This window comes from Streptomyces sp. NPDC005263, from assembly GCF_042872365.1.
Lineage (GTDB): Bacteria > Actinomycetota > Actinomycetes > Streptomycetales > Streptomycetaceae > Streptomyces.
Genome location: NZ_JBIAKJ010000011.1, coordinates 1 through 56,228, shown reverse-complemented (window position 1 = coordinate 56,228; position 56,228 = coordinate 1). Strand labels below are relative to the sequence as shown.

At 70.5% G+C, this 56,228-nt stretch carries 48 protein-coding genes, 9 tRNA genes, 1 other RNA gene and 2 pseudogenes (1 of these 60 running past the window's edge); 29 read left to right on the top strand and 31 right to left on the bottom strand.

What is annotated here, in order from left to right; all coding sequences use genetic code 11:
• Both ACFYRY_RS36525 and ACFYRY_RS36520 read right to left on the bottom strand, forming a co-directional pair.
• Positions 1 to 244: the 5' portion of a hypothetical protein gene (locus tag ACFYRY_RS36525; protein WP_389156245.1), read on the bottom strand. 293 nt of this gene lie to the left of the window's left edge; the window shows 244 of its 537 coding nt (coding positions 1-244); the start codon lies at positions 242 to 244; its stop codon lies off the left edge, out of view.
• Between the two features lie 330 nt (positions 245 to 574).
• Complete coding sequence (locus ACFYRY_RS36520; protein WP_389155748.1) at positions 575 to 877, bottom strand: hypothetical protein; 303 nt, start codon at positions 875 to 877, stop codon at positions 575 to 577.
• 139 nt (positions 878 to 1,016) lie between these two features.
• Here ACFYRY_RS36520 and upp point away from each other — a divergent pair, with 139 nt between their 5' ends.
• Complete coding sequence (upp, locus tag ACFYRY_RS36515) at positions 1,017 to 1,652, top strand: uracil phosphoribosyltransferase (RefSeq protein WP_356764569.1); 636 nt, start codon at positions 1,017 to 1,019, stop codon at positions 1,650 to 1,652.
• A 93-nt stretch (positions 1,653 to 1,745) separates the two neighbouring features.
• Here the strand turns inward: upp and ACFYRY_RS36510 are convergent, their stop codons facing one another.
• From ACFYRY_RS36510 to ACFYRY_RS36490, 5 genes are all read right to left on the bottom strand, one after another.
• Positions 1,746 to 2,387 (bottom strand): LytR C-terminal domain-containing protein, encoded by a 642-nt coding sequence (locus ACFYRY_RS36510; RefSeq protein ID WP_389155744.1) that lies wholly within the window; start codon positions 2,385 to 2,387, stop codon positions 1,746 to 1,748.
• Positions 2,388 to 2,617: 230 nt separating this feature from the next.
• The gene (locus ACFYRY_RS36505; protein WP_003999914.1) at positions 2,618 to 2,914 is read right to left on the bottom strand and encodes a type II toxin-antitoxin system VapB family antitoxin; all 297 of its coding nucleotides are present in this window, start codon (positions 2,912 to 2,914) and stop codon (positions 2,618 to 2,620) included.
• A gap of 190 nt (positions 2,915 to 3,104) precedes the next feature.
• Positions 3,105 to 3,230, bottom strand: coding sequence for a hypothetical protein (locus tag ACFYRY_RS36500; protein WP_389155741.1), 126 nt, complete (start codon positions 3,228 to 3,230; stop codon positions 3,105 to 3,107).
• Positions 3,231 to 3,306: 76 nt separating this feature from the next.
• On the bottom strand, positions 3,307 to 3,624 hold the full coding sequence (locus ACFYRY_RS36495) for a hypothetical protein (RefSeq protein ID WP_389155738.1): 318 nt from the start codon (positions 3,622 to 3,624) through the stop codon (positions 3,307 to 3,309).
• A gap of 115 nt (positions 3,625 to 3,739) precedes the next feature.
• Positions 3,740 to 4,336, bottom strand: a complete 597-nt coding sequence (locus ACFYRY_RS36490; protein ID WP_389155735.1) for an HhH-GPD-type base excision DNA repair protein — start codon at positions 4,334 to 4,336, stop codon at positions 3,740 to 3,742.
• Positions 4,337 to 4,451: 115 nt separating this feature from the next.
• Between ACFYRY_RS36490 and ACFYRY_RS36485 the strand changes: the two genes are divergently transcribed.
• The 3 genes from ACFYRY_RS36485 to ACFYRY_RS36475 all read left to right on the top strand — a co-directional run bounded on the left by ACFYRY_RS36485 (position 4,452) and on the right by ACFYRY_RS36475 (position 7,515).
• Positions 4,452 to 4,931 (top strand): cupin domain-containing protein, encoded by a 480-nt coding sequence (locus ACFYRY_RS36485; protein WP_389155732.1) that lies wholly within the window; start codon positions 4,452 to 4,454, stop codon positions 4,929 to 4,931.
• A 38-nt stretch (positions 4,932 to 4,969) separates the two neighbouring features.
• Complete coding sequence (locus tag ACFYRY_RS36480) at positions 4,970 to 5,554, top strand: SDR family NAD(P)-dependent oxidoreductase (RefSeq protein WP_389156243.1); 585 nt, start codon at positions 4,970 to 4,972, stop codon at positions 5,552 to 5,554.
• Positions 5,555 to 5,688: 134 nt separating this feature from the next.
• Entirely contained in the window at positions 5,689 to 7,515 is a 1,827-nt protein-coding gene (locus tag ACFYRY_RS36475) for a copper resistance CopC/CopD family protein (RefSeq protein ID WP_389156240.1), read from the top strand.
• Positions 7,516 to 7,550: 35 nt separating this feature from the next.
• Here the strand turns inward: ACFYRY_RS36475 and ACFYRY_RS36470 are convergent, their stop codons facing one another.
• The 3 genes from ACFYRY_RS36470 to ACFYRY_RS36460 form a co-directional block, all read right to left on the bottom strand.
• Entirely contained in the window at positions 7,551 to 8,399 is an 849-nt protein-coding gene (locus ACFYRY_RS36470; protein ID WP_389155729.1) for a DUF72 domain-containing protein, read from the bottom strand.
• A gap of 71 nt (positions 8,400 to 8,470) precedes the next feature.
• Entirely contained in the window at positions 8,471 to 8,767 is a 297-nt protein-coding gene (locus ACFYRY_RS36465; protein WP_356764554.1) for a zinc-ribbon domain-containing protein, read from the bottom strand.
• A gap of 77 nt (positions 8,768 to 8,844) precedes the next feature.
• The gene (locus ACFYRY_RS36460; protein ID WP_389155725.1) at positions 8,845 to 11,418 is read right to left on the bottom strand and encodes a SpoIIE family protein phosphatase; all 2,574 of its coding nucleotides are present in this window, start codon (positions 11,416 to 11,418) and stop codon (positions 8,845 to 8,847) included.
• 216 nt (positions 11,419 to 11,634) lie between these two features.
• Between ACFYRY_RS36460 and ACFYRY_RS36455 the strand changes: the two genes are divergently transcribed.
• Entirely contained in the window at positions 11,635 to 13,251 is a 1,617-nt protein-coding gene (locus ACFYRY_RS36455) for an MFS transporter (RefSeq protein WP_389155722.1), read from the top strand.
• Positions 13,252 to 13,281: 30 nt separating this feature from the next.
• On the opposite strand, the gene ACFYRY_RS36450 is transcribed toward ACFYRY_RS36455, so the two are convergent.
• Entirely contained in the window at positions 13,282 to 13,557 is a 276-nt protein-coding gene (locus ACFYRY_RS36450) for a hypothetical protein (protein WP_389155719.1), read from the bottom strand.
• A gap of 314 nt (positions 13,558 to 13,871) precedes the next feature.
• On the opposite strand from ACFYRY_RS36450, the gene ACFYRY_RS36445 reads away from it, so the two are divergent.
• From ACFYRY_RS36445 to ACFYRY_RS36435, 3 genes are all read left to right on the top strand, one after another.
• Positions 13,872 to 15,272, top strand: a complete 1,401-nt coding sequence (locus ACFYRY_RS36445; protein ID WP_389155716.1) for a DUF2252 domain-containing protein — start codon at positions 13,872 to 13,874, stop codon at positions 15,270 to 15,272.
• Positions 15,273 to 15,397: 125 nt separating this feature from the next.
• The gene (locus ACFYRY_RS36440; protein WP_389155713.1) at positions 15,398 to 15,820 is read left to right on the top strand and encodes an SHOCT domain-containing protein; all 423 of its coding nucleotides are present in this window, start codon (positions 15,398 to 15,400) and stop codon (positions 15,818 to 15,820) included.
• 170 nt (positions 15,821 to 15,990) lie between these two features.
• On the top strand, positions 15,991 to 16,326 hold the full coding sequence (locus ACFYRY_RS36435; RefSeq protein ID WP_389155711.1) for a YnfA family protein: 336 nt from the start codon (positions 15,991 to 15,993) through the stop codon (positions 16,324 to 16,326).
• Between the two features lie 31 nt (positions 16,327 to 16,357).
• Here ACFYRY_RS36435 and ACFYRY_RS36430 read toward each other — a convergent pair whose 3' ends face one another.
• The 4 genes and pseudogenes from ACFYRY_RS36430 to ACFYRY_RS36415 all read right to left on the bottom strand — a co-directional run bounded on the left by ACFYRY_RS36430 (position 16,358) and on the right by ACFYRY_RS36415 (position 18,547).
• Positions 16,358 to 17,008 (bottom strand): hypothetical protein, encoded by a 651-nt coding sequence (locus tag ACFYRY_RS36430; RefSeq protein WP_389155708.1) that lies wholly within the window; start codon positions 17,006 to 17,008, stop codon positions 16,358 to 16,360.
• A gap of 185 nt (positions 17,009 to 17,193) precedes the next feature.
• A pseudogene (locus tag ACFYRY_RS36425) lies at positions 17,194 to 17,887 on the bottom strand (DUF234 domain-containing protein); the annotation flags it as partial.
• 70 nt (positions 17,888 to 17,957) lie between these two features.
• Positions 17,958 to 18,314 (bottom strand): hypothetical protein, encoded by a 357-nt coding sequence (locus ACFYRY_RS36420; RefSeq protein ID WP_389155705.1) that lies wholly within the window; start codon positions 18,312 to 18,314, stop codon positions 17,958 to 17,960.
• A gap of 145 nt (positions 18,315 to 18,459) precedes the next feature.
• Positions 18,460 to 18,547: transfer RNA gene (locus ACFYRY_RS36415), tRNA-Ser, on the bottom strand.
• A gap of 73 nt (positions 18,548 to 18,620) precedes the next feature.
• Between ACFYRY_RS36415 and ffs the strand changes: the two genes are divergently transcribed.
• From ffs to ACFYRY_RS36385, 6 genes are all read left to right on the top strand, one after another.
• Positions 18,621 to 18,717, top strand: an RNA gene (gene ffs, locus ACFYRY_RS36410) — signal recognition particle sRNA small type.
• A 180-nt stretch (positions 18,718 to 18,897) separates the two neighbouring features.
• Positions 18,898 to 21,441 (top strand): DNA polymerase III subunit gamma and tau, encoded by a 2,544-nt coding sequence (locus ACFYRY_RS36405; RefSeq protein ID WP_389155703.1) that lies wholly within the window; start codon positions 18,898 to 18,900, stop codon positions 21,439 to 21,441.
• Positions 21,442 to 21,532: 91 nt separating this feature from the next.
• A complete protein-coding gene (purD, locus tag ACFYRY_RS36400) occupies positions 21,533 to 22,810 on the top strand; it encodes a phosphoribosylamine--glycine ligase (RefSeq protein WP_389155700.1) in 1,278 nt (425 codons plus the stop codon).
• A 302-nt stretch (positions 22,811 to 23,112) separates the two neighbouring features.
• Complete coding sequence (locus tag ACFYRY_RS36395) at positions 23,113 to 24,981, top strand: hypothetical protein (RefSeq protein WP_389155697.1); 1,869 nt, start codon at positions 23,113 to 23,115, stop codon at positions 24,979 to 24,981.
• 211 nt (positions 24,982 to 25,192) lie between these two features.
• Positions 25,193 to 26,719, top strand: a complete 1,527-nt coding sequence (locus ACFYRY_RS36390) for a N,N-dimethylformamidase beta subunit family domain-containing protein (protein WP_389155694.1) — start codon at positions 25,193 to 25,195, stop codon at positions 26,717 to 26,719.
• 137 nt (positions 26,720 to 26,856) lie between these two features.
• Positions 26,857 to 27,756, top strand: a complete 900-nt coding sequence (locus ACFYRY_RS36385; RefSeq protein WP_389155691.1) for a phosphoribosylaminoimidazolesuccinocarboxamide synthase — start codon at positions 26,857 to 26,859, stop codon at positions 27,754 to 27,756.
• A 112-nt stretch (positions 27,757 to 27,868) separates the two neighbouring features.
• On the opposite strand, the gene ACFYRY_RS36380 is transcribed toward ACFYRY_RS36385, so the two are convergent.
• The 5 genes and pseudogenes from ACFYRY_RS36380 to ACFYRY_RS36360 form a co-directional block, all read right to left on the bottom strand.
• Positions 27,869 to 27,941: transfer RNA gene (locus ACFYRY_RS36380), tRNA-Gly, on the bottom strand.
• 23 nt (positions 27,942 to 27,964) lie between these two features.
• Positions 27,965 to 28,432, bottom strand: a pseudogene (locus ACFYRY_RS36375) (LuxR C-terminal-related transcriptional regulator); the annotation flags it as partial.
• A 46-nt stretch (positions 28,433 to 28,478) separates the two neighbouring features.
• Positions 28,479 to 28,554, bottom strand: a tRNA-Gly gene (locus ACFYRY_RS36370).
• 80 nt (positions 28,555 to 28,634) lie between these two features.
• Positions 28,635 to 28,706, bottom strand: a tRNA-Gly gene (locus tag ACFYRY_RS36365).
• 135 nt (positions 28,707 to 28,841) lie between these two features.
• Positions 28,842 to 29,159: an Lsr2 family protein gene (locus ACFYRY_RS36360; protein WP_389155689.1), complete on the bottom strand. Its 318-nt coding sequence runs from the start codon at positions 29,157 to 29,159 to the stop codon at positions 28,842 to 28,844.
• Positions 29,160 to 29,510: 351 nt separating this feature from the next.
• On the opposite strand from ACFYRY_RS36360, the gene purS reads away from it, so the two are divergent.
• The 7 genes from purS to purM all read left to right on the top strand — a co-directional run bounded on the left by purS (position 29,511) and on the right by purM (position 37,033).
• Positions 29,511 to 29,774, top strand: a complete 264-nt coding sequence (gene purS, locus ACFYRY_RS36355) for a phosphoribosylformylglycinamidine synthase subunit PurS (protein ID WP_356764512.1) — start codon at positions 29,511 to 29,513, stop codon at positions 29,772 to 29,774.
• On the top strand, positions 29,771 to 30,475 hold the full coding sequence (gene purQ / locus ACFYRY_RS36350; protein WP_389155685.1) for a phosphoribosylformylglycinamidine synthase subunit PurQ: 705 nt from the start codon (positions 29,771 to 29,773) through the stop codon (positions 30,473 to 30,475). Before purS ends, purQ begins: the two co-directional genes overlap by 4 nt.
• A complete protein-coding gene (gene purL, locus ACFYRY_RS36345) occupies positions 30,472 to 32,730 on the top strand; it encodes a phosphoribosylformylglycinamidine synthase subunit PurL (protein ID WP_389155683.1) in 2,259 nt (752 codons plus the stop codon). The genes purQ and purL overlap by 4 nt, the downstream gene beginning before the upstream one ends.
• Positions 32,731 to 32,900: 170 nt before the next feature.
• Entirely contained in the window at positions 32,901 to 33,698 is a 798-nt protein-coding gene (locus ACFYRY_RS36340; RefSeq protein WP_389155680.1) for a sterol carrier family protein, read from the top strand.
• 81 nt (positions 33,699 to 33,779) lie between these two features.
• Positions 33,780 to 34,262, top strand: coding sequence for an META domain-containing protein (locus ACFYRY_RS36335; RefSeq protein ID WP_389156238.1), 483 nt, complete (start codon positions 33,780 to 33,782; stop codon positions 34,260 to 34,262).
• A 72-nt stretch (positions 34,263 to 34,334) separates the two neighbouring features.
• On the top strand, positions 34,335 to 35,864 hold the full coding sequence (gene purF / locus ACFYRY_RS36330; RefSeq protein WP_389155677.1) for an amidophosphoribosyltransferase: 1,530 nt from the start codon (positions 34,335 to 34,337) through the stop codon (positions 35,862 to 35,864).
• A gap of 101 nt (positions 35,865 to 35,965) precedes the next feature.
• Positions 35,966 to 37,033, top strand: coding sequence for a phosphoribosylformylglycinamidine cyclo-ligase (gene purM, locus ACFYRY_RS36325; RefSeq protein ID WP_389155674.1), 1,068 nt, complete (start codon positions 35,966 to 35,968; stop codon positions 37,031 to 37,033).
• A gap of 140 nt (positions 37,034 to 37,173) precedes the next feature.
• On the opposite strand, the gene ACFYRY_RS36320 is transcribed toward purM, so the two are convergent.
• Positions 37,174 to 37,428, bottom strand: coding sequence for a DUF3073 domain-containing protein (locus ACFYRY_RS36320; RefSeq protein WP_186286507.1), 255 nt, complete (start codon positions 37,426 to 37,428; stop codon positions 37,174 to 37,176).
• Positions 37,429 to 37,722: 294 nt separating this feature from the next.
• Positions 37,723 to 38,817: a Leu/Phe/Val dehydrogenase gene (locus ACFYRY_RS36315; RefSeq protein ID WP_389155671.1), complete on the bottom strand. Its 1,095-nt coding sequence runs from the start codon at positions 38,815 to 38,817 to the stop codon at positions 37,723 to 37,725.
• Between the two features lie 222 nt (positions 38,818 to 39,039).
• Between ACFYRY_RS36315 and ACFYRY_RS36310 the strand changes: the two genes are divergently transcribed.
• Complete coding sequence (locus tag ACFYRY_RS36310; protein ID WP_389155668.1) at positions 39,040 to 39,882, top strand: hypothetical protein; 843 nt, start codon at positions 39,040 to 39,042, stop codon at positions 39,880 to 39,882.
• 550 nt (positions 39,883 to 40,432) lie between these two features.
• A complete protein-coding gene (bldC, locus tag ACFYRY_RS36305) occupies positions 40,433 to 40,639 on the top strand; it encodes a developmental transcriptional regulator BldC (RefSeq protein ID WP_003949541.1) in 207 nt (68 codons plus the stop codon).
• Positions 40,640 to 41,100: 461 nt separating this feature from the next.
• Here bldC and ACFYRY_RS36300 read toward each other — a convergent pair whose 3' ends face one another.
• The 7 genes from ACFYRY_RS36300 to ACFYRY_RS36270 all read right to left on the bottom strand — a co-directional run bounded on the left by ACFYRY_RS36300 (position 41,101) and on the right by ACFYRY_RS36270 (position 47,893).
• Positions 41,101 to 41,388 carry a DUF6274 family protein gene (locus tag ACFYRY_RS36300; RefSeq protein WP_389155665.1) on the bottom strand — a complete coding sequence of 96 codons (288 nt, stop codon included), beginning with the start codon at positions 41,386 to 41,388 and terminating at the stop codon, positions 41,101 to 41,103.
• Positions 41,389 to 41,637: 249 nt separating this feature from the next.
• A tRNA-Asp gene (locus tag ACFYRY_RS36295) sits at positions 41,638 to 41,712 on the bottom strand.
• A 94-nt stretch (positions 41,713 to 41,806) separates the two neighbouring features.
• A complete protein-coding gene (gene hrpA, locus ACFYRY_RS36290; RefSeq protein ID WP_389155662.1) occupies positions 41,807 to 45,760 on the bottom strand; it encodes an ATP-dependent RNA helicase HrpA in 3,954 nt (1,317 codons plus the stop codon).
• Positions 45,761 to 45,945: 185 nt separating this feature from the next.
• Positions 45,946 to 46,019 (bottom strand) — tRNA-Phe (locus ACFYRY_RS36285).
• 24 nt (positions 46,020 to 46,043) lie between these two features.
• Positions 46,044 to 46,118 (bottom strand) — tRNA-Asp (locus ACFYRY_RS36280).
• 37 nt (positions 46,119 to 46,155) lie between these two features.
• A tRNA-Glu gene (locus tag ACFYRY_RS36275) sits at positions 46,156 to 46,228 on the bottom strand.
• 81 nt (positions 46,229 to 46,309) lie between these two features.
• Positions 46,310 to 47,893: a metallophosphoesterase gene (locus ACFYRY_RS36270; RefSeq protein ID WP_389155659.1), complete on the bottom strand. Its 1,584-nt coding sequence runs from the start codon at positions 47,891 to 47,893 to the stop codon at positions 46,310 to 46,312.
• Between the two features lie 111 nt (positions 47,894 to 48,004).
• Between ACFYRY_RS36270 and ACFYRY_RS36265 the strand changes: the two genes are divergently transcribed.
• The 5 genes from ACFYRY_RS36265 (at position 48,005) to ACFYRY_RS36245 (ending at position 53,316) form a co-directional block, all read left to right on the top strand.
• Entirely contained in the window at positions 48,005 to 48,355 is a 351-nt protein-coding gene (locus ACFYRY_RS36265; protein WP_389155656.1) for a metallopeptidase family protein, read from the top strand.
• Positions 48,356 to 48,456: 101 nt separating this feature from the next.
• Complete coding sequence (locus tag ACFYRY_RS36260; RefSeq protein WP_389155653.1) at positions 48,457 to 49,002, top strand: hypothetical protein; 546 nt, start codon at positions 48,457 to 48,459, stop codon at positions 49,000 to 49,002.
• Positions 49,003 to 49,262: 260 nt separating this feature from the next.
• On the top strand, positions 49,263 to 51,398 hold the full coding sequence (locus tag ACFYRY_RS36255) for a DEAD/DEAH box helicase (protein ID WP_389155650.1): 2,136 nt from the start codon (positions 49,263 to 49,265) through the stop codon (positions 51,396 to 51,398).
• 155 nt (positions 51,399 to 51,553) lie between these two features.
• Complete coding sequence (locus tag ACFYRY_RS36250; protein ID WP_389155647.1) at positions 51,554 to 53,134, top strand: amino acid permease; 1,581 nt, start codon at positions 51,554 to 51,556, stop codon at positions 53,132 to 53,134.
• A gap of 109 nt (positions 53,135 to 53,243) precedes the next feature.
• A tRNA-Lys gene (locus ACFYRY_RS36245) sits at positions 53,244 to 53,316 on the top strand.
• Positions 53,317 to 53,461: 145 nt separating this feature from the next.
• On the opposite strand, the gene ribA is transcribed toward ACFYRY_RS36245, so the two are convergent.
• Both ribA and ACFYRY_RS36235 read right to left on the bottom strand, forming a co-directional pair.
• Positions 53,462 to 54,100: a GTP cyclohydrolase II gene (gene ribA / locus ACFYRY_RS36240; protein ID WP_389155644.1), complete on the bottom strand. Its 639-nt coding sequence runs from the start codon at positions 54,098 to 54,100 to the stop codon at positions 53,462 to 53,464.
• Positions 54,101 to 54,224: 124 nt separating this feature from the next.
• Positions 54,225 to 54,737, bottom strand: coding sequence for a MarR family winged helix-turn-helix transcriptional regulator (locus ACFYRY_RS36235; protein ID WP_389155641.1), 513 nt, complete (start codon positions 54,735 to 54,737; stop codon positions 54,225 to 54,227).
• Positions 54,738 to 54,799: 62 nt separating this feature from the next.
• Between ACFYRY_RS36235 and ACFYRY_RS36230 the strand changes: the two genes are divergently transcribed.
• Positions 54,800 to 55,936, top strand: a complete 1,137-nt coding sequence (locus ACFYRY_RS36230) for a dihydrofolate reductase family protein (RefSeq protein ID WP_389155638.1) — start codon at positions 54,800 to 54,802, stop codon at positions 55,934 to 55,936.
• Positions 55,937 to 56,228 lie beyond the last annotated feature (292 nt).

Sequence of the window (56,228 nt, the reverse complement as noted above, 5' to 3'; positions counted from 1 at the left end):
CGTACGAACTGCGAGCGGCGGCGGCGGCGTCCGAGACGTAGATACGGGGGTCGTCCTCTCCGTCGATGCGGACGACGCCGAACCAGGCGTCCTCCTGCTCGATGAGAACCAGCACCGTGTCGTCCTCGGGTGCGGCTTCCCGGGCCAGGTCGGCCAGGTCCGACAGGGTCTCCACATCGTCGAGTTCCGTGTCGCTCGCTTTCCACCCGTCTTCGGTGCGCGCGAGCAGTGCGGCGAAGTACACCGTGACTCTCCCACTGGTCATAGGCGTGCCGGTTGGGGGTCCCCCCGGCGGAGGTCGAGGGCGGGGAGAGCTGGGCTCCAAGCCCCACCCACTCGGAATCGTGGCAGAAACTAGACGCTCAGGGGACTTCTTCGGCTCCCTGTGTGTCCGGTTGCCGCCGATCTCATGGCAGCGGGGGTTCCGTCGAGGCCTCACCAGCGCACTCGTTGCCGCCAACAGCGGATCGTACGCGGCTTTCCAGCCGCCCACGCACTGCCACCCGCACAACATGCGCACGGCGCGTGATCTTCCTCCGTCGCCGCCCTTTCGGCGTGTCTTCGCCCCGCGCCATCACCAGCGGAAGGTCCGCATGCGCATCGCGCGCCTCAGCCGGGCGGTCTTCGCGCGGCGCGGCTGGACGCGGTCGCGCAGTTCGCGGGCCTCGGCGAGGTCACGCAGGAACTGGGCGCGGCGCCGTCGGCGCTCGGCTTCCGTCCGCGGAGCGTCCGCGCTCTGCGGTACGCCGGGTATCTCCGGCCTTCTCGGAGCGCCCGGTGTCCCCGGCGCGTTCGAGGCGTGCCTCGGGCTCGGTTGCTCGTGTGTCCCCGGCGGTGTGCGCGGCGACGGATTCTTGCGGGTTTCCCGGTCAGGCATAGGTTCACCACCCCAGTCCGTCTCTCCCACCTTCCCCCGGACCGGCGGTTTGACGCCAGGGAGCCGGCGAAGCCGGTGGCCCCGGGCTTGCCCCGTACGGGTGGATCCTGCTCCAGCGGGCCCGGTTACTGTTGTCGCCATGCGTCTCCACGTCGTCGACCACCCCCTGGTCGCCCACAAGCTCACCGCGCTGCGCGACCAGCGCACCGACTCCGCGACCTTCCGCCGTCTCGCCGACGAGCTGGTCACCCTGCTCGCCTACGAGGCCACGCGCGACGTGCGCACCGAGCAGGTCGACATCACGACGCCGGTCGCCGGGACCACGGGCGTCAAGCTGTCCCACCCGCGCCCGCTGGTGGTGCCGATCCTGCGGGCCGGCCTCGGCATGCTGGACGGCATGATGCGGCTGCTGCCGACCGCCGAGGTGGGCTTCCTGGGCATGATCCGCAACGAGGAGACGCTGGAGGCCTCCACGTACGCCACGCGCATGCCGGAGGACCTCTCCGGGCGCCAGGTGTACGTCCTGGACCCGATGCTCGCCACCGGCGGCACCCTGGTCGCGGCGATCCGGGAGCTGATCGGGCGTGGCGCCGACGATGTGACGGCCGTGGTGCTGCTGGCCGCCCCGGAGGGCGTCGAGGTCATGGAGCGCGAGCTGGCGGGCACCCCGGTGACGGTCGTGACGGCCTCCGTCGACGACCACCTCAACGAGAACGGCTACATCGTCCCGGGCCTGGGCGACGCGGGGGACCGGCTGTACGGGGCGGCCGAGTAGGACCGCGCGGTCCCGCACCGCTCCCGTACGACTCCGTACGGTTCCGCACGGCCTGTTCCGTGCGCTTTCAGTTCGTGCCTTTCGGTACGGCGCTCAGCAGGTCTTCTTCGACGAGGTGGACGCCGGCTGGGGCTCGGCCAGTTTGGCCAGGGCCTTGTCGGCGTCCTTCTTCGTGGTGAGGGTCTTGAAGCCGTTGCCGAGGACGAGGTCGATGTCCGTGCCCTTGCGGGCGGCGTCGGTGCGGCGCTCGGCCGTGCTGAGCTGGGTGGCCAGGACCGGCAGCGAGCTGTTCAGGGAGGACGCGGGGCCGAGCAGCATCCCGGTGCCCTTGACCTTCTTGTCGTACTCCTTGGTCGCGTTGCCCACGTCGCCGATCTTGAAGCCGCGCTTCTTCAGCTCGTCGGCGGTCTGCTTGGCCAGGCCGCTGCGGGACGTCGCGTTGAACACGTTGACGGTGATCCGGCGCGGCTCGGGCACGGCGGCACCGGCGGACGCCGAGGGGGTGGCCCGGGTGCCGCAGTCCGCCTTGGCGCCGGCCGCCGCGGCTTTCTTGCCGCCGCCGGTGAAGACGTCGATGAGCTGCAGGGTGCCCCAGCCGATCAGGCCGAGTGCGGCCGCGGAGGCGACCACCGCGAGGGCGAGCCTGCCGCGCCGCCGGGATCGGCGCATCCGGGGGTATTTGTCTCCCGTGATCCGGTACTTGCCGCCCATGCCGGGGGGAGTCAGCATGCTCATGGGCGCAGCGTAGTGCGCCCGGGCTGCGATTCCTACTAGATGATCATCGGACGCGGCGCGGTCCAACCCGAAAGGGCCAACCCATACCGAGGCAAGCCATACCGAGCCGACCCGCACCGATCCGTTCCATGCCGAGCAGGCCCATGCCGAGCCGACCCGTCACCTGGGCGGGTCGTCAGTGGGGCGGGGCGCCGGTCGCGTCCGTCGGTCGCGTTCGCCGGTCGGGCTCGTCAGTCGAGTTCGAGCACGCGCGCGTGGAGTACCTGGCGCTGCTGGAGCGCCGCCCGGACCGCGCGGTGCAGGCCGTCCTCCAGATACAGGTCGCCCTGCCACTTCACGACATGCGCGAAGAGGTCGCCGTAGAAGGTCGAGTCCTCGGCGAGCAGGGTTTCCAGGTCGAGCTGGCCCTTGGTCGTCACGAGCTGATCGAGGCGGACCGGGCGCGGCGCGACGTCCGCCCACTGCCGGGTGCTTTCCCGGCCGTGGTCGGGGTACGGCCGGCCGTTTCCGATGCGCTTGAAGATCACACGGAAAGCCTACCGGGCAAGACTCTCCGGGCGCAGCCTCCCGGCTCGGCTCGCGCGAGCACGTGTCGACGGTTTCTGGTCAATATCGGTCGAAGGGGGGTGTGCGATCCGGGCGCCGTCACCTCCGCGAGGCCGGTGTCGACGGCCGCCGTTGCCCGGCGGAGGCGGTGGATCCGCCTCCGCCGAACGGTCAGCGGCCGCCTCGCTCCTTCGGGGGCAGTGGCGGTTTCGCATCCTTCAGTCGGGGTTTGGGTGTGTTGCGTGCGGCCTCGGCGCGCAGCAGCGCGCGCAGGATCGCGTACGGGTCGGTGGGCATGGTGGTGTTCCTCGCGTCGTGCCGGGACGACGTGCTGAGACGTCGTGCTGACCTGCCTTGCTCGGGGCGGGCTCGGTCAGCAGCGCAGGACGACGGTGTGCAGGGCGTGCAGGGCCTGCGGGGCGTACGGCGGTTTCGGCGGCGCCGGGTGCGGGCGGCCCCGTGGGGCGGCGGGTGCGGGGCGGGGTGCGCGGCGTGGGGACACGGCGGGGCGGTGGGCGTCGTGGGCCGGTGGCCCCGGGGCCGTGTCGAGGACGTCGTACTCGACGATCTCCATGGCGGCGCCCGGTGGCGCGGACCCCTCGGCGGGCCCGCCCGGTACCAGCACGGCGAGCAGCAGCACGAGCACCCGCAGCCAGGCGCGGCTGCGCGGAAGCCCTCGTGCGGTGCTCATGGGAGGTCATCTCCCCGTGCGGCGCCGGATGTTCAGCACGCCGGACGCCAGAACCGCCCGTTCGGTGGACACCACGGGCCACCCGAAGGAAGGCGGCCTGTCCGTTTATCGGGCGCTACGGCCTTCCGGCGGCCTTCGCGGCCTTCGCCGCCGCCTTCATCTCCTGCTTGTGGGCCCGCACCTTGGTCAGCGACTCGGGCCCGGTGATGTCGGCGACGGAACGGAACGACTTCGGTTCGCCGTAGGAGCCCGCGGCCTCCCGCCAGCCCTCGGGGCACACGCCGAGTTGCTTGCCCAGCAGGGCCAGGAAGATCTGCGCCTTCTGCTTGCCGAAGCCGGGCAGGTCCTGGAGGCGCCGCAGCAGCTCCCGGCCGTCGTCGACGCCCTTCCAGACCAGTTCGGCGCGGCCGTCGTAGTGCTCGACGAGGTACTGGCACAGCTGCTGGATCCGCTTGGCCATCGACCCCGGGTAGCGGTGCACGGCCGGCTTCTCGGACAGGAGTGCGGCGAACGCCTCCGGGTCCTGCGCGGCGATCTCGTGCGCGTCCAGGTCGTCGGCGCCGAGCCGGTCCGCGATGGTGCGGGGGCCCTTGAACGCCCACTCCATCGGAACCTGCTGGTCCAGCAGCATCCCCACGAGCGCGGCGAGCGGGGAGCGCCCGAGCAGTTCGTCGGCCTCCGGGTCCTGGGCGAGGTGAAGAGTGACGTCCATGCCCCGATCATGCCTCCTGAGGCCTCGCATCGCTCCTCGGTACGGCTGCGGTCCGGCCTCGGCGGGCCGGTTCCACGCCCAACTGGCTTTCGCCGGGCGGCGGTAGCCTGCCCCGGTGACTCCTGACGAGCTGGTCGCCCACTACGGCCTGGAGCCCATCCCGCGCGAGGGCGGGCTGTTCCGGCGGACCTGGGCGGGGCCCGAGCGGCCGGACGGGCGGCCCGAGGGCTCCGCGATCGTCGCGCTGCTCACCGCCGCGCCCGGCGACTTCTCGGCCCTGCACCGGCTGCCCACCGACGAGATCTGGCACTTCTACCTCGGCGACCCGCTGGACCTGCTGCTCCTCGCCCCGGACGGCACCTCGCGCACCGCCGTCCTGGGCCCGGACCTCCTCGCCGGCCAGCACGTCCAGCTCACCGTCCCGGCGGGCACCTGGATGGGCGGCCGGGTCGCGGCGGGCGGCGAGTGGACCTTCTTCGGCTGCACGATGGCACCGGGATTCACCTACGAGGGCTACGAGCACGGGGACGCGGCCACGCTGTCGGCGCGTTATCCGGCGCGGGCGGACCTGATCGCGGGTCTGTGCCGTCCATGAGCTCGCCGGAGAGTTCCCCGCGCCCGCCGGACAGCCCCATGGGAGCGGGCGCCACGGACACGGTGGCCCTCCTGGAGGGCCAGGTCGCCCTGGTCACCGGTGCCGGCGGCGGCATCGGGCGGGGCATCGCGCTGCGGTTCGCGGCGGTGGGCGCGGCGGTCGCCGTGCACTGCCGTACCGCCGCCGAGTGGGGTGGCGGGCGGCTGACGGCGCTGGTCAACAACGCGGGCGTCCAGCCCACGCGGCCGCTGCCCGGGATGACGGCGGCCGAGTTATGGGCGGTGGTGGACACCAACCTGTCGAGCGTCTTCGCCTGCACCCAGGCGGAGGCGGAGGTCATGCAAGGCGCCGTCGTCGCGCACGCCCGGGCGGCGGCCCTGGAGTACGGTCCGCACGGCATCCGCGTCAACACGGTCTCGCCCGGGCTGATCGACCGGGACGGGCTGGCGCGGGCCTGGCCGGACGGGGTGCGACGGTGGCGGGACGCGGCGCCCCTGGGACGGCTGGGGCGGCCGGAGGACGTCGGTGACGCCTGTGTGTTCCTGGCCTCGCCGCTCGCGTCCTGGATCACCGGGCACGACCTCGTCGTGGACGGCGGGGTGTCGGCGCGTCCGACATGGTGAGGGGCGGTGCGGTGAGCGTGGCGGGGATCTCGTCCGTACGTATCCGGAAGGCCGAAGTCCACAGACGGAGAAGTGACGTGGAGCGTGACCGTGAGCTCAGGGCGGGACGACGACGCCGACACCTACGAGGCCTGGTGCTGCTGGGCTCCGTGCTGGTCCTGCTCGTCCTCGGCGGCGCGGGAACCGCGTCGGCGCACGCCGCCCTCCGCTCCAGTGACCCCAAGGACGGAGCGGTCCTCAAGTCCGCTCCCCGCGACATCTCACTGACCTTCACCGAGTCGGTCGGTCTGATCAAGGACTCCTTCCGTGTCATCGGCCCCGACAACCAGCAGCTGGACATCAAGGACGCGCGGAACGCGCCGGACGGCGCCGACACGGTCCGGGTGACCCTGCCCGGGAAGCTCGGCGAGGGCACCTATGTGGTGGCCTGGCGGGTGGTGTCCGCCGACAGCCACCCGATCTCGGGCGCCTTCACCTTCTCCGTCGGCAAGCCCTCCCCGAACCCGCCGGTCCTCGACGCCGGCCCGGTCGAGAACCCGGCGACCGCCGGTCTCTACAACATCGTCCGCTACCTCGCGTACCTCGCCGCCGCCCTGCTCCTCGGTACCGCGGTCTTCGTGACCGTGTGCCGCCCGCCGGACACCGGCCCGCTGCGCAGGCCCCTGTGGGTGGGCTTCTGGACCCTGCTCGCCACCACCGTCGTCCTGTTCGCGCTGCGCGCCCCCTACGAGGCGGGCGTGGGCCCGGCGTCCGCCTTCGACGTCGACGCCCTTCAAGGCACGGTGACGACCCGTTACGGCACGGTGCTGCTGATCCGCCTGGCCCTGCTGCCCCTGGCCGCGTTCTTCGTCGTACGGCTGCTGCGGGGCACCGAGTGGTCGCGCGTCCTGCTCGGGGCGGGGGCCGCGCTCTGTGTGGGCCTCGCGCTGACCTGGGCGGCCGCCGAACACGCCTCCGCCGGGATCCAGGTGCCGGTGGCGATGACGTCGGCCGTGCTGCACGTGCTGGCGATGGCGGTGTGGCTGGGCGGCCTCACGGCCCTGCTCCTCACCCTGTACCGCTCGTCCGCGGCCCCGGCCCGCATGGTCGCCCGCTACTCCCGGCTCGCCTTCGCCTCGGTGACCGTCCTCGTCGTCACCGGCGTCTACCAGTCCTGGCGCGGCCTCGGCTCCTGGAGCGCGCTCACCGACACCGCGTACGGGCGGGCCCTCACCTTCAAACTGGTCGCGGTGGTGCTGCTGTTGACGGTCGCTGCGCTGTCCCGGCAGTGGACCGCCCGGCTGGCGGAGGCGGAGGCCACGGCGGAGACGTCGGCCGAGACGCCCGCGGAGGTGCCGGCGGAGGTCGAGTCGGAGGCGGTCGTACGGGAGCGGGTGCCGGAGCCGGTGGGAGGACCGGCGGGGCCCGCCGGGGACCACCCGGCGCCCGAGTCGAAGCCCGCCGACCCGCCCGCCTCCGAGGACCCCGGCCGCCGTCGGCTGCGACGTTCCGTGCTGGTGGAGGTCGTCATCGGCGTCGTGGTGCTGGTGCTCTCGACGGTGCTCTCCAGCACCCTCCCCGGCCGCGCGGTCGCCGAGGCGAAGCAGACCGAGCAGTCGGCGCAGTCGGGCGGGATCCCCGTCGCGTCCGTCGCCATCGTCCCCTTCGACACCGGCACGCCCCGCGGCTACGGCAAGGCGCAGATCACCCTCCTCCCCAGCAGCGCGGGCGACTACTCGGTCGAAGCCGTGGTCTACGGTCCCGACGGCGGCCTGTCCAGCGTCCCGGAACTGCGCCTGTCCTTCACGTTCCCCGCCCAGGACATCGGCCCGATCGACGCCAAACTCACCAACAAGGGCGGCTACTGGGGCACCGATTCACTCAAGCTCCCCATCCCCGGTGACTGGATGATGAAGGTGACGGTCCGGATCTCGGACATCGATCAGGTGAGCGAGGAGCAGAAGGTGCGCATCAACGGCTGAGGGCATCAACGCCTGAGGGCATCAACGGCTCAGGGTCAGCGAGCGAGCAGGCCGGACATGGTCTCGGCGGCGCGGACGGAGGCGTCGGCGCAGCAGTTGTTGAACAGGACGTGCAGCTCGTCCACCCGCTCGGCGAGGGCCCGTAAGCGGGGTGCCCACTGCGCGAGTTCGGCGGCCGAGTAGTCGTGCCGGAAGCGGTCCTCCTTGCTGCCGGTTCCCCAGGCGGCGCTGCGGCCGTGGAACCGCACGATGGACAGCCGCGGTGTGGTGACCGGTGTGACGGGCGGCACGGAGGACGCGAGGGTCTGCGCCATGTCGACGGCGACGGCCGTGAAGCCGTGGCGGGACAGCAGGTCGCGGGTCGCCTCCGTCCGCTCCTCGTCCGCCCACCACCGCGGATGCCGGAACTCCACGGCGAGCGGCCACCCCGCCGTCCGTTCCGCGCACTCCCGCAAGAACGCCTCCGCCCGGGCCCCGGGCACGAACCACGGCGGGAACTGGAAGAGGACGGCACCGAGCCGCCCCGCGGCCCTGAGCGGCTCGATACCGGCGGTGAACCGCGCCCACACCGCGTCGAGCACCGCCGGGTCCCCGGCGTCGGGCGGCAGCCCGTCCGGCATCATCGCGGCCCGTGTCGGATGCCCGGTGAGCAGGGAGAACGCCTTCACGTCGAACACGAACCCGGCCGGCGTCCGCTCCACCCACAGCCGGCTGTTCCGTTCGCCGGGCAGGGCGTAGTAGCTCGCGTCGACCTCGACGACCGGGAAACGCCCGGCGTAGTACCTCAACCGTCCCTCGGCGTCCCGCCGTCCGGCCGGATACCAGCCGCTGCCCACCAGGGCACGGTCGGTCCAGGAACAGGTGCCGATCAGCAACTCACCCATGCGGCAGCGGCTACCCGCCCCCCGGGCAGGGACGCACCGCGGCTCACGACCGGCGTGTCAGCACCGGCGCGTCACGACTGGTACGGCTGCTGCTGGTGCGGCTGCCCCTGCTGTCCCTGACCGCCGTACCCGGCGGTGCCCTGCGCCAGCAACTGCTCCGCCTGCTCCTTGGTGATCTTCTGCTCGGCCCCGCAGAACGTGCACTGGGTGGTGTGCTTGGTCGAGATGGGGAACAGCGGCACGAAGAACAGGCTGAACTTCGTCACCCGCTTCCTGAGCGCGTGAGCGGACGGATTCCCGCACTGTCCGCACACGAGCGTCAGTATCGCGAGCTGGTACAGATACCCCTTGGTGCCGAAGATGATCACGTCGCTGATCCTTTCCGAGCCGTCGACCGCCGACCGGAGTGCCGGTCTGGCCGACGGTACAACGCCGCGCGCGGGTGTCAGCCTGGATCGACGGTCTGCTCCGCCCAGATCGTCTTGCCCTTGCCGGTCTGGCGGGTGCCCCAGCTCCGGCTCAGCTGCGCGACCAGGAGCAGACCACGGCCGCCCTCGTCGTAGGTGCGGGCGCGGCGCATGTGGGGTGCCGTGCTGCTGGCGTCCGAGACCTCGCAGATGAGGCTCGTGTCGTGGATGAGACGCAGCTGGATGGGCGGTTCCGCGTGCCGGACGGCGTTGGTGACCAGTTCGCTGACGATCAGCTCGGTGACGAAGGAGGCGTCGGTCAGGCCCCAGGTGTCCAGCTGGCACAGGGCGCTCTTGCGGGCGTTGGCGACGGCGGCGGGATCGGGGGCCACGTCCCAGGCGGCGACCCGGTCGGCCTTGAGCGCCCGGGTGCGGGCGACCAGCAGGGCCACGTCGTCGGCGGGCTGCTGGGGGAGCACGTCGGCGAGCACCCGGTCGCACAGCACGTCCAGGGAACCCACGGGCCGGGCGAGGGTCCGCCCCAGCCGGGACAGACCGTCGTCGACGTCACGGTCGCGTGAGTCGATCAGGCCGTCGGTGTAGAGGGCCAGCAGACTGCCCTCGGGCAGCTCCGTCTCCGTCGCCTCGAAGGGCAGCCCGCCCAGTCCCAGTGGGGGTCCGGCGGGAACGTCGAGCAGTTCGACGGTGCCCTCGGGGCTCACCACGACCGGGGGCGGATGCCCGGCCCGGGCCAGCGTGCAACGACGGGAGACGGGGTCGTACACGGCGTACAGACAGGTCGCCCCGACGTCTCCGGCGATCTCCCCGTCCTCCGGGGGCCGTCGCGCGCCCTCCGCCTCCATGGCCAGGCGGCCCACCAGGTCGTCGAGGTGGGTGAGCAGTTCGTCGGGGGGCAGATCGATGTCGGCCAGGGTCCGTACGGCCGTCCGCAGCCGTCCCATGGTCGCGGCGGCATGGACGCCGTGGCCCACCACGTCGCCCACCACCAGCGCGACCCTGGCCCCGGACAGGGGGATCACGTCGAACCAGTCGCCGCCCACCCCGGCCCGGGCGCCGGCCGGCAGATAGCGGGAGGCGACCTCCACCGCGCTCTGCTCGGGCAGCCGCTGCGGAAGCAGGCTGTGCTGGAGGGTGACCGCGGTGCGGCGCTCGCGGGTGTAGCGGCGGGCGTTGTCGATGCAGACCGCCGCCCGGGCCGCCAGCTCCTCGGCCAGCACCAGGTCGTCCGCCTGGAACGGGTCGGGATTGCGGTGCCGGGCGAAGACCACGATGCCCAGCGTGGCTCCGCGCGCCGACAGGGGGGCGGTGATCGCCGAGTGGAAGCCGAAGTCGCGGATCCGGGAGGACCGGACGGGGTGCTGGGCCACCCAGTCGACGATCGTGCGCTCGTTCATCCGGTACAGCACGGCCCGCCCCGCCCGTATGCTCTCCACCGCCGGGGAACGCTCCGGGTACTCCTCCACCTCGCCCGGTGCCGCGACCGCCTCCGGGCTCCCCGGGTACACGGACTGGTGGGCGATGCGCCGCAGCGTGAGGCTGCCGTTCGCCGTCAGCGCCTCCGCCGGCCAGTCGGGCAGGGTGTCCAGGGACGTCAGGAGATCGACGCTGACGAAGTCCGCGAGTTCCGGAACCACCACGTCCGCCAGTTCCTCCGCGGTCCGCGTCACATCCAGCGTGCGACCGATGCGGGTGGTCGCCTCGGCGATCAACTGGAGGCGTGTGCGGGCCCAGTGCTGCTCCGTCATGTCGTGCCCGGCGGACGCCACGCCCAGGACGCGGCCGTCCGGATCCCGCAGCCGGTAGACGTGAACGGACCAGGCGTGCTCGCGGGTTTCGCCGGGCGCCCGGGCACGGTTCTCGACGTACTGCGGCTCACCGGTCTCCAGGGCCAGCCGCATCGCCCGCTCGACCTTCTCCGCCGCCGGGTCGTCGGCGAGTACGTCCGCCAGCCGCAGCCCTCGCATGTCGTCGTCGCTCAGGCCCAGCGCGTCCTGCCCCAACCGGCTGGACCGGCGGAAGCGCAGGTCCATGTCGTACACCGAGATCGCGCAGCACGGCGAGTCGTGGAAGCCGAGCCGGACGAGGGCGTCGTCGCTCTTCGGGTCGGGGTGGGGATGGGGGTGCGGGTGCTGGGCGGCGGTGGTGGCTTCGGCCACGGTCATGGCTACGGCGTCGGCCTTGTCCGTTTCGGTTTCGGCCTCGGCACCCGCCCCTCTGCCGGCCCCCGCTTCAACGGCGGACACCAGCAGCCAGTCCCCCGCCGCCGCGTCCCCGTCCTCCGGCACCCTGTGATGCGCCAGAACCCGGGCGTCCAGGCGGTGGCCGCCACGGTGCCGGAGGGCGAGCGTGCCGTGCCACCTCGGCAGGGCCGAGAGCGCCGCGAGCTCGCCCGCCGGGGGCTCCTCGGCGAGCAGGGACGCCGCCGGCCGTCCCAGGACCTGCGCCGGCGTGTACCCGAGCAGACGCTCGGCCCCCTCGTTCCACCCGGTCACGGTGCCGTGGTCGTCGACGACGGCGCGCGCGGTGAGCACCTTGCCGACGGCGTCTTGGACCCAACGCGTTCCGTGGTCCTCGACGACACGCCGCTCCATGGCCTCTCATCTCACTCCCGCCGCGTTCTCCACCGGGCGGAGCCCCGCTCCAGCCCAGGGCGCGTGCCGCCGCGGCGTTCGAGTGCACGCCACACACCCGCTGATTTCCTTCTCTTTGGATACTTATTACCCCTTACCACCCTCAGTGGCAGCGAAACGGCTGATCGAGCAGTGTCGATGAGCCACTCCCCTCCGGGCCACTGGGACGATTCGGACATGACGACCGGGGCAGGTGCCACGCGGAACGCGGCGAGCGCGCGACTCGTGCTGCTGACACTCGCGGCGGGACAGTTCCTGATGGCGCTCGACAGCTCCGTCATGAACGTCTCGATCGCGACGGTCGCCGACGACGTGGGCACGACGGTGACGGGCATCCAGGGCGCCATCACCGCCTACACCCTCGTGATGGCCATGTTCATGATTCCCGGAGGCAAGATCGGGGGGCTGATCGGCCGCAGACGGACGTTCATGATCGGCTGCGGCATCTACGGCTGCGGCTCCCTGGTGACGGCGCTCGCTCCGAACCTGCCCGTGCTGCTGCTCGGCTGGGCCCTGCTCGAAGGGATCGGAGCGTCCCTCATCCTGCCCGCGATCGTGGCCCTGGTGGCACGCAACTTCGCCCCGGAACGCCGTCCCACCGCGTACGGACTCGTGGCCGCCGCCGGGGCCGTGGCGATCGCCGTCGGCCCGCTGATCGGCGGTGTCGCGACGACGTACTTCTCCTGGCGCTGGGTCTTCGCCGGTGAGGTCGTGATGGTGGCCGGCATCCTGCTGCTCGCCCGCCGTATCGCGGACGCGCCGATCGGCGAACGCCGGCGGGTCGATCTCGTCGGGGCCGTGCTCTCCGCACTCGGGCTCGGGATCTTCGTCTACGGAGTACTCCGCTCCGACGAGTGGGGCTGGTTCCAGCCCAAGCCCGACGCCCCCTCGTGGCTCGGGGTCTCGCTGGTCGTGTGGCTGATGCTGGCGGGCCTGGCGCTGATCTGGCTCTTCCTGCGCTGGGAGGCCCGGGTGGTGCGGCACGGCGGGGAGCCGCTCGTCGACCCGGCCATCCTGCGCAACAAGCAGCTCACCGGCGGGCTGACGATGTTCTTCTTCCAGTACTTGGTGCAGATGGGGGTCTTCTTCGTCGTACCGCTCTACCTGTCGGTCGCCCTGGGCCTGTCGGCGCTCAAGACGGGCGCCCGCATTCTGCCGCTCTCCCTGACCCTGCTGGCGGCCGCGATCCTGATCCCCCGCTTCTTCCCGGACGTCTCCCCGCGCCGGGTCGTACGGCTGGGCATCCTCGCACTGCTCGCCGGTGCGGTGGTCCTGATGGCCGCGCTGGACGAGGACGCCGGGGCGGAGGTCGTCACCGTCCCCCTCCTGCTGATCGGGCTCGGCATGGGCGCGCTGGCGTCCCAGCTCGGGTCGGTCACCGTGTCCGCGGTGCCGGAAGCGCGGAGCGCGGAGGTCGGCGGTGTGCAGAACGCCGTGACCAACCTGGGCGCCTCGATCGGTACCGCGCTCGCCGGGTCGATCCTGATCGCCGCCCTGACGACCTCCTTCCTGACCAGCGTCGACCAGAACGACGCGATCCCGGCCGACGTCAAGAGCCGGGCGAGTGTCGAACTGCAGAGCGGCGTACCGTTCCTGTCGGACGCACAGCTCGAGTCCGCCCTCGACGACGCCGGCACCAGCCCGGAGGTGACCCGGGCGGCGCTCGACGCGAACGAGGCCGCCAGGCTCGACGGGCTGCGTGCCGCGCTCGCCGTCCTCGCGCTCACCGCTCTCCTCGCGCTGTTCTTCACCCACCGGATCCCCACGACCCAGCCTCGCGGACCGGGGCCCTGACGGCCTCAGCGCTCCGACTGACTGAGCCGCTCACCGGGGCCTTTGGTGCTTGCGGTCCCGTCGGCGCCGCACGGTGACGGCGCAGGCGAGGATGCCGAGGCCCCAGGCGATCAGCAGGGCTCCCCACAGCGGCATGGTCACCAGGGGGATCAGCAGGCGGATCTCGGTGTGCGCGGTGTTCTCGAAGATGAAGATCAGAGCGATCGCGGTGATCAGGAGGAACGGCATGGCGCGGCGGACGCCCGGCCGGGAGAAGAAGGGCGTGCGCTGCTTGTGCTGCTGGGGTTCTGTGCCGGTCGGAGCCATCGGACATCTCCATCGCCTCTGCCCCCTGCATCCCCCTGCATCCAGCGTCCTCTTCCGGCACTCGTCCCGCGACTTCCGGCACCCGTCCTGCGACCTTCGGCACCCGTCCCGCGACCGAAGCGGCCGCAGCCCCGCCACCGGGGAGCGCGAGCCCCGCCACAGGGGGAGTTCGGCGGCCCCACCGAGCGAGGTCCGGCGTCCGGATGCTGCCCCGAGTGGATTGTGCAACCGTGTTAGCAGGGCCAGGCGGGCCGGCAAGCAGCCCGGCTCGGGGCGGACGCCCCGCGGGCCCGCTCCACGCAGGAGGTGCCGTCATGGCAGACCTGGTCGGCGGGAGAAGCGCGAAGGAGCGGGCGGCACGGGGACGGGCCGCCCGGGCGGACGCACCACGCTCCGCGCACGCGGACTACCAGCCCACGGCCAAACGACCGGACCCGGTGGACACCCTCGAGGCACAGTCGGCGGCCCGGGTGCCGGAACTCGTGCCCATCCGCTACGGCCGGATGCTGGAGTCGCCCTTCCGCTTCTACCGCGGTGCCGCCGCCATCATGGCCGGCGACCTGGCCGACACCCCTCGCTCGGGCATCACGGCCCAACTGTGCGGGGACGCACACCTGTTGAACTTCCGGCTGCTCGCCTCGCCGGAACGGCACCTGGTGTTCGACATCAACGACTTCGACGAGACGCTGCCCGGCCCCTGGGAGTGGGACGTCAAGCGACTCGCCGCCAGCCTGGTGATCGCCGGACGCGAGAACGGCTACACGGACGCCGAACGGGCCGCCGTGGTGCGGGCCGCCGTACGGTCCTACCGGGAGCGGATGCGCCACTTCGCCGGCCTCGGCAACCTCGCCGTCTGGTACACCCAGGCCGACATGGACGTACTGCGGGAACTGGCGGACCGGAGGCTGGGGGCGCGGGGGCGCGAGCGTACCCGGCGGGCCATGGCCAAGGCGCGCGGTCGCGACAGCCTCCAGGCCTTCGAGAAGCTCACCCATGTGGTCGACGGGAAGCGCCGGATCACCCCCGACCCGCCCCTGATCATGCCCCTGCAGGACCTCCTGCCGGGCGTCCAGCGCGACGCACTGGAAGACCAACTGCGTGCGCTGATCGAGAGGTACAGCGAGAGCCTGCAGTCCGACCGGCGCCATCTGCTGCGCCAGTACCACCTCGTCGACATGGCCCGCAAGGTCGTCGGAGTCGGCAGCGTCGGTACCCGCTGCTGGATCATCCTGCTGCTCGGCAGGGACGACGAGGATCCGCTGCTGCTCCAGGCCAAGGAGGCCGACCATTCGGTGCTGGCCCCGCACGTCGGGGCGAGTGCCTACGACAACCAGGGCCAACGCGTCGTCGCCGGACAGCGCCTCATGCAGGCCACCAGCGACATCTTCCTCGGCTGGGAACGCGTCGTCGGCATCGACGGACGCCAACGTGACTTCTACGTCCGCCAGTTGCGGGACTGGAAGGGCATCGCCGAACCTCAGACCATGGCCCCCAAGGACATGCGTGCCTTCGGGGAACTCTGCGGCGCCACCCTCGCCCGGGCCCACGCCCGCTCGGGCGACCGCGTCGCCATCGCCGCGTACCTCGGCGCCGGGGACACCTTCGACCGCGCGCTCGCCCACTTCGCCGAGCGCTACGCCGACCAGAACGAGCGCGACCACCAAGCCCTCACGGACGCGGTGCGCACCGGCCGAATCCCCGCACAGAGCGCATAGCGCATAGCGCCCAACGAACAGCGCACCGCGCACAACGCACCGCGTATTACGCACCGCGCACCGCGACCGAAAGGGACACCTGCGACGACTGTCGCGCCGCCAGGCACGGCCTCAGGAGGACGACGATGACCGACAATCTGTATCTGGCCTATGACTATCCGCTGCTGGGCGCGTTCTGGACGATGATGTGGGTCTTCCTGTGGATCCTGTGGATCATCCTGCTGTTCCGGGTCATCGGCGACATCTTCCGCGACGACTCGCTGAGCGGCTGGGCGAAGACCGGGTGGACCTTCTTCGTGATCATCCTGCCGTACCTCGGCGTCTTCGTGTACCTCGTCGCCCGCGGCCGTGAGATGGGCAAGCGGGACCAGGAACACGCCAGGGCCCAGCAGGAGGCGGTCGACGCGTACATCCGGCAGGCTGCCGCCGGAGGCGCGGGCACGGGCGGCCACGCCGACGAGCTGGCCAAGCTCTCCGAGCTCAGGAGCAAGGGCGACATCACCGACGCGGAGTTCCAGGACGCCAAGCGGAAGGTACTGACGTCCTGAGCGGAAGCTCCACGGGAAGCCCAGGGCTGGGGCGGCGAGCAGCCCCAGCCCGATGCCACGAGCCGGACGGTCCGGCGCGCACTGGGATCGGGCGCCGACCGGATGCCCCGAGGCGGCCACCGACACCCGGCCCAGGTCCCGGCCACGGCCCGCCGGTAGCCTCACCGACCATGACCGTCGCGCGTTCCCTCGCCCTCTTCGCCGTCGCCGCCCTCTTCGAGATCGGCGGCGCCTGGCTGGTGTGGCAGGGCATCCGCGAGCACCGGGGGTGGATCTGGATCGGCGCCGGTGTGATCGCCCTCGGCCTCTACGGAGTGGTCGCCACCTTCCAGTCCGACGACGACTTCGGACGCATCCTCGCCGCGTACGGCGGGATCTTCGTCGCCGGTTCGATCGCCTGGGGCATGGTCGCCGACGGCTACCGTCCGGACCGCTGGGACGTGTGCGGCGCCCTGATCTGCCTCGCCGGCATGGCCGTCATCATGTACGCGCCCCGCAGCCACTGACGCCTCGGCGAGAGGCCCCAGGCCGATCTCCCTAGCCCTTGGGGTACAGCGGCAGGTCGGCGTGCCGGACCCGGTACCCGCCGCTGGTGACGGGCGCGAACGGGGCGGGCGCCATGCACGGGCCCACCGGGAAGTCCACGTCGCCTTCCTCGGTGTACTTCTTGTTCACCCCGTCCGCCCAGGAGAGCCCCACCCGGTCCCGGGACGGTTTCCCGGGCTTTTCCCCGCCACCGTCGTGGACGCTGAACCCCAGCCGCAGCCCCAGCCAGTGCGGCCCGTTGGCGCTCACCTTGGTGATGATCGCGGTGAGGGTCGCGCTGCCCGGCCCGGTCACCAGGCAGTCCACCGTGCCTTCGGCGGTGTACGTGGTGTCCCGGTCCGCGTCGTAATGGGAGATGGCAACCGTGCCATAGGCGTCGGTCGGTAAGCCGGTGGGCACGCCCGGGACCGGTCTGCTGTGCGGGGCGGCGTGCGCGTCGAACGTGAACGAACGGATGTCGGCGTCATTCACATACGGCAACCGGAAGTCGGCTGACCCGGTCACACTCGCGTGCACCGGCCGTTCCGGCGACTTCCCAGCGGCCGAAGCGCCGGTGACCGCGGTGGCGGAGGCCACCACGGCGGCGACCACGGCCACGGATGCCGCCTTGCGGGTGCGGAAGAGGGAACGTACAGGCCTCATACGGATCTCCAGAGCTGAGTGGTGTGGCCGGAGGAATACCGCCCACACCATCCTCAGACCCGCACACGCCCCGGTCGTCGTCCCCGAGACGCAACCGCCCATGGCTCTGCGGTCGTAGGACGTGCGGCGGGCGTACGCACGAAGACCGAGACCGGCATCGTGCCCGCTGCGGCACTGGCGGAGGATCAAGCCCGGCGACAGGCGTTGACCAGTTCCTCGGGGCCGTACACCGCCTGAAGGCCGGAACAACCGACCCCGCTGCGGGAGACCGCCACGGGTGGTACCGGCTCGTCGGTGATCGCTGCCCGGTGCTTCTGCAGCGCGGCCAGGTCGTGGCCGTCGAACGCGGAGTTCTCCAGCCACTTGACGGAGCCGAGGAAGAGCAGCTGTGTGGCCACTGGCTGCCGGTCGGCGCCCACCAAGTCGATTTCGACGTCGTTGCCGCGGGTCCAGTACCCGCCGATCGCCGGGGCGGCGGGCAGGAGCCCGTCCGGCAGGAGGCTGGCCAGGGATTCCCGGACCAGGGGCTCGATCGCGCGGCCACGCCAGCTCGTCCACCGCTCCTTGATGCGGCTCAGCGTCAGATCTCCCCTCATCCGCTCGATCTCCGCCATATGGGGACCCAGGAAGGCGAGCCAGAACCGCAGGTAGCGAGTCGCGAAGGAACTCCCGGGCATCCGCTCCGGCCCGCCACTCCGCGCTGATCAGGGGGAGACCCCCCGTGACCAGAGCGACGTCGAACGCGGCCGCCGGGGACAGGCCGAGCATCTCGCCGATGTCGGCCGGGTTCAGGGACCCCACGACCATTTCCCGGCCCCGCTGGTGAAAGGGACGGTCGTAGCTGTTCAGCGTCTCCATCATCGACACCACGGATGCGACGGCGAACCCTGCGGCCGCAAGGCGCGCTCTGGGAGCCGCTCCGGGCGGACTAAAGCTCTATGCGGAGAGGTCAGAGCGTGGGGGTTTCCTCTTCCCGCTCCGCGAGGAAGTCATCGAGCAGCGCGAAAAGGGTCGTGATGACACGTTCTTCCTGCTCCGGTGAGAGCTGCCAGTGATCCCAACTTTCATCAGGGAGGGCGATGTGACGGACCAGACCCATCCAAGCGTGTTGGCATTCCCGGCCGCGCCTGGCCACCAACCAGTCACGCCAGCCGTCCAGCCCGGGGCCGCCGTGCCGCCGAGCGTGGGCGTGGTAGCCGATCAAGAAGCTTTCCACGCGGGCGAGTGTGGCCTGACCCACGAATATCTCGGGGCCCTCGGACACGAAGGCCCAGTACTCGCGCTCACTCATGTCTATGAGATTCACCCGCTCATCCTTCCGCATCGAAGTCGGTTGTCCCCGGTCCCGAGCAAGCGGCGGGCGGCCAACTGAGACGGAAACTGAGACGGACAACGACGAAGGGCCCCACCGCGAACGGTGGGGCCCTTCGACATCGTGCCCGGTGAGGCACTGGCGGAGGATACGAGATTCGAACTCGTGAGGGGTTGCCCCCAACACGCTTTCCAAGCGTGCGCCCTAGGCCTCTAGGCGAATCCTCCGCCGGGAACATTACATGACGTTGGGAGGTGCTAGCGAACTCGTTCGGCTGCCCCGCGATCAGGTACGCTGGGGTCCAGCCCCTCACGCGGCGCTATCTGACTGAACTCCCCCAGGGCCGGAAGGCAGCAAGGGTAGGTTGGCTCTGGCGGGTGCGTGGGGGGTCTTCTGCGTCCCGCGCGCTGCGAGGTCGGCGCAAAGCGTTCTGGCTGATGAAGACATGTCACGGTCGAGACCGGCGCCGCACTGAACGCCTGGGCTTTCGGCCCGTCGGCGTCGCGCGGGCGGCGTCCCGAAGCTTGAGGTATCTGGGCGGTCCGTGTTGTCAGTGGGCGCCTATAACCTCGTATGTGTGTCGTCTCTCGCGCTGTACCGCCGCTATCGCCCGGAGTCGTTCGCCGAGGTCATCGGGCAGGAGCATGTAACCGACCCGCTGCAGCAGGCGCTGCGTAACAACCGGGTCAATCACGCGTACCTGTTCAGCGGTCCGCGCGGATGCGGGAAGACGACCAGCGCGCGGATCCTGGCGCGCTGCCTGAACTGCGAGCAGGGGCCGACGCCCACCCCGTGCGGGGAGTGCCAGTCGTGCCGTGACCTGGCGCGCAACGGGCCGGGGTCCATCGACGTCATCGAGATCGACGCCGCTTCGCACGGTGGTGTGGACGACGCGCGCGAGCTCCGGGAGAAGGCCTTCTTCGGGCCCGCAGGCAGCCGGTACAAGATCTACATCATCGACGAGGCCCACATGGTCACGTCGGCCGGCTTCAACGCGCTGCTCAAGGTCGTGGAGGAGCCTCCGGAGCACCTCAAGTTCATCTTCGCCACCACCGAGCCCGAGAAGGTCATCGGGACCATCCGCTCGCGGACCCATCACTACCCGTTCCGGCTGGTGCCCCCGGGGACCCTGCGCGACTACCTCGGAGAGGTCTGCGGGCGCGAGGACATCCCCGTCGCGGACGGCGTGCTGCCGCTGGTGGTGCGCGCGGGCGCGGGTTCCGTACGTGACTCGATGTCCGTCATGGACCAGCTGCTGGCCGGCGCGGGGGCGGACGGCGTGACGTACGCCATGGCGACCTCGCTGCTCGGGTACACCGACGGTTCGCTCCTCGACTCCGTCGTCGAGGCCTTCGCCACCGGTGACGGCGCCGCCGCCTTCGAGGTCGTCGACCACATCATCGAGGGCGGCAACGACCCCCGGAGGTTCGTCGCCGACCTGCTGGAGCGGCTGCGGGACCTGGTGATCCTCGCCGCCGTGCCGGACGCCGCCGAGAAGGGTCTCATCGACGCTCCCGTCGACGTCATCGAGCGGATGCAGGCCCAGGCCGGCACCTTCGGCGCCGCCGAGCTGAGCCGCGCCGCCGACCTCGTCAACCAAGGGCTCACCGAGATGCGCGGCGCCAACTCGCCCCGCCTCCAGCTGGAACTCATCTGCGCGCGCGTACTGCTGCCGGCCGCGTACGGCGACGAGCGCTCGGTCATGGCCCGCCTCGACCGTATCGAACGGGGCGTGAACTTCTCCGCGGGCGGCGCGGCCCCCGCCATGGGCTACGTTCCGGGGCCCGAGGCGCACGGAGGAGCGGCGGCGGGACCGATGAGCGCGTCGGCTCCACCCGCTCCACCCGTTCCATCGGCTTCATCGGCTTCATCGGCTTCATCGGTTTCGCCGGTTCCACCGGGTGGCGGGGCCGCCGCGGCTCGGGCCGCGGTTCGGGCTGCGGGTTCGGGGCCGGGTACGGCCCCCGCCACGGGGTCGGCCAATGATCCGAACGGCCCCGCCTCGCCGCCCGCCTCGCCCCCCGTCGCACCGCCTGCCGAGACCTCTCCCGCGCCCGGTCCTCAGGGCGGCGACGGTCAGCCCGGACAGCCTCAGGCACCCGGACAGTCCCCGCACCCCCAGCAGTCCCAACAGTCCCAACAGTCCCAACAGTCCCAGCCGCCCCCCGCGGCGCCCGCCTCCTCGACCCCACCCGGCACCGCGGCCCCGGCACCCCCCGCCCCGGGCGCCTGGCCCACCGCGGCCCCCGCGGGCGGCGCTCGGCGTCCCGGTGGCTGGCCCACCGCCGCCCCCGCGGGCGGCGGCCGCCCTCCGGCCGCGCCGAACCAGCCACCGTCCTCATCCGCGCCGGCACCCCCGCCTGCCGCGGCCTCCCCGACTCCGGCGGCCGCACCGCCCGCCCCGGCCGCCGCCGCTTACGCGTCCCCGGCCGGCGGCCTCGACCCTCGCACTCTCTGGCCGAACATCCTGGAGGCGGTCAAGAACCGCCGACGCTTCACCTGGATCCTGCTCAGCCAGAACGCGCAGGTCACCGGCTTCGACGGCACGACCCTCCAGCTCGGCTTCGTCAACGCCGGCGCCCGTGACAACTTCGCGGGCAGCGGCAGCGAGGACGTACTGCGGCAGGCACTGGTCGAGCAGTTCAGCGTGAACTGGAAGATCGAGGCCATCGTCGATCCCTCGGGCGGCGGCTCCGCGCCCCCGGCGCCCGGCGGACCCTCCGGTTCCAGCGGCGGCTACGGCGGCGGAGGCACCCCGGCCACCGGTTACGGCTCGGGCGGCGGTGGCTACGGGGGAGGCGGTGCCGGTACGGCCCCACAGCACCCGGCGTCCACGCAGTCCGCACCTTCCGCAGCCCCCACCTCTTCCCCGTCCTCGCCCCCGTCGTCCCCCTCGTCCTCCTCCTCGTCGTCGTCCGCGTCCTCGGGAGCCTCTGCCTCCACGTCCGCCTCCGCTTCCGGCCCCCGGCAATCAGCCCCCGAACCGCGGCGCGCGGTCTCCCTCGAGGACGACATCCCCGAGGACGACGACCCCGACCTCGACGAGTCGGCCCTCTCCGGCCACGACCTCATCGTCCGGGAGCTGGGAGCGACGGTGGTGGAGGAGTTCTCCAACGAGTAGCGAGCGCGCCCAGCCACCTTGGAGGAACCCACAATCCTCCCAGCCCCACCCCTTCGGAACCCCGCACAAAAACCCCGTTAGGCTGACCCCCGTGAAGGTCCTCGTCATCGGTAGCGGTGCCCGCGAACACGCCCTGTGCCACTCCCTGTCCCTCGATCCCGACGTCACCGCGCTTCATTGCGCCCCCGGCAACGCCGGTATCGCCGGGGTCGCCGAGCTGCACAGTGTGGACGCGCTGGACGGCGCCGCCGTTTCCGCGCTGGCCGCGCAGCTCGGCGCCGACCTGGTGGTCGTAGGCCCGGAGGCGCCGCTCGTCGCCGGGGTCGCCGACGCCGTGAGCTCGGCCGGTATCCCGGTCTTCGGCCCCTCCAAGGAGGCCGCGCAGCTCGAGGGCTCCAAGGCCTTCGCCAAGGAGATCATGGCCGCGGCGGGGGTACCCACCGCCCGCTCGTACGTCTGCACGAACCCCGAAGAGGTCGACGCGGCTCTCGACGCCTTCGGTGCCCCGTACGTCGTCAAGGACGACGGACTCGCCGCCGGCAAGGGCGTCGTCGTCACCAGTGACGTCGAGGCGGCCAAGGCGCACGCGAACTCGTGCGAGCGCGTGGTCATCGAGGAGTTCCTCGACGGCCCCGAGGTCTCCCTCTTCGCCATCACCGACGGCGCGACGGTCCTCCCGCTCCAGCCCGCGCAGGACTTCAAGCGCGCGCTCGACGGCGACGAGGGCCCGAACACCGGAGGCATGGGCGCGTACTCCCCGCTGCCGTGGGCGGACCCGAAGCTGGTCGACGAGGTCATGGAGACCGTCCTGCAGCCGACCGTCGACGAGATGCGCCGCCGCGGCACCCCCTTCTCCGGCCTGCTCTACGCCGGTCTCGCGATCACCTCTCGCGGCGTCCGGGTGATCGAGTTCAACGCCCGCTTCGGCGACCCGGAGACCCAGGTCGTGCTGGCCCGCCTGAAGACCCCGCTGGCCGGTGTCCTGCTGGCCGCCGCGACCAGCAACCTCGCCGACCTGGAGCCCCTGCGCTGGAGCGAGGACGCGGCGGTCACCGTCGTCGTGGCCTCGCACAACTACCCCGGCACGCCGCGCACCGGCGACCCGATCACCGGCCTGGCCGAGGTGGCCGCCGAGGACGCCCCGCACGCGTACGTGCTGCACGCGGGCACCCGCCAGGACGGTGACGCCGTGGTGAGCGCGGGCGGTCGCGTCCTGTCCGTGACGGCGACCGGCAAGGACCTCTCCGAGGCCCGTGAGCGGGCCTACCAGGCAGTGGGCCGGGTCCGCCTCGACGGTTCCCAGCACCGTACGGACATCGCGGCGAAGGCGGCCCTGGACGCGGCCACCGGTGCGGGCGCCGGCGCCTGAGAAAACGGGCGCGAAATCCCGCCGCCGATAAACCCGACAGGCCCCGCATCCGTCTCAGGATTCGGGGCCTGATCCTTGCTTTCTGTCACCTACCTTTCCCCAAAGCCATTCCATCGAGCGACCGATGCCCCAACCGGCTGACGGGGGCCGGGGCCCCAACTAGGGTGCGGCGCAAGCATTCCGGCACTTGGCCCACCGGCATTGCGATGTCAGTGCGTGGTGCCACAGTGGGGGAGTAGCAACGCTGGCAGAACCAGGCAACCAGGACAGCGGGGAGGGGGTGAGGTCCGGTCGTGACAGGTATGGGTGTGGAGGTAGGCGCGCAGGCCGCGCGGCATCGGGCACTCGCCGTGCTGCGCATCCGCAGCCGGGCGCTGGCTGTCGCGCTGGTGCCCGCGGCCGTCGCCGTGGTGCTGCTGGCCGGCGGTGCCACGGACCATCTCGTGGGCCCGTTCTGGAGCGGGGCCCGCTGGGCGGTGACCGTGGCCGCCGTCCTCGTGCTGCTCGCCGCCGCCGGCATCGCGCTGGTCGTCTCCCGCGCCCGCCCCGCCGTGAGCCCGACGGTACCGATCGCCGAGGAGTCGGCCCCCGACCTGTACCGCATGGTGCGCGACCTCGCCGACCGCCTCGACGTGCCCGTTCCCTCCGCGATAGCGCTCACCCCGGACTGCGACAGCTGGCTGGAGGACCGTACCCACCCGGCCCACGGCCCGCCGCCGCGGGAGAACCGGGACGAGCTGGCCGGCGCGCAGGGCGCACCCCGACGGCCCGCCGCCGCTCCGGTGCTGGTCATCGGCTCCCCGTTCCTGTGGTGGATGCGCGTGGGCGAACTGCGCGCGGTCCTCGCCCCGGTCGTGGCCGGTACGGGGCCCTCGGCGCACCCGGACATAGCGGCGGCCCGCCGCTTCGTGCGGGGCCTGGACGCCGCGGTGGCCGTGGCCTCGGCACCCCGCCGGGACCCGGTCACCCGTACGGTGCTCGCGGGCGTCGGCTGGGTCGTCCGGCTCCTGCTGCGCGGCTGTCGCGGTCATGCCGCCGAGATGGAGCGCGGTGTGGCCGCCGCGGCGGCCGAGCGTGCACAGGCTGTGGACTACGGACTGCGGATCGTCGCCCAGGAGCAGGTGGGTCTCGCGTACGCGGGCTGGGACCGGCTGCTGACCAAGGTCGCCCTGCCCGCCTGGCGCATGGGCCGCTGGCCGTCCCGACTGGACGCGGGTGTCGTCGCGGCCCTGACCGAGCTGTCCCGCCGCGACCGCCTGGCCGAGGGATTCGCCTCCCGGCTGGGCGAGCGCCCCGCCTGTGACCTGCTGGAAGAGCCCGGCACGGTGGATGAGGCGGCTTCGCTCCTCGCCGCCAGACTCTTCCACGGAGGTCCCGCGGAGACTGGTTCGGGCTGGTCCCCGGTGGACTGGCAGGAGTATCCGGAGGAGGTCGTCGACCGCAAGTGGCGCACGGACGCCGCCCGTCTCGACCGCGTCCTGGACACCCTCGGCGTCCGCCGCTCCCCCGACCCGGCGTCCCTCGCGCCTGCCGCCCCCACCCTGGCCCGGATAATCAACCACCTGTCCGAGCCGCTCCCGCCCACCGACGGCACCACCATCGCGCCTCTCGGGTCCCACCCTCCGAACGGCGACATCGAAGCCGGCGGCGACACCAGCACTGAAGACGGCACCGCCGACCCTGAGGACAGCATCACCGTCCCCGGTGACGACCCCCACGGGCCATCCCAGGCCCCTTCCCGCACCGTCCCCCACGGCAGCGAGCGCGGTGCCGATCTCGCCGATCGACTCAGAGCCGAGGTCGCCCGGGAGGAGGCGGCCGCCGCTCCGCGGACGGACGGGAACCAGCCCGCGGCCGGACAGGGCGGCCCCGACACCATCCTGTGGGACGGCGGCATGCTGCCCCTCTTCCCCTTGCAGCCACCCCGTACCGGACGCGAGCTGCTCGCCGACCACGTCACCGCGATGGTCTGCTGCGCCGCCATCGACAACGCCGGCGCGACACCGGGCCTCGACTGGCTGGACGGTCCGTCGCTGCTGGTCAACGGCGAGCGGACGACCGACCTGACCTCCCGCGTCCTCAGCCTCGTGGAGGAAGGCGACCCCGCGCCGCTGCGAGCCTGGCTGGTCGAGTCGGGCATACGCCCCGAGAAGCCGGTCCGCCTCACCTGACGGCTGCCCCGGGCCATGACTCCCGGTAATCGGATTCCCCTGTTCCACTTTCGGTCAATTCGCAACGAATAGTGACAGCCCGCGTGCTTAATGTGATGTGCTGGGACCGTTCGCGCACATGGCAAGAGCGTGCGACATACGACAGGCAGATGACGCACGCCTCACACCAACACGACACACACAAACGGGGGCACGAGGGAGGGAAGCGACGATGGGACCGGGAGCGCGACAGGAGCAGATCCGCCGCTGGGAGTCCGGAGCACTCGCGCACGCCGTGACGGATCCCTTCGGCCAGGGCCCCGTTCCCTGGCTCCGAGGCAACGTGACCTACTTCGACGACTCCGGCCAGGTCGTCCCCTGGTACGTCGACCCCGCCCAGCAGCCTCCCCCCGGTGCGAGCCGAGGCGCCGGCACCGGCCACCACCGCGTCCCAGCCCCCCGAAGCGCCGGAGGCCCCCGCTCCGCCGACGACGTCCACCGCCAGATCAAGGGCTTTACCTCCACGGGCGCGGTCGCCCCCGGCGAGGCCGTCGACTTCCACATCACCGTCGACCCGCCGCAGGAATTCGCCGTCGACATCTACCGCATCGGCCACTACGGCGGTGACGGCGCCACCAAGATCACCACCAGCCCCCGGCTGCCCGGCATCGTCCAGCCGCCGCCCCTCACGGCCGACCGCACCGTCTCCTGCCACCACTGGTGGCTGTCCTGGCGCCTACAGGTCCCGTCGTTCTGGAGTGTCGGAGCGTATGTCGCCGTCCTCACCACCGCCGACGGTTACCGCTCGCACATCCCCTTCACCGTCCGCCACGACCACCCCGCGGACCTGCTGCTCCTGCTGCCCGACGTGACCTGGCAGGCGTACAACCTCTACCCGGAGGACGGCCGCACCGGCGCCAGCTTCTACCACGCCTGGGACGAGGAGGGCCGGCTGCTCGGGGAGTCCGACGCGGCGACGACGGTCTCCTTCGACCGCCCGTACGCGGGCGCCGGCCTCCCCCTGCACGTCGGCCACGCCTACGACTTCATCCGCTGGGCCGAGCGCTACGGCTACGACCTCGCCTACGCCGACGCCCGCGACCTGCACGCCGGTCACATCGACCCCACCCGTTACCGCGGCCTGGTCTTCCCCGGCCACGACGAGTACTGGTCGGCGGCCATGCGCCGCACCGTCGAACGGGCCCGCGACCACGGCACCTCACTCGTCTTCCTCTCCGCCAACTCCGTCTACTGGCAGGTGGAGTTGGGCCCCTCGCCGTCCGGCGTCCCCGACCGCCTGCTCACCTGCCGCAAACGCCGGGGACCTGGCAAACCCGCGCTGTGGCGCGAGATCGACCGCCCGGAGCAGCACCTGGTCGGCATCCAGTACGCCGGTCACGTGCCCGAACCCAGCCCGCTGGTCGTCCGCAACGCCGACCACTGGCTGTGGGAGGCGACCGGCGCACAGGAGGGCGACGAGATCGAGGGTCTGGTCGCGGGCGAGGCGGACCGCTACTTCCCGCGCGCCCCGCTGCCCGAGCACGACGACCGCGTCCTGCTCGCCCACTCCCCGTACACCGACCGCCAGGGTGTGCGCCGCCACCAGGAGACCTCCCTCTACCGGGCCCCCTCCGGCGCGCTGGTCTTCGCGTCCGGGACGTTCGCCTGGGCGCCCTCCCTGGACCGGCCGGGCCACGTCGACACCCGGGTCCAGCGCGCCACCGCGAACCTCATCGACCGCATCTGCAAACACGACTGACCACGCACCGGCCGGTCCCCGTGTCCGGAACCGGTCCCTCGTACGGGAGAATCGACCCCGTTGGGCCCGCCCGTCGCCCCCACCACTCCCTTCGGGTCCCATGGGCGCTTCTTTTTCTTCAACCACGGGGAGGAACCGTGTCCGGATTCGTAGAAAAGCCCGAGCCGATCCAGGTTCCGGGCCTGGTGCACCTGCACACCGGCAAGGTCCGCGAGCTGTACCAGAACGAGGCGGGCGACCTCGTGATGGTCGCCAGCGACCGCATGTCCGCCTACGACTGGGTGCTGCCGACCGAGATCCCCGACAAGGGCCGGGTCCTCACCCAGCTCTCCCTGTGGTGGTTCGATCAGATCGCCGACCTGATCCCCAACCACGTCCTGAGCACGGACCTGCCCGCCGGCGCCCCCGCCGACTGGGCCGGCCGCACGCTGATCTGCAAGCAGCTCCAGATGGTCCCGGTGGAGTGCGTGGCCCGTGGCTACCTCACCGGCTCGGGCCTGGTCGAGTACAACGAGTCCCGCACGGTCTGCGGCCTCGCCCTTCCGGAAGGCCTGGTCGACGGCAGCGAACTCCCCGCCCCGATCTTCACCCCCGCGACCAAGGCCGCGGTCGGCGAGCACGACGAGAACGTCTCCTACGAGGAGGTCGCCCGTCAGGTCGGCCCCGAGACCGCCGCCAACCTGCGCCAGGCCACCCTCGCCGTCTACTCGCGCGGCCGGGACATCGCCCAGGAGCGCGGGATCATCCTCGCGGACACCAAGTTCGAGTTCGGCTTCGAGGGGGAGACCCTGGTTCTCGCGGACGAGATCCTCACCTCGGACTCCTCCCGTTTCTGGCCGGCCGATCAGTGGAAGCCGGGCCGGGCGCAGCCGTCGTACGACAAGCAGTACGTCCGTGACTGGCTGACCTCGGCGGAGTCCGGCTGGGACCGCAAGAGCGAGCTGCCCCCGCCGCCGCTGCCCGAGGAGGTCGTGGAGGCGACCCGGGCCAAGTACCTGGAGGCGTACGAGCGTCTGACGGGCACGGCCTGGAGCTGACCGAGCCCACACACGAGAGGCCCCGGCGAAAGCCGGGGCCTTTCTGGACTCCCGCGCGTCCCGCGACGCACGACGAAGGCCCCGGTCGTGGTGACCGGGGCCTTCGTATACGAGCGGACGACCAGGTTCGAACTGGCGACCTCAACCTTGGCAAGGTTGCGCTCTACCAACTGAGCTACGTCCGCGCTGCGCCGTGGCGCGAGAGCAACTATACCCAACCTTTCTCGCGTGCGAGCCGCACAGCCGAGTGACGGTTCTCCGCCCCGAGCTTCGAGACCGCCGACGACAGATAGTTCCGCACGGTCCCCTGCGACAGCGCGGCCCGCTCGGCGATCTCCGCGACCGGCGCCCCGTCCTCGGCGAGCTCCAGCACCTCCGCCTCCCGGGCGGTCAGCGGCGAGTCCCCGGCGGAGATCGCGTCGGCGGCCAACTCGGGGTCGACGTACCGATTTCCCGCGTGCACCGTGCGGATGATCTCCGCGAGCCGCCGCGCGCTGACGGTCTTCGGCACGAATCCACGCACCCCCGCCTCCAGAGCCCGCTTCAGATGCCCGGGCCGCCCATGACTGGTCACGATCAATACCCGGCAGTGGGGTAACCCGGTCCGCAGAGATGTGGCGACCCTCACACCCTCACCCTCTCCGGCATTTCGGAGATCGGGGACCGCGACGTCGACCGCGTACACGAAAAAGACCCCGATCGAAACGACCGGGGTCTTCATCTGGAGCGGACGACCAGGTTCGAACTGGCGACCTCAACCTTGGCAAGGTTGCGCTCTACCAACTGAGCTACGTCCGCATTGCCTCCGACCGGCTCTCACCGATCGGCGCGAGCACCAGCCTACCTGATCCACAAGAGTGGTCGGACCGGCGGTGCAGAGCGGGTGACAGGAATTGCACACTGCGCCTTCCCCCTGGAAGGGGGATGTTCTACTACTGAACTACACCCGCATGTACTCCGTGGACTTGGCCTTTCGGCCTTGCCCCTCGGCGTGCTTCAGACTCTAGCTGATCAGGTGGGGTGCAACGCAAGTCGGTTGCCCTCAGGGCCCGCTGACGGTCCCTGAGGGCGCCACACCGTGGCTGTCACCGTGCGGCGGCGAACGCCTCGTAGACCTTCTTGGGGATGCGCCCGCGCGCCGGGACGTCCATCTTGTTCGCCTGTGCCCAAGCACGGACGGCCGCCGGGTCCGGCGCGACCTCCGTCTGCTTGTACGTCTTGCCGGACCTCGACCGCTTGCGGCCGGCGTCCACGTACGGCGCGAGCGCCTTACGCAGTTTCTTGGCATTGGCTTGGTTCAGGTCGATCTCGTACGACTTGCCGTCGAGTCCGAAGGCGATCGTTTCCGCCGCTTCCGAGCCGTCGATGTCGTCAAAGAGAGTGACCACGACCTTCTGCGCCACGAATATCGGTCCCTTCGTGCGGCATCTCTGCGATGACGTGCCAAGACGTCTGGGAGATGCCGACTGTCCGCCTGTTATTGGGCAAAGTATCTGCTATTGACAATTCATTTGTACAGTGCCCGGCATTGCAATGTGAAGCCCGACTAAATCTGTCCGCGTGTCCCCGGCGCAATAGGCCTGGTGTACCGATCCGGGATCTTTCCCTGAACTTTTCGTGAAGCTCCGGCTCCGATACCTGATCGTGACAGCCGTCACGTAGATTCCTACAACTCTACCCGCGTAGAAATTTTGTACGGGTAGTCTGAAGGCACCTGCAGGAACCTGCTCAGCACCACAACACCGGGAGTGCCAGTGGCACGCGTCGTAGTCGACGTCATGCTCAAGCCGGAGATCCTCGACCCCCAGGGCCAGGCGGTGCAGCGCGCACTGCCGCGGCTGGGTTTCGAAGGGATCTCCGACGTACGTCAGGGAAAGCGATTCGAACTGGAAGTTGACGGGACGGTCGACGAGGCCGTGCTCGCCCGCATCCACGATCTTGCGGAATCTTTCCTCGCCAACACCGTGATCGAGGACTTCACCGTCAAGGTGGAGGAAGTCGCGGAGGCCGCGAAGTGACCGCTCGTATTGGCGTCGTCACTTTCCCGGGCAGTCTTGACGACCGGGACACGCAGCGTGCGATCCGTCTCGCGGGCGCCGAGCCGGTCGCCCTGTGGCACAAGGACAAGGACCTTCATCAGGTCGACGCCGTGGTGCTGTGCGGTGGTTTCTCCTACGGCGACTATCTGCGCGCCGGTGCGATCGCCCGCTTCTCGCCGGTGATGGAGACCCTCATCGAGCAGGCGAAGGCCGGGCTGCCGGTCCTCGGTATCTGCAACGGGTTCCAGATCCTCACCGAGGCCCACCTGCTTCCCGGCGGGATGCTCGGCAACGACCACCTCCACTTCATCTGCCGCGACCAGAAGCTGCGGGTGGAGAACGCGGACACCGCCTGGACGACCGACTACGAGGCCGGCCAGGAGATCAACATCCCGCTGAAGAACATGGACGGCCGGTACGTCGCCGACGAGTACACCCTGGACAAGCTGGAGGCCGAGGGCCGCGTCGCCTTCCGGTACGTCGTGGGTGGCGACGCCGCTGACGGATGCGGCAACCCCAACGGCAGCCTCCGGGACATCGCCGGCATCACCAACGAGGCCGGCAACGTCGTGGGCCTGATGCCGCACCCGGAGCACGCCGTGGAGCCGCTCATCGGCTCCGGCCGCACCGACGGTCTCCCCTTCTTCACCTCGATCCTCAAGAAGCTGGTGGGCGCATGAGCCGGACGCCTCTGGACACGGTCGAGCACGCGACCGCGACCCCCGACGTCGAGCTGCCCTGGGCCGAACTCGGCCTGAAGAAAGACGAGTACGAGCGGGTGGTGGAGATCCTCGGCCGCCGCCCGACCGGCGCCGAGCTCGCCATGTACTCGGTCATGTGGTCCGAGCACTGCAGCTACAAGTCGTCCAAGGTGCACCTGCGCCAGTTCGGCGAGAAGGCCCCCCAGTCCGACGCGCTGCTCGTCGGCATCGGCGAGAACGCCGGCGTCGTGGACGTCGGCCAGGGGTACGCGGTCACCTTCAAGGTCGAGTCGCACAACCATCCGTCGTACGTGGAGCCGTACCAGGGCGCCGCGACCGGTGTCGGCGGCATCGTGCGCGACATCATCGCGATGGGTGCCAGGCCGGTCGCCGTCGTGGACCCGCTGCGTTTCGGCGCCGCCGACCATCCCGACACCAAGCGCGTGCTGCCCGGTGTCGTCGCGGGCATCGGCGGCTACGGCAACTGCCTGGGTCTGCCCAACATCGGCGGCGAGGTCGTCTTCGACGCCTGCTACCAGGGCAACCCGCTGGTCAACGCCGGTGCCATCGGCGTCATGCGGCACGAGGACATCCACCTCGCGAAGGCGTCCGGCGCGGGCAACAAGGTCATCCTGTACGGGGCCCGCACCGGCGGTGACGGCATCGGCGGCGCGTCGATCCTGGCGAGCGAGACCTTCGACGACGCCAAGCCGTCCAAGCGCCCCGCGGTCCAGGTCGGCGACCCCTTCCAGGAGAAGCTGCTGATCGAGTGCACCCTGGAGGCCTTCAAGGAGAAGCTGGTCGTCGGCATCCAGGACCTCGGCGCGGCCGGTCTGTCCTGTGCCACCTCCGAGCTCGCCTCGAACGGCTCCGGTGGCATGCGCGTGACGCTGGACGACGTACCGCTGCGTGACTCGACGCTCTCGCCCGAGGAAATCCTCATGAGCGAGTCGCAGGAACGCATGTGCGCGGTCGTCGAGCCGGAGAAGGTCGACCGGTTCCTGGAGATCTGCGACAAGTGGGACGTCATCGCCACCGTCATCGGTGAGGTGACCGACGGCGACCGTCTGGAGATCTACTGGCACGGCGGCAAGATCGTCGACGTCGACCCGCGCACGGTGGCGCACGACGGACCGGTCTACGAGCGCCCGTACGCCCGTCCGCAGTGGCAGGACGCGCTGCAGGCGGACGACGCGAACAAGCTGCCTCGGCCGGCGACGAGCGAGGAGCTGAAGGACCAGGTCCTGAAGCTGGTGTCCTCGCCGAACCAGGCCTCCAAGTCCTGGATCACCTCGCAGTACGACCACTTCGTGCAGGGCAACACGGTGCTGGCCCAGCCCGAGGACTCGGGCATGATCCGCATCGACGAGGAGACCGGCCTCGGCGTCGCCATCGCGACGGACGGCAACGGCCGGTACGCCAAGCTGGACCCGTACACGGGCGCCCAGCTGGCCCTCGCCGAGGCCTACCGCAACGTGGCGACGACCGGCGCCACGCCGCTCGCGGTCTCCGACTGCCTGAACTTCGGTTCGCCCGAGGACCCGGCGGTGATGTGGCAGTTCGCGGAGGCCATCCGCGGTCTCGCCGACGCCTGCCAGCAGCTCGGCACCCCGGTGACCGGCGGCAACGTCTCCCTGTACAACCAGACCGGCGAGGCGGCCATCCACCCGACCCCGGTGGTCGCGGTCCTCGGCGTCATCGACGACGTGGCCCGGCGCACCCCGGTCGCCTTCCAGGAGGAGGGCCAGCTGCTCTACCTCCTCGGCGACACGCGTGCCGAGTTCGGCGGTTCGGCCTGGTCGCAGGTCGTCCACGACCACCTCGGTGGCCTGCCGCCCGAGGTCGACCTGGAGCGTGAGCGGCTGCTGGCCGAGATCCTGATCTCCGCCTCCCGCGACGGCATGATCGACTCCGCGCACGACCTGTCCGACGGCGGTCTGGTCCAGGCCGTGGTCGAGTCGGCGCTGCTCGGCGGCAAGGGCGCACGGCTGATCGTGCCGGACGGTCTCGACGCGTTCACCTTCCTGTTCTCGGAGTCGGCGGGCCGCGCGGTCGTCGCCGTCCCGCGTTCCGAAGAGGTCCGCTTCAACGACATGTGCGGTGCGCGGGGTCTGCCGGTCACCCGCATCGGTGTCGTCGACGGCGACTGTGTGGAGGTCCAGGGCGAGTTCGCGCTCTCCCTGGAGGAGCTGCGCACGGCACACGAGGACACCATCCCGGCGCTGCTGGCGTAGGCCTGGTCCGCCCGCTGCCGGCCGTACGGCTGTGAAGGCCCCGCCCGTTTCGACGGGTGGGGCCTTCGTCGGTCGTGTCCCTGCCGCCGGCAGTTCCTCGGCGTCCCGCACCACCACGAGATCTTCGACGCCCCGGCGGGCGCCGCCCGGTCCCGCCTACGCTGACCTCCATGTCCCCGGCCAAGAAGCGTGCGCGTACCTACGACCCCGGCAGGATCCGCACGGCGGTGCTCACCCAGTTCGGGAGCGTACGAGAGGCCGTACGCACGCTCACCCCCGAGCAACTCGCCCTGCCCACGCGGCTGGCTGGCTGGACTGTCCGGGACCTGGCCGCGCACGTCGCGATGGCGGTGGAGACCGTCAGCCGCAACCTCGACCGGGCCGAACCCCCGAAGGCGGAGCTCGCCCTCCTGGACTGGCCCTTCGCCACCGCCGCGCGAGCCGCAAGCATCCTCGACGACACCCTGGACCTCGCCGCCGCCCACCCCGACCTGAACGCCCTCTACGCCCGCACCGAGGAACGGCTCACCGAGGCCCTCGCCACCGCTCCCGGCGGTCGCCTCCTCGCCGCCCGTACCGGCGCCATCACGCTCGCCGACTACCTCGTGACCCGCACCGTCGAACTCGTCGTCCACACCGACGACCTCAACGCCGCCGTCCCCGGCCTGGACATCCCGTACGACCGCCAGGCGCTCGCGGCCGCCACCCGGCTCCTGGCCGACGCCCTCGCCGTCAAGGCCCCCGGCGGCTCCACCGAGGTGCGGATCCCGCCGTACGCCGTGGTCCAGTGCGTCGAAGGACCCCGGCACACCCGCGGCACCCCGCCCAACGTCGTCGAGACCGACCCGCTGACCTGGATCCGGCTCGCGTGCGGACGGTCGACCTGGACGGACGCGGTCGAGGAGGCGAAGGTCAGCGCGAGCGGGGAGCGGGCGGACCTCGGCGGACTGCTGCCGTTGCTGGGCTGAGCGCGGGCCCTGAGGGGAGCGGGAGCGGGCCCAGGTGGACCGGAGTGGAACCGATCACCCCGTGTGTCCCGTCGAACCGGCATGTACCGGCAGAAGCAGCGACTGATCAAGCCCCTGATCACGACGGCCGCCGTGGTCCTGCTCCCCCTCGCGGCGGCCTGCGGCAGCGAGAAGGCGGGCAGCGGCGGTGAACAGGCCGACAGCGGAGCGGTCGGCGCCGAACGGCCTGTCACCGATGTGCGCTGGAACATCGACAGCGTCACCGCAGACGGCACGACGCACAAGACCGACGACAACGCCCACCTCACCTTCGACAAGAAGACCGGCAAGGTCGGCGGCCGGCTCGGCTGCAACCACGTCAACGCGAAGGCCACCGTGCGCGACGGACATATCACCCTGGGCGCCCCGGCCACCACCCGAATGATGTGCGACGCCTCACTCATGAAGACGGAACGGGCCCTGCTGCGCCTCTTCGACGGGCAGGTCAGCTTCCGGATCGATCAGGAAACTCTCACGCTGACCAGCGCAAACGGCACGAGTGCGCGGGCGGTCGCTGCCGAGTGATCCGCTTCGGCCGGGAACTCTGGAGCATTCCCCAATTCGGACCAGTGGTCGATCTCGCCTACACTCGGTGCCGTGCCACGTGGTGACGGTCGACTCAGTCATGATCTGCTCCCCGGTGAGAAGGGCCCCCAGGACGCATGCGGCGTCTTCGGTGTCTGGGCTCCGGGCGAAGAGGTCGCCAAGCTCACTTACTTCGGGCTCTACGCCCTTCAGCATCGAGGTCAGGAATCCGCGGGAATCGCGGTCAGTAACGGCTCCCAGATCCTCGTCTTCAAGGACATGGGACTGGTCTCCCAGGTCTTCGACGAGACCTCGCTCGGTTCGCTCCAGGGTCATATCGCGGTCGGTCACGCCCGCTACTCGACCACCGGTGCCTCCGTGTGGGAGAACGCCCAGCCGACGTTCCGGGCCACCGCGCACGGTTCCATCGCGCTCGGCCACAACGGCAACCTGGTCAACACGGCGCAGCTCGCCGAGATGGTCGCCGACCTGCCGAAGGACACCAACGGCCGCTCGACCCGCGTCGCGGCCACCAACGACACCGACCTGCTCACCGCGCTCCTCGCGGCCCAGGTCGACGACGACGGGAAGCCGCTGACCATAGAGGAGGCCGCTCCCGTGGTCCTCCCCCAGGTCAAGGGCGCCTTCTCGCTCGTCTTCATGAATGAGCACACCCTCTACGCCGCCCGCGACCCGCAGGGCGTCCGCCCGCTGGTCCTCGGCCGCCTGGAGCGTGGCTGGGTGGTCGCCTCCGAGTCCGCCGCCCTCGACATCTGCGGCGCCGCGTACGTCCGTGAGATCGAGCCCGGCGAGTTCGTCGCCATCGACGAGAACGGCCTGCGCACCTCACGATTCGCGGACGCGAAGCCCAAGGGCTGTGTCTTCGAGTACGTGTACCTGGCCCGCCCCGACACCGACATCGCCGGGCGGAACGTGTACCTCTCCCGCGTGGAGATGGGCCGCAAGCTCGCCAAGGAAGCCCCGGTCGAGGCCGACCTGGTCATAGCGACCCCGGAGTCCGGCACCCCCGCCGCCATCGGCTACGCGGAAGCGTCGGGCATCCCCTTCGGTGCCGGGCTGGTCAAGAACGCCTACGTGGGCCGGACGTTCATCCAGCCCTCACAGACCATTCGCCAGCTGGGCATCCGACTGAAGCTGAACCCCCTCAAGGAAGTCATCAAGGGCAAGCGCCTGGTCGTCGTCGACGACTCGATCGTGCGCGGCAACACCCAGCGCGCCCTGGTGCGCATGCTCCGCGAGGCGGGCGCGGCGGAGGTCCACATCCGGATCTCCTCGCCGCCCGTGAAGTGGCCCTGCTTCTTCGGCATCGACTTCGCCACCCGCGCCGAGCTCATCGCCAACGGCATGACCATCGACGAGATCGGCACCTCCCTGGGCGCCGACTCCCTGGCGTACATCTCCATCGACGGCATGATCGAGGCGACCACCATCGCCAAGCCGAACCTCTGCCGTGCCTGCTTCGACGGTGAGTACCCGATGGATCTCCCGGACCCCGAGCTGCTCGGCAAGCAACTCCTGGAGACCGAGCTGGCCGCCGGGCCCGCCGCCACGGCCGCGGCCGACGCGATCCGACGTCCGTAGACAGCCCCGGATCATCCGCAGACGACCGCAGTACGACCGCCGTACGACTGCACTGACGACTGCGATGACGACTGCAATCCGACACGAAAGTTCTCACCGCCATGTCTGAGACAACTGGTGCCAGCTACGCAGCCGCGGGCGTCGACATCGAGGCGGGCGACCGCGCCGTCGAGCTGATGAAGGAGTGGGTGAAGAAGGCGCAGCGCCCCGAGGTCCTCGGCGGCCTCGGTGGTTTCGCCGGCCTCTTCGACGCCTCCGCCCTCAAGCGCTACGAGCGCCCGCTGCTCGCGTCAGCGACCGACGGCGTCGGCACGAAGGTCGACATCGCGCGCCAGCTGGGCGTCTACGACTCCATCGGCCACGACCTGGTCGCGATGGTCATGGACGACATCGTGGTGTGCGGCGCCGAGCCGCTGTTCATGACCGACTACATCTGCGTCGGCAAGGTCCACCCCGAGCGGGTCGCCGCCATCGTCAAGGGCATCGCCGAGGGCTGTGTGCTGGCCGGCTGCGCCCTGGTGGGCGGCGAGACGGCCGAGCACCCCGGCCTGCTGGGCCCGGACGACTTCGACGTCGCCGGCGCCGGTACCGGCGTGGTGGAGGCCGACCGCCTGCTGGGCCCGGAACGCATCCGTACGGGTGACGCGGTCATCGCCATGGCAGCCTCCGGTCTTCACTCGAACGGGTACTCGCTCGTCCGGCATGTCCTGCTGAACCAGGCCGGTCTCGCGCTGGACGCGCGGATCGAGGAGTTCGGCCGCACGCTGGGCGAGGAACTGCTGGAGCCCACCAAGATCTACTCGCTGGACTGCCTGGCCCTGACCAGGACCACCGACGTCCACGCCTTCAGCCACGTCACCGGAGGCGGCCTCGCCGCCAACCTGGCCCGTGTGATCCCGGACACGATGCACGCGATCGTGGACCGCTCCACCTGGACTCCGGCCCCGGTGTTCGATCTCGTCGGCAGGACCGGTCAGGTCGAGGGCCTGGAGCTGGAGAAGACCCTGAACATGGGCGTCGGCATGATCGCGATCGTGCCCGAGGAGTCGGCGGACGTGGCCCTGGCCACCCTGGCCGACCGCGGGGTCGAGGCATGGGTGGCCGGCGAGATCACGGACCGCGGCGACCACACCACGGGTGCGGAACTGGTCGGCACGTACTCACACTAAAAGCGTGCGCGCTTCACTCAGGAGCGTCTCCGCTCCGGTGAGCGCCCACGCGATCTGTACGACGCCTGGCCTGGCGAGGGCAGAGCAAAACCCGGTCCGGCGGTGGAAACCGCTGGACCGGGTCACGCTGAGCTGAATCGTCAAGCGCCGCGGCGTTGAGACGTGGGACCGGACTCGCCGTCCTCGTCCTCATCGTCGTCGTTGTACAGATCCGCGTACTGGGCGTACGGGTCGTCTTCGTCTTCGTCGTCCTCGAACGGCTCGCCGTTCGGAGGCTGACTTGAAGTCGAAGCGCCCAGCTCGCTGGCCAGACGCGACAGGTCAGTCCCGCCGCTGTTGTACTTCAGCTGGCGGGCGACCTTCGTCTGCTTGGCCTTGGCCCGGCCGCGCCCCATGGCTCGACCCCCTCGGTGACGGGGCTCGACGGCCCCAGAGTCTTGACACGCGTTCATGATCTGGAACGGGCTCTCCGTGGAGAGACCGGTCCGTAGGGCTTCCACGGTACCTGAGCCCGCGCCCATACGGTACGTCGCCCGCAGGACGTGCCCGAACCCAGGACCCTCGGGGTGCCCCGTCCCCGCTGGTCAACCGCGATTTTAACCACTTCTCGGCAGGCGACCCGCCGACGGACGTGAGAGTTCTCTCTAAGTGTGCGCCGACGGGTACCGATCAAACCCGGGAAGGGCCTCTCAGCTCCTCCCGCGCGCCTCCGCCATCCGCTGTTCGGCGATCCGGTCGGCGGCGGCGGCCGGCGGAATCCCATCCGTCTTCGCACGTGCGAATATGGCGAGCGCGGTGTCGTAGATCAGCGCGGCCTTGGCCTTGCACCGTTCGAAGTCGAACCCGTGCAGCTCGTCGGCGACCTGGATGACACCGCCGGCGTTCACCACATAGTCCGGCGCGTAGAGGATCCCGCGGTCGGCGAGGTCCTTCTCGACGCCCGGGTGGGCCAGCTGGTTGTTCGCGGCACCGCAGACGATCGTCGCGGTGAGCACCGGCACCGACTCGTCGTTCAAGGCCCCGCCGAGCGCGCAGGGGGCGTAGATGTCAAGGCCCTCCACGCGGATCAGCGCCTCGGTGTCGGCGACCACGCCCACGGAGGGGTGCTTGTCGGCGATCCGCCACACGGCTTCCTGCCGCACGTCGGTGATCACGACACGGGCGCCCTCCTCCAGGAGGTGCTCCACCAGGTGGTGCCCGACCTTGCCCACGCCGGCCACGCCGACCGTGCGGTCGCGCAGCGACGGGTCGCCCCACAGGTGTCGCGCGGAGGCCCGCATGCCCTGGTAGACACCGAACGCGGTGAGGACGGACGAGTCGCCCGCCCCGCCGTTCTCCGGCGAGCGCCCGGTCGTCCACCGGCACTCACGGGCCACCACGTCCATGTCGGCGACGTAGGTGCCGACGTCGCAGGCGGTCACATACCGGCCGCCGAGTGAGGCCACGAAACGGCCGTACGCGAGCAGCAGCTCTTCGGTCTTGATCAGATCGGGATCGCCGATGATCACGGCCTTGCCGCCGCCGTGGTCCAGACCGGCCATGGCGTTCTTGTACGACATCCCGCGCGCGAGGTTCAGCGCGTCCGAGACGGCCTCCGCCTCGTTCGCGTAGGGGTAGAAGCGGGTACCGCCGAGGGCGGGGCCCAGGGCGGTGGAGTGGAGGGCGATGACGGCCTTGAGGCCAGTGGCCCGGTCCTGGCAGAGCACGACTTGCTCATGACCACCCTGTTCCGAGTGGAACAGGGTGTGCAGTACATCAGCAGGTGCGCCGGTTACGTCGGTCACGGTGGTGACTCCTGTAAGTAGTTGCGGCGGTCGGATGCCAGCTCCCGTGTGGGTGGCGGGGACTGTGAGCACGAGATTAGAGCCTGGAGGCCCTGTCATCGGTGCAGCGCCCGGCACAACCTCCACCCGGAGCAACCTCGTGGGACGATTTGCATGGGTTTCCCGCTCCTCGGGTGCGGGTTTCGCAGGTTTTCCCGGCAGACGGCGGGGGAGGGAGCAGGCGTGCCCAAGGTGTCCTCCGTGATCGTCCCGTACGCGACCTATCTGCGCGTGTACGAACCGCTGGCCGCCTTCCCGGAGCCGGAGCGCGGCTACTGGGCTCGCTATGCCCGCCGTGCCGACCGCCCCTCGTACCAGGACGAGCTGCGCCGCTCCCTGGCCGACCTGGTGCCCACCCCGCCGATCCCGGTGCCGGTGCACGAGAGCAGCGACGCGTTCGTGCTCGATGTGGACGGGGCGGTGTGCGTCTGTCCGTGGCGCACCCGGCTGCGCGGCTGGCAGGCCCTGGGCGAGCTGCCCGAGGAGCTTCCGCAGCCCGTCCTGGACGCGGTGCTGCCCCCCGTCGTACGGCGTCAGGCGGCCCAGGACTACGAGCGGTGGCTGGCCCGCAACCCGGACGCGCGGCCCTGGATCCGTACCGCGACCTGGCAGGTGCCGCTGAACTGGTTCGTGCTGGTGTCCGACGAGGAACGCCGGTTCGACAAGGGCTCCGGCGAGGCTCCGCCGATGCTGCGTTACCGCACGCCCATGGTGCAGGCCCGGCGGCGGGTGGCGCGGGCCCTGAGGACGCTCAAGGACGCCATCGACGAGGGCGCGCTGATCGACGGCCTGATCGACGTGGGGCGCTGGCTGGAGGAGTTCCATCCGCGCTCGCTGGTGGAGCTGGACTACGGCGGTCTGGTGCACGTGCTGCCGGCCGGCGAGCTGGAGGACGATCACTCGGCGGCCGACGTGGCCGCGGGGATCGAGGCGCTGCGGCGCGGTGAGGGTGACGCGGCGGGGGAGGCGTACGCCCGGCTCGTGGAGCGGTGGCGGTCGGTGCGGAACCGGCGCTCGGCGAACTGAACGCGCCTCGGGCGACGAACTGACGTTTGACCTGACGCCCGTTTTGGGGTTTCGTCTTCGTACATATGTACTGAGGTTCCGTCAACAAGGGACGTAGTTCCGGATCAGGGCGTTCGTCCCAAGTGAGCCAAGCGTGACGGAACGCACTTACGCGGCTCTTGCGCCGCTTGCCCCTCCTCATGCCAAAATAGGACAAGGAGTCCGGGGAGGACTCCTTTCGCCCCGTTGCCTTGCGATGTGGGCGAAATCTCAGCATTGCACGCTTTGGGGGGCCTGATGTCTCCTGATCGTCCTGTGACTGATCGTCACAGCGGCGTGACTGTCCGCTATGGCATGGTCCATCGGCTTCCGTGGCTGATGAACACCTGGAGGGGCAATTCCATCGGTTTGGCCTACGCGGCTGGACAGATGGTGTAGTTGTAGTGCCGAGGACAAGCCGTTCGTCCTATAACCGACTCGACTCGCGTCCGCCATTTCGGGCAACGCGGGTCAAGGTGCAGAATTTAGAGGAATGAACCGAGAAGGTTCGGTTCTCCCGAGGAGGCCGCTCATGACCGCTCGCACCCCTGATGCCGAGCCGCTGCTGACCCCGGCTGAAGTCGCCACGATGTTCCGCGTCGACCCGAAGACGGTCACGCGGTGGGCGAAGGCCGGCAAGCTCACGTCCATCCGTACGCTCGGCGGGCACCGCCGTTACCGCGAGGCTGAGGTCCGCGCACTGCTCGCGGGCATCCCGCAGCAGCGCAGCGAGGCCTGAACAACTGAATAACCGGGCAAAACCGGCAGGTCCCCCACTTGTCGTAGCGCCCGGCACCACAGCTCCAAGCGACGCGGGTCCTGCCCCAACAGGCCTCACGCCCAAGCCTCCAGGGGCTTCCGAGCACAACACAGGGTGCGTCGTCGATCGCGCTGGACTCCGCCGAGTCCAGCGCGATCTTTTTTGTGTGCGGAAGGTGTCCGATGAGGCGGGTCTGTGGGCGGCCTTGTCGGAGTCTGGGGAGGGCTGTCGGATCCGCTGTGGGCGGCTCTCCGAGGGTGGTGCAATTGCACATATAAAATTGACCACTTGTAGGTGAGGCGTAAGTACCGCAGTTTCAAAAACTCATGCGGTGACACCCGTCACACGTCACGGTCCTTGTTGCGCCCTACTCAGGTGCGCTAGAGGAGGCGTGTGTTCCAGCGGCCCCTGGGTGGTGGGCGGTTGGGGATCGCCGGTGGTCACGCGGGGGCGGGGCTCCCGTCCTCCGTGCCCGCGTCCACGTCCCTGGCGGGCTCCTTGGCGGGCTCCGGGGTGGCCGGCGGGGTGGCTTGCTGGGTGGTTCGCCGGACGGCGGGTGGCGCGAGCGGTTGGGTGGTCGGTTGCGCTGTCGGCGGGGCGGAGTCCATCGCCAGCCGCAACAGGCGGTGGCAGATCGGACAGTGGTGCGTCAGATGGCGATAGGAGGCGGCGGCCGACAGGTGCGCACGGAGCAACGCCCGTGTCTCGTGCCTGGTCGATGCCGCCATACGCCACCTCCGGGAGGCCGCACGCGAGGCAGCCCTGACTTCTGGGTACCGGGGGAACGGGACGCCGTCAAGACGGCGTGTGCCTCCCGCAGGGCCCTTTGACGGGGCCAACTCGGAGAAGTCCAGGCCGAAGACTGAAGGTCCCTCACCGTGGGCCTGTCGGGATGACGCGAGGTGGTGAGGGCCTGGGCGGGTGCCGGGCACGAAGAAGGGCCCGCATCCCTGACGGGTGCGGGCCCTTCTCTACTGCGGTCCTGACGGGATTTGAACCCGCGGCCTCCACCTTGACAGGGTGGCGAGCACTCCAAACTGCTCCACAGGACCAGGTTTTGCGGCGCTGATCTTGCGTTGCGCTGCGAGAAGAGACTCTACAGGAGCAGGCGCCTCCTGGTCGAACTCACCCAGTGTGCGGATGTCACTACGGTACGGCCGCGTCGATCGCCTTCACGATCCGCTTGTCGGAGACCGGGTACGCCGTGCCCAGCGCGTGCGCGAAATAGCTGACCCGCAGCTCCTCGATCATCCACCGGATGTCCCGCACCGCGGACGGCACCGGGCGGCCCTGCGGCAGCTGTTCCAGCAGCCACGCGTACTCGTCCCGCATCTCGTGGACCTTCTCCATGCGTGTGGTGTCCCGCTGGACGTTCGTCGGCATCTGCTGCAACCGCCGGTCCGCGGCGACCAGATAGCGCATCAGGTCGGGCAGCCGCCGCAGCCCCGCCTCCGTCACGAAGCCCGGCTTCACCAGGGCGTCCAGCTGTGCCCGTACGTCCGCCAGGTTCGCCAGCAGCACGGCACTGCGCACGCCCTTCAGCCGGCGCTCGCAGGCCTGCCAGGCGGCCAGCACCTGCTGCACCTGGCCCACCGTACGGACGGTCGTGTCGACGATCTCCGCGCGTACCTTCTCGTACAGCTTGCGGTACGACTCCTCGTCCCACACCGGGCCGCCGAAGTCGCCGATCAGCTTGTCCGCCGCCGCCATCGCGCAGTCGTCGAAGAGCGCCTGGATAGACCCGTGCGGATTCGCGGACAGGGCGAGCTTCTGCGCGTTGGTCAGGCGATCGCTCGCGAATTTCGCCGGGTTGACCGGGATGTTGCGCAGGATCAGCCGCCGGGTGCCCTTCCACATCGCCGCCGCCTGCTCGGCCTCGGTGTCGAAGAGCCGTACCGAGACGGTGTTCGCCGTCAGTCCGTCGTCGACCAGCGCCGGGTACGCCTTCACCGGCTGGCCGGCGCGGCGGGTCTCGAAGACGCGGGTCAGGGAGCCGATCGTCCAGTCGGTGAGGCCCTTGCGCTCCAGGGACTCGCCGCCCTGACGCTCGGCGGTCGCGGCCGCCGCCTGGGACAGGGCCTGCCTCGCCCTCGGCCTCAGCTGGAGCTTCAGCGCCTCCAGGTCCTTGTCCTCGGCCAGCTTGCGGCGGCGCTCGTCGACGATCCGGAAGGTGATGCGGAGATGGTCGGGGACCCTCGACCAGTCGAAGTCGTCCGCGGTGAAGGGGACGCCGACCATGCGCTTGAGCTCACGCGCCATGGTCGTGGTGAGCGGCTCCTGGAGGGGCACCGACGTGTCCAGGAACCGCTTCGCGAAGTTCGGCGCCGGCACGTAATGACGACGGATCGGCTTCGGCAGGGAGCGGATCAGTTCGGTGACGACCTCTTCCCTCAGGCCCGGGATCTGCCAGTCGAAGCCCTCGTCCGTGACCTGGTTGAGGACCTGGAGGGGAACGTGGACGGTCACACCGTCCGCGTCCGCGCCCGGCTCGAACTGGTACGTCACCCGGAACTTCAGCGGGCCCTGCCGCCACGAGTCCGGATAGTCGGCCTTGGTGACCGCCTCCGCCGACTCCCGGATGAGCATCTCCCGCTCGAAGTCGAGGAAGTCGGGCTGCTCGTGCCGCTTGCGCTTCCACCAGGAGTCGAAGTGGGCGCCGGAAACGACATGTTCGGGCACCTTCTGGTCGTAGAAGTCGAAGAGCGTGTCGTCGTCGACCACGATGTCCCGGCGCCGGGCCCGGTGCTCCAGCTCCTCGACCTCACTGAGGAGTCTGCGGTTGTCGGCGAAGAACTTGTGGTGCGTGCGCCAGTCACCCTCGACCAGGGCGTTGCGGATGAAAAGCTCGCGGGAGGTCTCCGGGTCGATCCGGCCGTAGTTGACCTTGCGCTGGGCGATGATCGGGACGCCGTACAGCGTGACCTTCTCGTACGCCATCACCGCCGCCTGGTCCTTCTCCCAGTGCGGCTCGCTGTACGTGCGCTTCAGCAGGTGCTCGGCGAGCGGCTCGACCCACTCGGGCTCGATCTTCGCGTTGACCCGCGCCCACAGCCGGGACGTCTCCACCAGTTCCGCGGACATCACGAACCGCGGGGGTTTCTTGAAGAGGGCCGAACCGGGGAAGATCGCGAACTTGGCGTTGCGGGCGCCCAGATAGTCGTTCTTCGCGCCCTCCTTCACGTCCTTCATGCCGATGTGGGAGAGCAGGCCCGCGAGGAGGGAGACGTGGACGCTCTGGTCGGCCGCGTCCTCCTCGTTCAGATGGATGCCCATCTGCTTGGCGACCGTACGCAACTGCGTGTAGATGTCCTGCCATTCGCGGATGCGCAGGAAGTTCAGGTACTCCTGCTTGCACATGCGCCGGAAGGACGAGGAACCCCGCTCCTTCTGCTGCTCCCGCACGTACCGCCACAGGTTGAGGTAGGCGAGGAAGTCGCTGGTCTCGTCCCGGAAGCGGGCGTGCTGCTGGTCGGCCTGGGTCTGCTTGTCGGCGGGGCGCTCGCGCGGGTCCTGGATGGACAGCGCGGCCGCTATCACCATGACCTCCCGGACACAGCCGTTCTTGTCGGCCTCCAGCACCATCCGCGCCAGCCGCGGGTCCACGGGCAGCTGCGCGAGTTTGCGGCCGGTCTGCGTGAGCCGCTTGCGTACGTCCTTCTCCGCCGGGTCCAACGCGCCCAGTTCCTGGAGGAGCTGGACACCGTCACGGATGTTGCGGTGGTCCGGCGGGTCGATGAACGGGAACTTCTCGATGTCGCCGAGACCGGCCGCGGTCATCTGCAGGATGACGGAGGCGAGGTTCGTCCGGAGGATCTCCGCGTCGGTGAACTCGGGCCGGGCCTCGAAGTCGTCCTCGCCGTAGAGGCGGATGCAGATGCCGTCGCTGGTGCGGCCGCAGCGGCCCTTGCGCTGGTTGGCGCTGGCCTGCGAGATCGGCTCGATGGGCAGGCGCTGGACCTTGGTGCGGTGGCTGTAGCGGGAGATGCGGGCGAAACCGGGGTCGATGACGTACTTGATCCCGGGGACGGTCAGTGAGGTCTCCGCGACGTTGGTCGCCAGGACGATCCTGCGTCCGGTGTGCTGCTGGAAGACGCGGTGCTGCTCGGCGTGCGAGAGCCGGGCGTACAGGGGCAGGACTTCGGTGAAGCGAAATTTCTTTTTCTCGAGCGCGTCCGCGGTGTCCCGGATCTCCCGCTCGCCGGAGAGGAAGACGAGGATGTCGCCCTTGCCCTCGCCCATGAGCTCTTCGACGGCTTCGGTGATCGCGGTGATCTGATCCCGGTCGGAGTCCTCGCCGTCCTCCTCCAGGAGCGGGCGATAGCGGACCTCCACGGGGTACGTACGCCCGCTGACCTCGACGATCGGGGCATCCCCGAAGTGCCGGGAGAAGCGCTCCGGATCGATGGTCGCGGAGGTGATCACGACCTTCAGATCGGGGCGCTTCGGCAGCAGTTGGGCGAGGTAGCCAAGGAGGAAGTCGATGTTCAGGGACCGCTCGTGGGCCTCGTCGATGATGATCGTGTCGTAGGCGCGCAGCTCGCGGTCGGTCTGGATCTCGGCGAGCAGGATGCCGTCCGTCATCAACTTGACGAAGGTGGCTTCCGGGTTCACCTGGTCGGTGAACCGCACCTTCCAGCCGACGGCCTCGCCGAGAGGCGTGTCGAGTTCCTCCGCGACTCGCTCCGCCACGGTGCGGGCGGCGATGCGGCGGGGCTGGGTGTGCCCGATCATCCCCTTCACTCCGCGCCCGAGCTCCAGACAGATCTTCGGGATCTGCGTCGTCTTGCCCGACCCCGTCTCACCGGCCACGATGACCACCTGGTGATCACGGATGGCGGCCGCGATGTCGTCCTTCTTCTGGCTGACGGGCAGCTGCTCGGGGTAGCTGACGGCCGGCACACGCGCCGTCCGCGCAGCCATACGAGCCTCGCCCTTGGCCACCTCCGCCTCGATCTCAGCGAGAACGGCGGCCCGGGCCTCGGGCTTACGGATCTTGCGCGCACCTTCGAGCCGCCGCCCGAGTCGCTGCGCGTCGCGCAGGGAGAGCTCGGTCAGACGGGGGGCGAGGGCGCTGAGGGCGGGGGCAGGGTGCGTAGACATACGGAACCCAGGATCTCACCCTCGCGAATTTCCGGGCGAACGCTTTTGTGTCCGTGGTGTGATCAGGGCACTCGGACGCTCGTAGCCCGAGCCGATCCGTACGACACGCTCGCAGCCCGAGCCGATCCATACGACTCCATACGACACACAACAAAGCCCCGATCCGAAGATCGGGGCCTTAGCTGTGGCTGGGGCCGGGATCGAACCGGCGACCTATCGCTTTTCAGGCGATCGCTCGTACCAACTGAGCTACCCAGCCACGAGGTTTCACGTGAAACCTCAGCGGTCCTGACGGGATTTGAACCCGCGGCCTCCACCTTGACAGGGTGGCGAGCACTCCAAACTGCTCCACAGGACCTTGCTGTGCGTACGACAGTGTCGCACACGGTATTGCGTGCCCCCAACGGGATTCGAACCCGTGCTACCGCCTTGAAAGGGCGGCGTCCTAGGCCGCTAGACGATGAGGGCTATCGGCCCGCCTGGGCGCTGTGTCAGCGCGTCGGGGACGTGTGAAGCATAGGCGATGGCGGGAGGGATCGCCAAAACGGTTTAGGGGGCCTCAGTAGAGGGGGTGGAAGGGCTGGGGGAGGACGAGCCGGGGGAGGGGGTGGCGCCGGGCTGGTTCTCCTTGACCAGGTGGCGGCTGACCTCAGCTGTCGTCAGGCCCAGGCCGCCCAGTTCGATCTCGTCCCAGGCCTGGAGCCGGCGGGTGTCGCGGTCCATGTAGAGGATCGAGGCCTGGATGGGATCGGGGTACTTCCCCTCCACCGCGCGCAGACCGCTGCCGCCGGTGGAGCCCTCGAGCCGCAGGCGGGTGCCGTACTTCATGACCTCCATCTCCTCGTGGTGGAGGTGGCCGGCCAGGGCCAGCGGGACCTCGCCGTCGACCTCGCGGACCGCCACCGGCTCATGGGCGACGGCGATGTCGGCGGGGGTGCCGGCCGCGCGCTGGTCGCGCAGGGCCGAGGCCAGGCGGGCGCCCGCCAGTACCTGGGCCGCGTCGCCGCCGGGCCGCGTCGAGCGGTCGGGCGTGAACTGCGGGTCGCCGATGCCGGCGAAGCGCAGGCCGGCGATGGTCTGCGCCCGGCCGTCGTCCAGGACGTGCACGTTCTTCATCCGGGACAGATAGCGCTGGGTGAGCGTCGAGTCGTGGTTTCCGCGGACCCAGACGTAGGGGGCGCCCAGGTCCTCGATCGGGTCCAGGAAGCCGTTCTCGGCCGCGGTGCCGTGGTCCATGGTGTCGCCGGAGTCGACGATCACGTTCACCTTGTACTGCTCCACCAGCGAGGCGATGATCTTCCAGCTCGCCGGGTTCAGATGGATGTCGGAGACGTGCAGAACGCGGATGGTGGACGGGTCGGGTGCGTAGGCCGGGAGCGTGGAGGTGGCGTCGTACAGCTTCGTCACGTTGGTGACCAGGCGGGCCAACTCCTTCTGGTAGACGTCGAATTCGGTGACGATGCTGCGGGCGTTGCCGACCAGGGACGGTGCCGAGGAGAGCAGTCCGGAGAACTTCGGTTCGAGGACCGACTCCGGGTTCCAGGTCGCGTACGCCGTGGTGCCCGAGGCGGCGAGGAGGGTGAACGCCAGGCCGCCGGCGGCGAGGGCGCGGCGGGGGCGGCGGTAGACCGCGAGGCCGAGGGCGGTGGCGCCGGAGACGACGGCGACACAGGAGCGGACGGCCAGGTCGAGGGTGCCGTGGGCGACGTCCTGGGTGACCTCGTCCTGGAGCCCGGCGAGGCGTTCGGGGTGGTCGACCAGGGCCTGGGAGCGGACCGGGTCCAGCTGGTCGACGTTGACGTCCAGGCGGACCGGGGCGTGGTGGCTGTCCATCTGCAGCGCGCCGAGCGGCGAGACGTTGATCTTCGTGCCGCCGGTGAGCGACGGACGCAGGGTCATCGTGGTGTTCATGGGGCCGACCGGGGCCCGTACGTTGCCGACGATCAGCAGGCCCAGCCAGGCGCCCACCACGACGACGGTGACCAGTCCGAGGGCGCGGGCCCAGGGGTGCGGCTGTGGGACGAGTTCGACCACCGGTTGGGGGCGGCCGGTGCGGTAGCGGCGGGCGAGGGTGCGCAGGGTCCTGCGGATGGGGTTCACGAGGCTCCGGACGGCGACGGGGACGCGGGCCATTGGTCCCGTATGCCCAAGTCCACCCGTTGATATGCGGGAGTTTGGGGAGCGCGGGGAGCGCCGGGGTGCTCGCGACTCTCGTACAGGCGTTCCGTGCCGGACAATGGGCCTGTGCTGGAGATGACGCGCGAGGAGTTCGAGGAACTGGTCGCCGAGGCGCTGGACCGGATTCCGCCGGAGTTGACGCGGCTGATGGACAACGTCGCGGTGTTCGTCGAGGACGAGCCGTCGGCGGACGATCCCGAGCTGCTCGGGTTGTACGAGGGGACTCCGCTGACCGACCGGGGTGAGTGGTACGCCGGTGTGCTGCCGGACCGGATCACGATCTACCGCGGGCCGACGCTCAGGATGTGCGCGTCGCGGGAGGAGGTCGTCGCGGAGACGGAGGTGACCGTGGTCCATGAGATCGCGCACCACTTCGGGATCGACGACGCCCGGCTGCACGCGCTCGGGTACGGGTGAGCCGTAAGGAGTGACGGTGTTCGATACGGGCGCGTGTCCTCTTGTGGGCGGCGGGAGTTGGACGGGTTGACTCGTTCACCCTCCACCGGAGGTGGCTGCCCGTGCGCCCCTTGTACGTACCCGTCCGTCTGGCCGCCACGGTGATGGCCGTCGCCGCTGCCGCCGGCTGTATGAGCGTGGGTGACGACGACCGGGGTGGCGGAGGCGTGAAGCCGTCGCACTCGGCCGGGCAGCGGGGCGGTGAGGAGCCCGACGGAGGGGCGGCGGGGTCGGGCGGTGGCGTGGGCGTGGGCGCGGCGGCCGGTGGTGGCAGGCACGGGCCCGGCAAGCACAAGAAGGGCAAGGGGGCGTCGGAGCGGGCGTCGGCCCCGGCGCGGGCGGCGGACGGCGCGTCCGCCCCGGCGGAGGACGGGCAGGTCAGGCCGCCGCAGCCGGGGGTGCCGTCGCCGACCAGGATCGACCCGGTGCCCACCCGGACGGTCGAGCAGCCGCCGCCACCGCCGACCCCGACTCCGCCCCCGCCGCCGGCGTCGCCGACCCCCGACCCGCCGACCCCCGAGCCGTCGTCCTCGGCGCACGAACCGCCGGGACCGCAACCCCAGCTGGCGCAGCGGGAACCGGCACCGGAGGCGGGGGCAGCGGCGTAACCCCCGGGCCGGAAGTGCGACTTGCGCCCGCCCCGCGCGCGGGGGTGTGTGAGCTACGTCTATCCGGCTCGGTTTGCCTTGGGGGGTGAGGGGTGCGTATGGTGGTAGATCGTTTGATCCCATTGCCCGGCGCCAACGCAGAGCGCGCCGTGTGGCGCGTTCTCTCCCTTGCCGTGGCTGACCGCATAGAGGCGGTCGTATTGCGAAACACGGAGTTGACGGGCGCGTGCCGACGAGACTCCGGAAGGTTTCGCATACGCATGTCCATTTCCAGTACTGATCACGTCGTCGTGCCCGAGAACGAGGGCACCGGGGGCGCGGCGGACGCTCCCGAGGCCACCTTCGCGGACCTCGGCCTCCCCGAGGGCGTCGTGCGCAAGCTCGCCCAGAACGGCGTGACCACCCCCTTCCCGATCCAGGCGGCGACCATCCCGGACGCCCTGGCCGGCAAGGACATCCTCGGCCGTGGCCGCACCGGCTCCGGCAAGACCCTCTCCTTCGGTCTGCCGACCCTGGCCACGCTGGCCGGTGGCCGCACCGAGAAGCACAAGCCGCGCGCCGTCATCCTCACGCCGACCCGTGAGCTGGCCATGCAGGTCGCCGACGCGCTGCAGCCCTACGGCGACGTGATGGGCCTGAAGATGAAGGTCGTCTGCGGCGGCACGTCGATGGGCAACCAGATCTACGCCCTGGAGCGCGGCGTCGACGTCCTCGTCGCCACCCCGGGCCGACTGCGCGACATCATCAACCGCGGCGCCTGCTCCCTGGAGAACGTGCAGATCGCCGTCCTCGACGAGGCCGACCAGATGTCGGACCTGGGCTTCCTGCCCGAGGTCACCGAGCTGCTCGACCAGGTCCCGGCGGGCGGCCAGCGGATGCTCTTCTCGGCCACGATGGAGAACGAGATCTCCACGCTGGTCAAGCGCTACCTGACCGACCCGGTCACGCACGAGGTCGACAGCGCGCAGGGCAACGTCACGACGATGTCGCACCACATCCTCATCGTGAAGCCCAAGGACAAGGCGCCGGTCACCGCCGCGATCGCCTCCCGCAAGGGCCGCACGATCATCTTCGTCCGCACCCAGCTGGGCGCCGACCGTATCGCCGAGCAGCTGTGCGACTCCGGTGTGAAGGCCGACGCGCTGCACGGCGGTATGACGCAGGGCGCGCGGACCCGCGTGCTGGAGGACTTCAAGAAGGGCTACGTCAACGCGCTCGTCGCGACCGACGTCGCCGCGCGCGGTATCCACGTCGACGGCATCGACCTGGTCCTGAACGTGGACCCGGCCGGCGACCACAAGGACTACCTGCACCGGGCCGGCCGTACGGCCCGTGCCGGTCGTACGGGCACGGTCGTGTCCCTGTCCCTGCCGCACCAGCGCCGTCAGATCTTCCGTCTCATGGAGGACGCCGGCGTCGACGCCGGGCGTCACATCATCCAGGGCGGTACGGCCTTCGACCCGGAGGTCGCCGAGATCACCGGTGCCCGGTCGATGACCGAGGTGCAGGCCGAGTCCGCGGGCAACGCGGCGGAGCAGGCCGAGCGTGAGGTCGCCCAGCTCAGCAAGGAGCTGGAGCGCGCGCAGCGGCGCGCGACCGAGCTGCGCGAGGAGTCGGACCGGCTGGTCGCCCGGGCCGCCCGCGAGCGCGGCGAGGACCCGGAGGCCGCGGTGGCTCAGGCGCAGGCCGCGGTCGCCGAGGCCGCCGCGGTGTCGGTGCCCGAGCAGCCGGTGGCGCAGGACTTCGACAACGCGGACCGGGCGGAGCGCTCCTACGAGCGTCGCGACAACGACCGCGGTGACCGTGGTTTCCGTCGCGACGACCGTGGTGACCGGGGTGGCGACCGTGGTGGTCGTTCCTTCGAGCGCCGTGACGACAACCGTGGTGGCGGCTTCCGCCGCGACGACCGTCGGGACAACGACCGTGGCGGCTTCCGTCGCGACGACCGTGGTGACCGGGGTGGCGACCGTGGTGGTCGTTCCTTCGAGCGCCGTGACGACAACCGTGGTGGTGGCTTCCGCCGCGACGACCGCCGGGACGACAACCGTGGTGGTGGCTTCCGTCGGGACGACCGTGGTGGCCGTTCCTTCGAGCGCCGCGATGACAACCGTGGCGGTGGCCGTTCCTTCGAGCGTCGCGACGACAACCGTGGCGGCGGCTTCCGCCGGGACGACCGTCCGGCCCGTCCCTTCGAGCGCCGGGACGAGCGCGGCGGACACCGTGGCAGCGACCGTCCGTTCAACCGCGACCGCCAGGGCGACCGCCCCGGTTTCCGCTCCGGCGGCCACGACCGCCCCTCCGGCCGTCGTGACGACCACCGTGGTTCCGGTTCCGGTTCCGGTTCCTCCTCGTTCGGTCGCCGTGACGACAAGCCGCGCTGGAAGCGCAACGGCTGACAAGCCATGTGAGCGGTGAACGCCGTGGTCCCCGGGATTCGGGGGCCACGGCGTTCCGCTGTTCGGGTCCTGTGCGGGTTCCTGTGCGGTAAAAGGGCTGTTTCTGGCCAAGTTGTGACGTGTGTCACGCACGCTGGGTGGGAATCGCTGGGGGCATGACAGATGACGCCATAGCGAGTGGACCGTCGGACGGAAGACTCTCCGAGGCAGGACCCTCCAGTGAGGGACTCTCCGACGAGGAACGCCTGGCCCAGCTCGGTTACACGCAGGTTCTCGCCCGACGCATGTCGGCGTTCTCCAACTACGCGGTCTCCTTCACGATCATCTCGGTCCTGTCGGGCTGCCTGACGCTGTACCTGTTCGGCATGAACACCGGCGGCCCGGCGGTGATCACCTGGGGCTGGGTGGCCGTAGGCCTGATGACCCTCTTCGTGGGTCTGTCGATGGCCGAGATCTGCTCGGCGTACCCGACCTCGGCCGGTCTGTACTTCTGGGCCCACCGGCTGGCCCCGCCCCGGACCGCGGCGGCCTGGGCCTGGTTCACGGGCTGGTTCAACGTGCTCGGCCAGATCGCGGTGACCGCGGGCGTCGACTTCGGGGCGGCGTCATTCCTCGGCGCCTACCTCAATCTCCAGTTCGACTTCGAGGTGACCGCGGGCCGGACCGTCCTGCTGTTCGCCGGGATCCTGGTGCTGCACGGCCTGCTGAACACCTTCGGCGTCCGGATCGTCGGTCTGCTCAACAGCGTGAGCGTGTGGTGGCACGTGCTGGGCGTGGCGGTGATCGTGGGCGCGCTGACCTTCGTACCGGACCACCATCAGTCGGCGTCGTTCGTGTTCGGGGAGTTCGTGAACAACACGGGCTGGGGCAGCAGTGCCTACGTGGTGGCGCTGGGCCTGCTGATGGCCCAGTACACCTTCACCGGCTACGACGCCTCGGCCCACATGACGGAGGAGACGCACGACGCGTCGACGGCCGGCCCCAAGGGCATCGTGCGGTCGATCTGGACGTCGTGGATCGCCGGCTTCGTCCTCCTGCTCGGCTTCACCTTCGCGATCCAGTCGTACGACGGGGCGCTCGCGTCCCCGACGGGGGCGCCCCCGGCGCAGATCCTGCTCGACGCGCTCGGCGCGACCGCGGGCAAACTGCTCCTGTTGGTCGTGATCGGTGCCCAGCTGTTCTGCGGGATGGCCTCGGTGACCGCCAACAGCCGCATGATCTACGCCTTCTCGCGCGACGGCGCGCTCCCCTTCTCCCACGTCTGGCACACGGTGAGCCCGCGCACCCGGACGCCCGTGGCGGCGGTGTGGCTGGCGGCGGGCGGAGCGCTGGTGCTCGGCCTGCCCTACCTGATCAATGTCACGGCCTACGCGGCGGTGACCTCGATCGCCGTGATCGGCCTCTACATCGCGTACGTCATCCCGACGCTGCTGCGGCTGCGGAAGGGGGAGGCCTTCGCACGGGGCCCGTGGCACCTGGGCCGCTGGTCGCGGATCGTGGGCGTGGTGTCGGTCGTCTGGGTCGTCGTGATCACGATCCTGTTCATGCTCCCGCAGCTCTCCCCGGTCACCGCGGAGAACTTCAACTACGCCCCGGTCGCCGTCCTGGTCGTGCTGGGCTTCGCGGCGACGTGGTGGCTGGCGTCGGCCCGGCACTGGTTCCTCAACCCCGACCACGACCGCACCCGGGCCCGTGAAGCGGCCCGGGTCAACGCCCCAGAACCGGTTGATCCCTGACACTCCGCCCCCGCCCCGCTCCGCCATGACCGTCCGGCACGGCCGTGTCGCCGATACCCGATCGGAGACGCGGCCATGTGCGGTTATGCTCGGGGAGGCAACATCGTCTGGGCCCTTAGCTCAATTGGCAGAGCAGTGGACTTTTAATCCATTGGTTGTGGGTTCGAGTCCCACAGGGCCTACCGGTGGTGGGCGGGGGATAGTGCCTCTGACCTGCTACGCAGCGTCCGTTTCGGCTTCGGCCGTCTCGGGCGCTGCTTCGTTTTCGGGTGGGTGCGTGGGCGGTGGGTGAGCAGTGCCATCCGTGGTGGGCGGGTTCGTGCGGTGTCAGACCGCGTGGAACGTGAGGTCGCCCAGGGGGAGGGTGTGCTGGGTCTGGAGGACCTTCGCGCGCAGGTAGCGGACGTTGTGGGGGGTGGTGAAGACGCCGGTGGGTACGCGGTCGTGGACGTCGATGCCCAGGTCTCGCAACTGGTCGGCCTTGTCGGGGTTGTTGGAGAGCAAATCCAGGCTGGTGATGCCGAGGGCGTTCAGCATCTGCGCCGCGGCCGTGTAGTCGCGGGCGTCCTCGGGCAGGCCAAGCGCGGTGTTGGCGGCGTAGGTGTCGAGGCCCTGGTCCTGGAGGGCGTAGGCGTCGAGCTTGTTGTAGAGGCCTATGCCGCGGCCCTCCTGGCGGAGGTAGAGCAGGACGCCGCCGCGGTCCGCGATCCGCTCGACGGCCTCACGCAGCTGCGGGCCGCAGTCGCACCGGGCCGAGCCGAAGACGTCGCCGGTCAGGCACTCGGAGTGCAGCCGGACGAGTGGGGTGGTGCCGGGGGCCGGGTCGCCCAGGACGACGGCCACGTGTTCCTGACCGTCGGCGAGACCGTGGAAGGTGACCAGTTCGGCGTTCACGCCGTAGCCGTCGTGGAAGCGCAGCGGTACCCGGACGCGGGAGCGGGGGCTGGCGGCGGGGAAGTCGGGCATGCGGTTCTCCGGGTCCGGGGGCGGCATCTGCTTCAGATTTGAAGCAGGTCTACGGGTACGGACCCTACCCATGTTTTAAATTTGAAGCAATGGGATTGCGGCGTAGGTCACGCAGGGGAGGAGGTCACGAAGGAGAGGTGGAGCGGCGGCGCCACGGTACGTCGTCCGTCGCCGGGCGGGCCTCGTCGCTCTCCAGCGCCCGCGCGATCGCCGTACAGATCTCCTCCAGCTGGTCCACCTGCTCCTCGGTGAGCTGGTCGAACAGTGACGCCCGTACGGTCTCGACGTGCCCCGGCGCCGCCTCTTCCAGGACCGCCATCCCCTCGTCGGTGAGCGCGGCGATGCTGCCCCGCTTGTCCCACCTGCAGTTCTCCCGCCGGAGCAGACCGTCCTTCTCCAGGCGGGTCACCGCGTAGGTCAGCCGGCTCCGGGTGATCTTCAGTTGCTCGGCGAGATCGGTCATGCGAAGGCGCCGCTCCGGTGACTCGGAGAGGGTGGACAGGATGGAGTAGTACATGTGGGGCATGCCGGCGTCCTGCTGGAGCTGCCGGTCGAGCGCGTCCTCGAGGAGGTGCGCCGAGGCGATGTACGCGCGCCAGGCGCGCTGCTCCTTCGGGGTGAGCCAGCGAGTCGTCATGCCCCCAGTGTAAGTTTGTTTCAAACTTGAACCAAGACCTGCCTTCGAGAGGGACCGCGCCGATGCCCCACCCGTACGTCCTCCTCTCCGCCGCCGTCTCCCTCGACGGCTACCTGGACGACACCGGCCCCGAGCGTCTGCTGCTCTCCAGCCCGGCCGACTTCGACCGGGTCGACGAGGTGCGGGCCTCGGTGGACGCGATCCTCGTCGGCGCCGGGACCATTCGCGCCGACAACCCGCGGCTGCTGGTCAACTCGGCGTCGCGGCGGGCCGCCCGGGTTGCGGCCGGGCGGGCGGAGTATCCGCTGAAGGTCACGGTCAGCGGGTCGGGGGACCTCGATCCGGCCGCGAGGTTCTGGCACACCGGCGGCGAGAAGCTCGTCTACACGACCGAGAAGGGGGCGGAGCGGGTTCGTGCGCTGGGGCTGGGGCCGGCCACGGAGGTCGTCGCGTTGGGCGCCGAACTCGACTGGCGGTTGTTGCTGGAGCATCTGGGTGAGGTGCGGGGGGTCGGGCGGCTCATGGTCGAGGGGGGAGGCCTGGTTCACACCCAGTTGCTGCGGGAGGGGCTCGCGGACGAACTCCAGCTGGTGCTGGCCCCGTTGTTCGTCGGTGACCCGGGGGCGCCTCGGCTCTTCGGGCCCGGGGCGTATCAGGGCGGGCGGCTGAGGCTGGTGGAGACGCGTCCCATCGGGGACGTCGTGCTCATGCGGTACGAGCCCACGGCGCCCGGCGTCGGCGGCCTTCCCTCGGCGGCGGACCGGCGTTGGCTGGAACTGGCCTGTTCGCTGGCTGATCGGTGTCCGCCCTCTCGGACGGCGTTCAGTGTGGGTGCGGTGGTGGTGGCGGCCGACGGGACGGAGCTTGCCCGGGGGTACTCGCGGGAGGGGGACGATCCGGTCGTGCACGCGGAGGAGGCTGCGCTGGCGAAGATCGATGCGGGGGATGTGCGGCTTGCGTCCGCGACGGTTTACAGCAGCCTGGAGCCTTGTGCTCGGCGGGCGTCTCGGCCGGCGGCCTGTGCTCAGCTGATTCTCTCGGCGGGGGTGCGGCGGGTGGTGACGGCGTGGCGGGAGCCGGACACGTTTGTGCAAGGGGCTGACGGGAGTGGGGTGTTGGTGGGGGCGGGGGTGGATGTGGTGGTGCTGGGGGAGTACGAGGGGCTGGCCATGGGGGCTAATCGGCATTTGCTGGGGTGACGGTGCCTCCGGCGGTTGGGTGCGGGGTGCGCCTGCGGTTCGGTGGGGGGGGGCGGGGCCGGGGGGGGGGGGGGGGGGGGGGGGGGGGGGGGGGGGGGGGGGGTGTGTGGGGGGGGGGGGGGGGGGGGGGGGGGCGGGGGGGGGGGCGGCCCCCGCAGGAAGGTGCTCGTCTTCCAGTACGTCGACGCCTTGCCGTCGAAGGTCTTGTCCACGTCGCCAGGGTGCTGGGCGTCGCCCTTCGCCACGAACTCGCTGGCGCGCTCGATGCTCAGTGTCTTGACCGGCTTGGGAG

What these genes read in the sequence shown, in the direction of transcription:
- ACFYRY_RS36445 (WP_389155716.1), top strand. Translation starts at nt 13,872, where the DNA reads ATGGCAGACCTGGTCGGCGGGAGAAGCGCGAAGGAGCGGGCGGCACGG.
- hrpA (WP_389155662.1), bottom strand. Translation starts at nt 45,760, where the DNA reads ATGTCTACGCACCCTGCCCCCGCCCTCAGCGCCCTCGCCCCCCGTCTG.
- ACFYRY_RS36300 (WP_389155665.1), bottom strand. Translation starts at nt 41,388, where the DNA reads ATGGCGGCATCGACCAGGCACGAGACACGGGCGTTGCTCCGTGCGCAC.
- ACFYRY_RS36320 (WP_186286507.1), bottom strand. Translation starts at nt 37,428, where the DNA reads ATGGGGCGCGGCCGGGCCAAGGCCAAGCAGACGAAGGTCGCCCGCCAG.
- ACFYRY_RS36430 (WP_389155708.1), bottom strand. Translation starts at nt 17,008, where the DNA reads ATGAGGCCTGTACGTTCCCTCTTCCGCACCCGCAAGGCGGCATCCGTG.
- bldC (WP_003949541.1), top strand. Translation starts at nt 40,433, where the DNA reads ATGACCGCTCGCACCCCTGATGCCGAGCCGCTGCTGACCCCGGCTGAA.
- ACFYRY_RS36230 (WP_389155638.1), top strand. Translation starts at nt 54,800, where the DNA reads ATGCCCCACCCGTACGTCCTCCTCTCCGCCGCCGTCTCCCTCGACGGC.
- ACFYRY_RS36235 (WP_389155641.1), bottom strand. Translation starts at nt 54,737, where the DNA reads ATGACGACTCGCTGGCTCACCCCGAAGGAGCAGCGCGCCTGGCGCGCG.
- ACFYRY_RS36455 (WP_389155722.1), top strand. Translation starts at nt 11,635, where the DNA reads ATGACGACCGGGGCAGGTGCCACGCGGAACGCGGCGAGCGCGCGACTC.
- ACFYRY_RS36450 (WP_389155719.1), bottom strand. Translation starts at nt 13,557, where the DNA reads ATGGCTCCGACCGGCACAGAACCCCAGCAGCACAAGCAGCGCACGCCC.
- ACFYRY_RS36340 (WP_389155680.1), top strand. Translation starts at nt 32,901, where the DNA reads ATGTCCCCGGCCAAGAAGCGTGCGCGTACCTACGACCCCGGCAGGATC.
- ACFYRY_RS36435 (WP_389155711.1), top strand. Translation starts at nt 15,991, where the DNA reads ATGACCGTCGCGCGTTCCCTCGCCCTCTTCGCCGTCGCCGCCCTCTTC.
- ACFYRY_RS36470 (WP_389155729.1), bottom strand. Translation starts at nt 8,399, where the DNA reads ATGGGTGAGTTGCTGATCGGCACCTGTTCCTGGACCGACCGTGCCCTG.
- ACFYRY_RS36270 (WP_389155659.1), bottom strand. Translation starts at nt 47,893, where the DNA reads ATGGCCCGCGTCCCCGTCGCCGTCCGGAGCCTCGTGAACCCCATCCGC.
- ACFYRY_RS36490 (WP_389155735.1), bottom strand. Translation starts at nt 4,336, where the DNA reads ATGGACGTCACTCTTCACCTCGCCCAGGACCCGGAGGCCGACGAACTG.
- ACFYRY_RS36495 (WP_389155738.1), bottom strand. Translation starts at nt 3,624, where the DNA reads ATGAGCACCGCACGAGGGCTTCCGCGCAGCCGCGCCTGGCTGCGGGTG.
- ACFYRY_RS36255 (WP_389155650.1), top strand. Translation starts at nt 49,263, where the DNA reads ATGTCCATTTCCAGTACTGATCACGTCGTCGTGCCCGAGAACGAGGGC.
- purL (WP_389155683.1), top strand. Translation starts at nt 30,472, where the DNA reads ATGAGCCGGACGCCTCTGGACACGGTCGAGCACGCGACCGCGACCCCC.
- upp (WP_356764569.1), top strand. Translation starts at nt 1,017, where the DNA reads ATGCGTCTCCACGTCGTCGACCACCCCCTGGTCGCCCACAAGCTCACC.
- ACFYRY_RS36510 (WP_389155744.1), bottom strand. Translation starts at nt 2,387, where the DNA reads ATGAGCATGCTGACTCCCCCCGGCATGGGCGGCAAGTACCGGATCACG.
- ACFYRY_RS36335 (WP_389156238.1), top strand. Translation starts at nt 33,780, where the DNA reads ATGTACCGGCAGAAGCAGCGACTGATCAAGCCCCTGATCACGACGGCC.
- purM (WP_389155674.1), top strand. Translation starts at nt 35,966, where the DNA reads ATGTCTGAGACAACTGGTGCCAGCTACGCAGCCGCGGGCGTCGACATC.
- ACFYRY_RS36480 (WP_389156243.1), top strand. Translation starts at nt 4,970, where the DNA reads ATGGGAGCGGGCGCCACGGACACGGTGGCCCTCCTGGAGGGCCAGGTC.
- ACFYRY_RS36250 (WP_389155647.1), top strand. Translation starts at nt 51,554, where the DNA reads ATGACAGATGACGCCATAGCGAGTGGACCGTCGGACGGAAGACTCTCC.
- ACFYRY_RS36440 (WP_389155713.1), top strand. Translation starts at nt 15,398, where the DNA reads ATGACCGACAATCTGTATCTGGCCTATGACTATCCGCTGCTGGGCGCG.
- ACFYRY_RS36500 (WP_389155741.1), bottom strand. Translation starts at nt 3,230, where the DNA reads ATGCCCACCGACCCGTACGCGATCCTGCGCGCGCTGCTGCGCGCCGAG.
- ACFYRY_RS36390 (WP_389155694.1), top strand. Translation starts at nt 25,193, where the DNA reads ATGGGACCGGGAGCGCGACAGGAGCAGATCCGCCGCTGGGAGTCCGGA.
- ACFYRY_RS36395 (WP_389155697.1), top strand. Translation starts at nt 23,113, where the DNA reads ATGGGTGTGGAGGTAGGCGCGCAGGCCGCGCGGCATCGGGCACTCGCC.
- ACFYRY_RS36460 (WP_389155725.1), bottom strand. Translation starts at nt 11,418, where the DNA reads ATGGAGCGGCGTGTCGTCGAGGACCACGGAACGCGTTGGGTCCAAGAC.
- ACFYRY_RS36520 (WP_389155748.1), bottom strand. Translation starts at nt 877, where the DNA reads ATGCCTGACCGGGAAACCCGCAAGAATCCGTCGCCGCGCACACCGCCG.
- ribA (WP_389155644.1), bottom strand. Translation starts at nt 54,100, where the DNA reads ATGCCCGACTTCCCCGCCGCCAGCCCCCGCTCCCGCGTCCGGGTACCG.